The following is a 57,671-nucleotide window of genomic DNA, read 5'->3' as shown; positions in this document are numbered from 1 at the left end:
TGGGGGAAGGGTTCGGTGAACGCCGCCCAGCCCCAGACCGCGGCGACGACCAGGAGCAGCGCGAGAACGGCCAGGGTGAGCGCGGAGCGCAGCCCGGCGCTCATGCGGGGTCCCCGAGTCGTTGTCCGGGGGAGCGGAGCGGGGTGTTCACTGGTCACCGGCCTGGTGGACGCGGGCGTGCAGGACGCTGCGCTGCTGCAGGGCGGCGCGGAGGGCCCGGTGGAGGCCGTCCTCGAGGTAGAGGTCGCCGCGCCACGACACGACGTGGGCGAACAGGTCTCCGTAGAACGTGGAGTCCTCGTCGAGCAGCGTGTCCAGCCGCAGCGTGTCCTTGGTGGTCACCAGCTCGTCGAGCCGGATCTGCCGCGGGGGCAGGTCGGCCCAGTCGCGCGAGGTCAGCCCGTGGTCGGGGTAGGGCCGGCCGACGCCCACCCGCTTGAAGATCACGCCGGTGATCATAACGACGCCCTCGTCGGGGCTCCTCCGGCTGACTAGGCTCGCGCCATGACCGAGACTCCTGAGGCAGAGCCGACCGGGCCCGAGGCACAGGCCTCGGTGGCGGACGACCCGATCTCTGCGGCAGTCGCGGCGGGCTACCGGTTCGAGGGCCCCGCCCTCGAGCTGGGCGGCCTCATGCTCGACGCCGACAACCTCAACGACGTGCACATCAAGATCCCCCTCGCCATGCTCAACCGGCACGGCCTGGTGGCGGGCGCGACGGGCACCGGCAAGACCAAGACCCTGCAGCTGCTGGCCGAGCAGCTCAGCGCCCACGGCGTACCCGTGTTCGCCGCCGACATCAAGGGCGACCTGTCCGGGCTCAGCGCACCCGGCGAGCCCAGCGACAAGCTCACCGCCCGCACCGCGAGCGTCGGCCAGCAGTGGACGGCGACGGGGTTCCCGACGGAGTTCTACGCGATCGGCGGACAGGGCACCGGCGTACCGGTGCGGGTCACGATGACGGCGTTCGGACCGACGCTGCTGGCGAAGGTGCTCGGCCTCAACGAGACCCAGGAGTCCTCGCTGGGCCTCGTCTTCTACTACTGCGACAAGCAGGGGTTGCCGCTCCTCGACCTCGCCGACCTCCGTGCGGTGCTGCAGTACCTCACCGGCGACCCGGCCGGGAAGGCGGAGCTCAAGACGATCGGCGGGCTGTCCCCGCAGACCGCTGGCGTCATCCTGCGCGAGCTGGTGGGGTTCGAGGCGCAGGGCGCCGATGTCTTCTTCGGCGAGCCCGAGTTCGAGACCAAGGACTTCCTCCGCACCACCGAGGACGGCCGCGGCATCATCAGCCTGCTCGAGCTGCCCAACCTGCAGGACCGCCCGGCGCTGTTCTCCACGTTCCTCATGTGGCTGCTGGCCGACCTCTTCCACGACCTGCCCGAGGAGGGCGACCTCGACAAGCCCAAGCTGGTCTTCTTCTTCGACGAGGCGCACCTGCTGTTCAACGACGCCTCCGAGGCCTTCCTCGACCAGATCGCCCAGACCGTCCGCCTGATCCGGTCCAAGGGGGTCGGCGTCTTCTTCGTGACCCAGTCGCCGACCGACGTGCCCGACGACGTGCTCGCCCAGCTCGGCTCGCGCGTGCAGCACCAGCTGCGCGCGCACACCCCCAACGACGCCAAGGCGCTCAAGGCGACCGTCAACACCTATCCCACGAGCGCGTACGACGACCTCGGCGAGGTCATCACCAGCCTCGGCATCGGCGAGGCCGTGGTGACGGTGATGAACGAGCGCGGTGCCCCGACCCCGGTCGCGTGGACCCGCCTGCGTGCGCCCGAGTCGCTGATGGACCCGGCTCCGACCGACGCCATGCAGGCGGCCGTCGCGGCCTCCCCGCTGACGACGAAGTACGCCGAGGCGATCGACCGCGAGTCCGCCCGGGAGCTGCTCGCCAAGAAGCTGGAGGAGGGCGCGCGCAAGGCGGCGGAGGACGCCAGGGTCAAGGAGATGGCGCGGGAGCAGAAGAACGAGCGGGTCACGAAGAAGTCTGCGGAGAAGGCGGCCAAGGACGACGACGGACTGGTCATGGACGTCGTGAAGTCGCCCGCCTTCAAGGACTTCATGCGCACCGCGGCCCGCGAGATCGCGCGAGGGATGTTCAAGAGCGGGCGGCGCTGAGCTGTTGGCGCTCGCTCCGCTCGCGCGTGCCCAGCGCCCCTGAAGACGCTGTCTTCCCTCCTCGCTCAACGGCGCTGTCTCGCTGCGCTCGTCACGCTTGCTCGCTCGTCAGTCCAGACAGCGTCGGGCCCTGGGCTGAGCTGTTGGCGCTCGCTCCGCTCGCGCGTGCCCAGCGCCCCTGAAGACGCTGTCTTCCCTCCTCGCTCGACGGCGCTGTCTCGCTGCGCTCGTCACGCTTGCTCGCTCGTCAGTCCAGACAGCGTCGGGCGCTGGGCCTCACATGGTCGGGTCGAGCCACGCCAGCTGCGCCGTCTCGGTCCCGCGGTCGCGGGTGACGACGCGTGCGCGGCCCTCGGGGGCCGGCTGGGGCCGCAGGTTGCCGATCAGCACACCCTCGTCGCGCGGGCCCGAGAGCATCACGCCGGGCATGGCGAGGTCGCGCAGCGACTGGATCACCGGCTCGTAGAGCGCCCTGGACGCACCACCCGTGCGGCGCGCGACCACGACGTGCAGGCCGACGTCGCGCGCCTGCGCCATCAGCGGCTGCAGCGCCGAGACCGGTGAGGACTGCGCGGTCGCGACGAGGTCGTAGTCGTCGACCACGACGTAGACCTCGGCGCCGGTCCACCACGACCGGTTGCGCAGCTGGTCGGGCGTCACGTCCGGCCCGGGGATGCGGCCCTCGAGGTAGGTCGCGATGTCCTTCAACGTGGGCGTCGCCTGGGTGGCGGACGTGAGGTAGTTGAGGAGGTACTCGTCGGGGACCTCGCCGAGCAGCGAGCGCCGGTAGTCGACCAGCACCAGCTGGGCCTCCTTCGGCGTCCGCGTGCGCATGATCTCGTGGCAGTACGCGCGCAGCAGGGCGCTCTTGCCCGACTGGCCGTCGCCGAAGATCAGCATGTGCGGCTCGGAGTCGACGTCGAGGCCGACCGGGGCCAGCTCCTTCTCGTTGATGCCGAGCAGGATGTGACGCTCCGGGATCTGGCGACGCACCGCGTCCTCGCGGACCGCCTCGAGGGTGACCTTCCCGGGCAGGAGGCGCAGCTTGGGCCCCTGGGGGCCCTTCCAGGCCGCGGCCATCTTGTCGATCAGGTCGTCGACGCCGTCACCGAGCGTGTCCGCGTTGCCGTCGCTGTCGATGCGCGGCAGCGCGCCGAGGAAGTGCAGCTTGGACGGGACCAGGCCGCGGCCGGGCCGGCCGACCGGCACCAGCGCCGCGACCTTGCGGTCGATCTCGGAGTCGAGAGGGTCGCCGAGGCGCAGCTCGAGCTTGGATCCGAACACGTCGCGCATCGCGGCGCGGTAGTCGGCCCAGCGCGTCGAGGCGGTGACGATGTGGAGACCGAAGGTCAGGCCGCGCGCGGCGAGCTGCTGGATCTCCATCTCGAGGTCGTCGAACTCGGCGCGCAGGGTGCTCCAGCCGTCGATGACGAGGAACACGTCGCCCCACCCGTCGTCGGCCCGGCCCTGGGCACGGCGGGAGCGATAGGTCTCGATCGAGTCGATGCCGTTCTCGCGGAAGTAGGCCTCGCGCCGGTCGACGATGCCCTCGACCTCGGCCATGACCCGGCGTACGACGTCGGGCTCGGAGCGGGTCGCGACACCGGAGACGTGCGGGAGCCGGGTCAGCGGGGCGAACGTGCCGCCCCCGAAGTCGAGCACGAAGAACTGCGACTCCGTCGGGGTCGTCACCAACGCCATGCTGGTGACGATGCTGCGCAGCATCGTGCTCTTGCCCGAGCGCGGACCGCCGACGACCGCGACGTGACCGGCCGCACCGGTGAGGTTGAGCGTCATCGTGTCGCGCCGCTGCTCGCGCGGACGGTCCACGGTGCCGAGGGGGATGACCAGTCCCGGGACGCTGCGCCACTGCATCGAGGTCAGGCCCAGCTCGGGGTGCTCGGCCAGGTCGGGCATGAGCTCGTCGAGCGTGTCGGGGACGTCGAGCGGCGGGAGCCAGACCTGGTGGGCCTCCGGGCCCTTCCCGATCATCCGCTGGACCGCGACGTCGAGCAGCGACGGCTGCTCGCCCTGCTGCTGGGGCTGCGGCGTGACCACGGCCTGGTTGTCGTCCGGCGTCGGCTCCAGCGCCTGCACCTCGGAGATGGTGAACGGCAGGATGCCGCGGATCGCGCCGCCCTCGTCGCGCGCGACCCGGACCCGGCTCGACGGGGGACCGGAGACGTACGCGGCCTTGAAGCGCAGCAGCGTGGACTGGTCGGGCTTCAGGTAGCCCAGGCCGGGCACGGCGGGGAGCTCGTAGGCGTCCGGGACGCCCAGGACCGCGCGCGACTCGCCGGCCGAGAAGGTGCGCAGGCCCACGCGGTAGGACAGGTGGGACTCAAGGCCGCGCAGGCGGCCCTCCTCGAGCCGCTGAGAGGCGAGCAGGAGGTGGAGGCCGAGGGACCGGCCGAGCCGGCCGATGGCGACGAAGAGGTCGATGAACTCGGGCTTGGCCGAGAGCATCTCGGAGAACTCGTCGACGACGATGAACAGCGACGGCATGGGCTCGAGCGGCTCGCCGTTGGCACGGGCCTTCTCGTAGTCGCGGACCGATGCGTAGTTGCCGGCGTCGCGCAGGAGCTCCTGGCGGCGGGTCATCTCACCCGACAGGGCGTCCTGCATGCGGTCGACGAGGGTGAGCTCGTTGGCGAGGTTGGTGATGACGGCCGAGACGTGCGGCATGTCGGCCATGCCGGCGAAGGTCGCGCCGCCCTTGAAGTCGACCAGCACGAGGTTGAGCTGCTCGGAGGAGTGCGTCATCACCAGCCCGAGCACGAGCGTGCGGAGGAACTCCGACTTCCCCGAGCCGGTCGCGCCGATCACCAGGCCGTGCGGACCCATGCCCTGCTGGGCGGACTCCTTGATGTCGAGGTGGATCAGGCCGCCGGAGTCGCCGATGCCGATCGGCACGCGCAGCCGGTCGCGGGCCGGTCGCGGCCGCCAGGCCGTGGACGGGTCGTAGGCGAAGATGTCGCCGAGGCCGAGCAGGTCCATGTGGTCCGGCGTCGTCGAGGTGATGTCGACCGCGCCCCCGGCCGAGGACGACTCGGCACTGGCGGTCTTGAGCGGGGCGATCCGGCGCGCGAACGCCTCCGCGGTGGCGATGTCGCACTGGTCGGCCAGCGCCTTGATCGGCTCTCCGCGCAGCCGCAGCGCCAGCACCGGTCGCTTGCCGAGCTCGTCAGGGCCGTCGGCGAACTGGAGGCGCAACCTCGTTGCGTCCTCGAGCTCGTCCCACCTGCTCGGCAGGTCGAGGAGGGTGACGCCGTGCAGGCCGTCCGGCGGCACGATGTGGTTGCCGGGAGGCAGGTGGCCGCCATCGATGACGAGCAGGATGTGGGGCGTCGCCGCGCGCTCGTCGGCACCGAAACGCGGGCGGTCGCTGAGGTCGGGCGGGAGCAGGTTGCCGAGGTCGTCGAGCGACGTGGAGACCATCCGCATCGGGCCGACCGCATCGGCTTCGCGGGTGCTCTGGGCGTGCGGCAGCCACTTGACCCAGTCCCAGTGCGTGAGGTTCTGCTCGGAGCTCAGCACCGCGACGATCAGCTGGTCGGGGTTCTGGAAGGCGGTCGCGGAGCAGATCATCGCCCGTGCGGTGGAGCGGACCTCCTCGGCGTCGCCGCACAGCTCGATGCGGTCGAAGGCGCGCAGGTCGATGGACGCCGGGAGGTTGGGCTGGAGTCGGTGCACGACGAGCAGGCGGTGCAGCGCCGACGCGGCCGCCGGGTCCACCTGGTCGACGGGCGCGCTCTCCGGTGGCACGAGCTCGAGGGACAGCGGCTGCGAGCACAGGCCGTAGCGCACGTGCAGGAAGTTGTCGTCGGACCCCGTGTGCTCCCACAGCCGGGTGCGGTCCTCCGCGAGCGAGGGGAGGGCGGCCGGCTCGGGGTGGTGCCAGTTCAGCGCCCGGCGCTGCTGGTCGGCGGCTTCCCGTGCGACCTTGCGGATGTTGCTGAGGTAGCGGAGGTACTCAGTGCGCGAGCCGGTGACCTGCTGGGCCCGCTGCTTCCGCTGCCGGTCGATCTGGACGACGATGAAGCCGAGGGTGGCGAACAGGAACATGCCGGCCGCGAGGAAGCTGCGGCCGCGGTTGGCGCCGCCGCCCATGGTGGCCACCAGCACGATCGAGCCGAGGCTGCCGAGCATGGGGATGGCGTTCATGAGCACGCCGCTCGCGCCCTCGCCCTCCTGCAGCTCCGGGGGCGGCTGGAGGACGATCTGGCCGCCCGGCATCTCCGGTTCGTCCAGACGCTGTCCGCCGCGCAGTGTCGTGCTCACGCATCCCCCCGTGCCTCACCCGATGAAGTCGCGTTGATGATAGGTGTGCTCCATGACGGGCGCGACTACGCTCCAGCCGAGAAGCGCCCGCCCGATGCACGCGAAGGGGGAGAACGTGTCGGACGTCGCGATGCCCAGCTCTGCTGACGCGACCATCGCCGTGAGCGTCCACGGCCCTGCAGGCGTGCTCGACCTCGTGGTCCCCGCAGCGGCCACGTCGCTCGACGTCGCCCGCGAGTACGCCAAGCAGGCGGAGGTCCCGGGGATCCCCCTGCTGCAGTCCGCGCTCGGCCAGCGGCTCAACGCCGCCCTCCCGCTCGCCGACGCCGGCGTGCAGGCCGGAGACGTGCTGGTCGCCACCAGCGGCGTGCACCGACCGCGCAAGATCACCATGCGCGAAGCGGCGAAGAACGCACCGGAGAGCCCGGCGCTCGCGTCGATGATCGCCACGGTCGCCACGCTGTTCGCGGTCCTCGCGGCCTGGTACGCCGGTCGCGCGCAGGACGAGACCGTCCGCACCGCAGTGGTCGGGATCCTGCTCGCCTGTGCCCTCGCCGGCGCACTGCCGGTCGGTCGGCACGTCCGCCAACGGGCGGCCGCCGCCCCCGCGTTCGCCGCCGCGGCCGCCTTCGCGGCGTTCTACGAGCCCGGCGTGCACCTGCTCCCCGCGATCCTCGGCGCTGCCGGGATCTCGGCCGCTGTGGTCGCCAGCATCGGGCGCGCCCTGTCGGTGCACGGCGACGAGATCAGCACCGTGTGGATCGTCAGCGGGCTGACGGTCTTCGCCTGCTGTGCCCTTCCCACCCTGCGCGGCTGGGACGACCGGGTCGCCTGGACGCTGCTGGTCTTCCTCGCGATGATGGCGGCCAGGTTCGCCCCGTCGCTCGCCATCGACGTACCGGACGAGGCGCTGCTCGACCTCGACCGGTTGGCGGTCACCGCCTGGTCGGCGCGCGACTCCCAACGGGGCGGACGCCGTGGCCGGATCGTGGTGGCTGCCGACGCGATGGAGCGCCTGGTCCACCGGGCCTCGCGCATCGTGACCGGCGCGTCCGTCGCGATCCTCGTGACAGTCGTGGTCGCCAGCCCGCTGTTGCTGCACAGCGCCACCATCGACCTCGATCGCATCGGCGCCCGGTGCCTGGTGTTCTTCGCCGGGTGCTCGCTGCTCCTCGCCGCGCGCTCCTACCGGCACGCCGCGGCCCGCGGACTGCTGCGGCTCGCCGGCCTGGGTGCCCTCACCGCCCTGGCCGCGCACCTCGTCGTCGGCCCGGGCGGCCGGCTCCTGGACACCTTCTTCTACGTCGTCGTCGGCCTCGGTGTCATCGCGCTGGCCGCGGCCGTGGCGACCGGCCGGGGCTGGCGGTCGGTGTGGTGGTCGCGTCGTGCCGAGGTTGCCGAGTCGTTGTGCGGCAGCTTCGCGTTCGCCGCAGCCGTGGTGGCGGCCGGGATCTTCCGGCGCCTGTGGGAAATGACGTCGTGATGTTTAGCCCCGATTTCGTCGGGTAGAGACACGTCAGCGCGGGGGGCCGGGACGTCTCCCCGAGCAAGCTCGGATCACCAACACACAAGACACTCGGTCGGTTCGGCCGCCGAGGGAGAAGGATCTTTCATGAGCGAGATGTACGGCCAGACAGAGAAGGCCCTCTCCAAGGGCGCCGACTTCGTCGACCAGGCCCGCAGCGACGTCAAGAACAAGTGTGGCGTCCTCTCCGGCAACATCCAGACGATGATGGGTGGATGGGGCGGCCAGGGTGCCTCCGCGTTCAACAACCTCATGATCGCCTGGGACCAGAAGCAGGAGACCATCCTCAAGGCCCTCGACCAGCTCTCTGCGTCGATGAAGGAGACCGAGCGCGACAACGTCTCCACCGACGAGAGCCAGTCCGCCACCCACACCAACCTCCAGGGCCGTCTCGGCTGACCGCCGACACCCTTCCAATCTCAAGGAGATCGATGATGAGTTTCGACGGAATCAAGGTTCAGCACGGCCACCTCGACGCCGGTGCCGCCGACGTCATGAAGGCTGCCAAGGACATCGAGGCCCGCCTCGACCAGCTCGAGAACGAGCTCAACCCCCTCAAGTCGGACTGGAACGGTAACGCCAAGATGGCGTACGACCAGGCCAAGGCCAAGTGGGACCAGGCCATGACCGAGATGACGCTCCTGCTCCAGCAGGCCAGCCAGGGTGTCGACTCGTCCAACGCCGAGTACAAGGCTGCCGACGCCCGGGGCGCCAACCGCTTCTGAGCGCAGCACCGCCCGTTCCGAGGCCGGTCCTCCCTCCGGGGAGGTCCGGCCTCGGGCCAGTTCTGGCTTTCTCGGCCCGGGTTGCGTACTTTTGGCCTGCGTACGCCTCCGCGCAAGGACAATGGAGGCAGCCGGGGGACGGCATGGAGCGTGACGTGGGGGAACGCGTGAGCAACATCAGGGTCGATGCTGACCTCATCAGGGGAATCTCGGCGTCGCTGCGCCACGCGGCCAGCCACATGGACCCGTCCTACGACCGCTTCGGCATCGAGGACATCGTCCAGGTGCGCAGCCACCGAGACGTCGACACGCTCGAGGGATCCGAGACCCGCCCGGGCAACTTCGGCGCCTTCCACGCCGGCCAGAGCCTGCGCGTGGTGTACGACGTCGCGCACCAGCGCACCGTCGAGGACCGCCAGGCCCAGGCGCGCAAGGTGCGGCGCTTCGCCCGTGCCCTCGACGACTGCCTCGGCGAGCTCGAGGGCACCGACGAGCTGCACCGCGACCACTTCCTCCGGCTCGCGCAGCTGGCCCTGGACGAGGACTGACGTGACCGGCTTCTACGAGACCCAGGTCCGTCGCGCGATGATGACCGTCGGCGACGCCGACGTCCTCAACGAGATGGCGACCGGGTGGCGCGCCTCGATCCGGGACCTGAACACGGTCGACGACCGGCTCGCGAGCGGCATCAGGGGCCTGCGGGACCACGACCAGCTCGGTGACCAGACCCGCGACGCCGCCATCGGCGCCTTCCGTGACATGCGCGACTACGTCGCCGAGCAGCGCCTCATGCTCGGCAGGACGGCCCAAGCCCTCGACGCGGCCGGCGGCGCCCTCACCCAGGTGAAGTCGCTCATCCGGTCGTGGGACCGGGCAGGCGTCCCGGTCGCGCCCGGCCCGGCTCCGGTCCCGGACCCCGCGGCGACTGACCAGACGGCCTACTGGGACGCCGCCAACGCGCACCAGCGGGCGACCGCGGGCTACGCGCAGCAGGTGCAGCAGCGCGAGGACGAGGCGCGCGCCGCGTGGGACTCGCTCAACCGCGTGTTCACGATCGCCGAGGACAAGATCCGGAGCGCGCACGGGATCCCCCGCGAGGAGCGCCCCACGACGGAGACGCAGCCTGAGTATCCCCCGGTGTGCTGGCCGGGCCCGCCCCCCGAGCAACCCCCGCCGCCGGGGTGGCCGCCGTTGCCTCCGTGGCCGCCCGTGAGGGAGAAGCCCGGTCCCGAACGCGGGCCGGCAACCGGCCTGCCGCCCGGACCCGGAGCGGGACCCGGACTGCCCCCAGGCCCGCACCCGGGCCCCGGTCCGGGGATGTCCTCGACGCATCCGGACGGCACCGCGCACCCCGTACACGACCTGCACGCCCCCACCACGACGGTCTCCGGCTCGTCGCAGAGCGGCGTGGCCTACGCGCCTGGGTCCCCCGGCGCGATCTCCGCTGGACCCGTCGCTTCACCTGGCTCAGGAGTGACGGCCCCGATGGGCCTGACGGGGATGGCCGGTGCGGCTGGTGCTGCCGGGGCCTCGGCCGGGATGGCGATGCGAGGCGGTGCTGGCTCCGCGGGTGCCGGTGCTGCAGGCGCAGCCACGCGGGCCGGTGCGGCCGGTCGCTCCGCAGGCGGCGGTGCGTCCGCTCGGTCCGGGCAGACCGGTCAGACGGGTCAGAGTGGACGGAGCAGTCGCGGCGGGCGCAACGTCGCGGGCGGCAAGGGGAGCCAGCAGGCATCGGGCCAGTCCAAGTCCGGCCGCGGCTCCGCGGGTGCCGCAGGATCTCGCGGCGGTCGCCGCAAGGACAAGGCCGCCCCCGCGCGCGACGACCTGCTCGCCACCGACGACCGCTGGCTCGACGGCGAGGGAACCGCACCAGACGTCCTGCGGTGACGGCATGGGGTGATGCCGCCTCGGTGAGGTCGCCGGATTTCGCCTAGGCTGCACCCCGTTCAGTGCCCCGGCCTCTCGGGCGGGTGCAGGTGAAGCACGATCAGGGGGAAACACCAATGAGTCAGGGGTCCTCGGTCGCCTCGGGCCTGGTCCGGGTGACCATCGCCTCGGGGTCTCGGCGAGTCGATCTGGTGCTGCCGGGCTCGATCCCGGTCGCCGAGCTCGTCCCCGAGCTGGCCCGCTCCGTCGGCCTGCTCGACGCCTCCACGGTCTACGGCGGCTACCGCCTGGTCACGCAGGAGGGCAGGATCCTGGCCAACGATGCCGGACTCACGATGCAGGGGATCGAGGACGGCGGCCTGCTGACCGTCACCGCCGGTGTCGACGACAAGGCGCCCCGCGTCTACGACGACGTGGTCGAGGCGATGGCTGACGTCGTCGAGAACGAGCTCAAGCCGTGGGAGCCGGCGGCAGGACGTCGTACGGCACTGGGTGCGGGCAGCATCCTGCTCGGTCTCGGCGCCTTGGCGCTGTTGCTGCAGGGCGAGAGCCTGCTCGGCGGTGTGGCTGCCGCGGTGATCGCCGGCCTGCTGGTGGTGGGCGGTGTGGTGCTCGCGCGGGCCCAGGAGGAGCCCGAAGCCGGGGTGGCCGTCTCCCTGCTCTCCGCGCTCTACGCCGGCGTCGCCGGCCTGCTGCTCGCGCCGGGCGACCTGCCCGAGTGGGGCTGGCCCCTGGCCGACGCCTTCTTCACCGACCCGCTGCTCTTCGCCGGTCTCGGCATCCTCGCCGCCGGCGTCGTGTCCGTCGTCGGCCTCAAGGACGGTCGCCCGCTGGTCATCCCGGCCATCGTCGTCGGCGCGGTCCTGGTCGCGAGCTCGGTGCTCATCCGGGTCGCCTCGCTCGAGCCCAGCCCCGTCTTCACGGTGCTGATGACCCTCGTCGTGCTCGCCGGCAGCGTGTTCCCGTGGCTGGCGCTCGGCGTCACCGGCACGAGCGTCGACCAGCTCTACTCGCTGCACGACATCACCGCCGACCCCGACGAGATCGACCCCGACGAGGTGGCCGACGACGCCCGCGTGGGACACGAGATCCTGCTCGCGGTGTCGGCGACAGTCGGCACGCTGCTCGTCCTGTTCGCGCCGTTCGCCGTGGGGCGCGGCGTCTACGGCACCGTGCTCGCCGGCGTGTGCTGCCTGGCCGTCATGTTCCGCACCCGCCAGTACCGCACGGGCGCCGAGGTGCTCGCCGGACTGACCTCCGGCATCCTCGGGCTGGTGTCGGTGGCGGTGTCGATGCTGCTGATCCACGACGGATGGCGGGCAGGCGCGGCGATCGCGCTGGCCGGCGTCGGAGCGCTGCTGCTGTCGCTGACCCTCGTGCCGGCCTCGGCATCAGTGCGCCGCGGCCGGATGGGCGACATCGTCGAGACGATGACGCTTCTCGCCCTCCTGCCCCTGATGGTGCTGGCGGCCGGCTTCGTCGCCGCGGTGGCGGGCTGATCGATGGCCACCAAGAAGGACCTCGTCGAGGCCCACGCGTTCAGCCGACGCCGCCTGGTGACCGCCTTCGTCTCCGGCGCACCGGGCGGCCGCGAGGTCGAGCCCGTGCGGCCGGGGCGGGTGCTGATCGGCGGCATCGCCCTGTCCGTCCTGCTCCTCGCGGGCGCCGCGATCGCGGGCTTCCTGCTCGGCCGTCCGCCGGCGCAGTGGCTGGATGCCAACAGCTTCGTCATCTCCAAGGACACCGGTGAGCAGTACGTCGTGCTCCGCGGCGGCGACAACCCGCAGCTGCAACGGGTGCCCAACTACGTCTCGGCCCAGCTGCTCCTCGGGAGCTCTGAGCTCACCCCCTACACCGTGCGCGACAAGTACATCCGGACCGTGCAGCTCGGTCCGGACCTCGGCATCGAGGGTGCACCGGCGGGCCTCCCCTCGGTCGACGAGCTGGTCGACGAGGGCTGGACGGCGTGCACTGCCGACGGGGCTGGCATCAAGGTCGCCATCCAGCAGACGCCGGCCGTCGACGACCTCGTGGACTCGGCTTTCCTCGTCTCCAACGAGGGTGAGGAGTGGCTGATCGCCACCGCGCCGGCGGTCGGCAGCCAGCAGGGTCGTGCCTACCGCTTCCCGATGCCCGCCGACGCGACGAGCGCCTCGACCATCGGCAACCGGCTCGGCTTCGACGCCTCCGCCATCGAGGTCGACGAGGACTGGCTCAACCTGTTCCCGCCCGGTGCGGCCCTGGAGAAGTCCGCGTTCGGAGTCACTGCCGAGGGACAGCGCGTGCCCTACGCCGACGCCGACAACGGCCTTTCGCGATACCGCATCGGCGACCTGCTGCTGTCCGAGTCCGGGAAGTACTACCTGCTGGGCGACGAGGGTCCCGAGACACTCAAGGCCTTCGCCGGCATGGTGTACGACGTGGTCGGCTCCGGTGCCAAGCCGGTGCCCATCGACCTGGCCGCGGAGTTCGAGGACATCCGGCACCCCGAGGAGTGGCCCGTCGAGCTGCCGGCCGCGGTGGACAACGGCGGCCTTTGCGGCGTCCTCCACCCGGAGGCCGGTGCCGATCCAGCCGTCAGCCTGGCCACCAACCCGACCGGTGCCGCCGACCCGGTCGAGCCGGACCCGATCAGGCGCGGCCGCCACGCCGTCGAGGTCGAGCCCAGCGCCGGGGCGTATGTCCTGTCGGGGTCCAACGCGGCAGCCGATGGCGGCACGCCCTACGTGATCGACACCAAGGGCGCGAAGTACCACCTGATCGGCCCGGAGGTGCCCGAGTACATCGGCTACGCCGACGTCGACCCGCCGCTGGTGCCCAGCACGTGGCTCGAGTTCTTCTCCCCGGGTGTGCCCCTGTCGACCAACAGCGCGCGCCGGCTGCCGGTGGACGCACCGCCGGCAGACGCGGAAGCGGACAGCGGCTCGTGAGTCCGAGGCGCGTCTCTCGGCTGCGTACGGCGCTCGCGGCCGGCGTGGTCGCGGCGTCCGTCGTGCCGGTGTGGGCGGGACCAGCGGCAGCCGACCACGACGCCCCGTGCTCGGTCGGCGAGATCCCGGGCTCGGAGCCCCTGGCCGACACGCACGAGAAGGACAACGCCGCGTTCGACCGCATGCACGTCGAGCAGGCCCAGGAGGTCGCCACCGGCCGCGGCGTGAAGGTCGCGGTCATCGACAGTGGCGTGGTGGGCGTGCCGGGCCTCGATGTCCTCGGCAGCGTCGTGGCCGGCGGCGCCCCCAACACCTTGCTCTCGGGCCACGGCACCATCGTCGCCGGGCTCATCGCCGGTCCGAACGGAGTGGCACCGGACGCGCAGGTGTTCAGCGTGAAGGTCTTCGACGCCGAGGGCGCCGACACCGCGCAGGGCGAGAAGCCGGTGACCTCGGCAGGCATCGTCGCCGGCATCGAGGCGGTGATGAAGGCCTTTCCGCAAGAGCGCTTCGACGTCGTCAACATCTCGCTGGCGGTTCCCGCGTCCGACCCGAAGCTCAAGGCAGCGATCGCACGGCTCGTGGAACTCCCCCTGGTGGTGGTCGCCGCCGCGGGCAACCGCGAGGAGGACGACGACTCCGACGACTCCACCTTCAAGGGCACGCCGGGCAACGACGCCGACGTCTACCCCGCGGACTACCCGGGCGTCGTGGCGGTGAGCGCGACCCCACCGGACGACGGGGACCCCAGCACGTTCGTCGTACCCAACATGGACACTGATGTCGCGGCTCCCACCGTGGGGGCGATCTCGGCCAACGCCACGGGACAGGTCTGCGTCGTCGGCGAGGTCGCGACCTCGTGGGCCGCGGCCGAGGTGAGCGGGATCCTGGCGCTGCTGAGCGAGCGCTTCCCGCGTGAGAACCCGAAGCAGCTCGTCGCCCGGTTGCAGGCCACGACCGAGGGCGCCGGTGCCCCCCAGGGCCCGGACGGTGAGGTCGAGAGCCCGTGGACGGGCGCGGGAGTCGTGCAGGCGCACGACGCACTGACGCGCCAGATCAAGTCGGGTCGCCAGGGCCGGATCGAGTCGACCGTGGCGGAGACCCGCTCGGACGCGCAGGCACCTCCCGCCCCTCAACGGGTCGACCTCTTCAGCACCCCGCGGGCGATCCTGCTGTGGTCCGGACTGGTCGCCGGGTCCTTGCTGGCGCTCGCCTTCATGCTGCGCCCGTTGCTGCGCCGCTGACCAACGTCCGCTCCGTGTGCGCTGTTCGGGGGGCATGTCTCATCCATTGCCGCGGCGGCGCGTCGCGACGTGATGGAATCAGCGCATGACCGACACCTCCGACGAGCCCGTTGCCGTCATCCTGGCCGGCGGTCAGGGATCTCGGCTCTGGCCGATCAGCCGGGACCGCCGCCCCAAGCAGTTCCAGCCGGTCGTGCGTGACCGCCCGCTGCTGACCGGCACGATCGAGCGGCTCAGCGAGATGGTCGATCCCTCGCGCATCCACGTCTCGACCCGCGCGCGCTTCGCCGAGGCGGCCCTGGCCACGCTCGGTCCCGTGCCGCCCGAGAACCTGATCCTCGAGGAGGACCCGGCCGGCCCGGCGACCGCCTTCGGCCTGAGCATCGCCAGGCTGGCCCACCTCTACGGTGACGTGCCTGCGCTGATCGCCCCCTCCGATCACCTCATCAACGAGGAGGAGGCCTTCAATGCGGCCTCGCGCGACATGCTCGCCCAGCTCGCCGAGACGCCCGAGTCGATGGTGGTGCTCGGCGCCGAGCCCACCCGCTACGACGCGAGCCTCGGCTACATCCACACCAAGGGCGGCGACGGTGCCGTCGAGGTGATCGACTCCTTCCACGAGAAGCCCGACCAGGAGACGGTCGACGAGCTCGCGGAGTCAGGATCGCTCTACTGGAACACCGCCTGCTACGGCGTACGGGTCGGGCAGGCGTGCGAGGCCTACCGGACCGCGCTGCCCCTGATCTTCGACTCGATCGAGCGCTTCGCGCGCGGCACTCCGTCCGAGCAGGGCTACCGTGGCGCCGCGATCGGCGGTCACGAGATCTATCCGCTGTTGTGGGCCGGGATGCAGTGCCTGGTCGTGCCGCGCCAGCTGGGCTGGACCGACGTCGGCACGTGGACGCGGCTCGAACGCGTGCTCGCCGACCAGCGCGTCACCTCGATCGGCCCGGCGCTGCAGCTCGAGGCGGAGGACGTCCTGGTCGCGAGCATGGACGGTCGCCCCGTCGTGACGCTCGGCGCGAAGGGGCTGATCATCGTCACCCACGAGGACGCGGTCTACGTCCTGGACAAGCAGAAGGTGCTCCACACTCCGACGCTGGAGCGCCTCCGTTCGCTTCTGGCGGCCAGCACCCGCGAAGATCTTCTCTGACGCACGCGTCGAGACAGCACCTGACTCGAAGGAACACATGTCCTCCCAGAACAGCCAGCACATCGTCGTCGTAGGCACGAAGCCCGACATCATCAAGCAGGCCCCGATCTACCACGAGCTCAAGAACCGCGGGCACGACGTGGTGCTGTGCCACACCGGCCAGCACTACGACCACAACCTGTCGCAGTCGATGCTGGACGAGTTCGGCGTGCGCGAGGACGTCAACCTCGAGGTGCGCGGCGGGGTCAACGACCTCGTCTCCGGCATCACGGCCAAGCTCGCGCTCTACCTGCGCGGCTTCGCGGAGCGGGGCGGCTTCCCGATCACCTACGTGCACGGCGACACCACCACCGCCATGGCCGGCTCGCTGGCCACCTTCGGTGAGCGGCAGGCGCTCGTCCACGTGGAGGCCGGGCTGCGTACGCTCTCGCCCAAGCCGGAGGTCCTGCGCGGCTGGATCGAGCAGGGGGCCGACCTCGACTGGGCGTCGTTCCGCGAGCAGTCGATCGACCGCGACAGCTGGTCCAAGGGCAGCAAGGAACCGTCCCCGGAGCAGTTCAACACCCGGGTCGCCGATGCCGGCTCCGACCTGCACGCCGCGCCGGTCGAGCTCAACCGGGAGTTCCTCATCGACGAGGGCTTCGCTCCCGCGGCGATCGACGTGGTCGGCAACTCGGTCGTCGACGCCCTCGAGCAGGCGATCGCCGGCAGCGACAAGAACCAGGTGCTGGAGAAGTTCCCGCAGATGGGCGACGGCTCGTTCCTCCGGTTCTGCGTGCACCGGCGCGAGAACACCACCAACCGCGACCGGTTCAACCTGCTGATGGAAGCGATGGAGTCGCTGCTCGAGCAGGGCCACCACGTGCTGTTCATCCGCCTGCTCGGCACCGAGGCGGCCATCGACAACTTCGGTCGCCGCCAGTGGCTCGAGGACCTCGAGGCGAGGTACGGCGACGCGTTGATCTCGACGCCCGTGTGGGACAGCTACCTCGACGTTGTCGCCGCGATGTCGATGTGCGCGGTGATCGTCACCGACTCCGGCAGCATCGTGGAGGAGTCCAACGTCCTCGAGGTGCCGTGCGTGACCCTGCGCTTCGGCTCCGACCGGTCCGAGACCTTCCTGGCCGGGAGCAACTTCCTCGCGCCGCCGATCCACAAGGACCTCATGGTCAGCGTCATCCACCACGTGTTCGAGCACCGCGCAGAGCTGTCGTGGGACCGCGTCTACCCGGAGAAGGCGTCCGCGATGCTGGTCGACGCGGTCGAGCGGCGGCTGGACAACAACAGCCTGCTGATCTCCGAGGAGTGGCGCTACGGGCTGCAGGCCCCGCTGCGCTGACCCGATGGCGTCATCGTCGGGCAACGTTCCCCACCAGCTACCACCGCACAGGCTCGAGCCCCGGATCAGACCGTGGCTCGGCGGTCTCCTGTGGCTCGCGACCAACGCGATCGTCGTCATCTTCGGACAGTTCCTGTTCCCGCGCGCCCTGATGGCCGACCCGGCACAGGACCGGACGACCTCCAACGTCCTGATCGGATGCGTGGCGTTCGTCCTGCTCGCGGTGCTCCACGCGTGGTACTGGCGGCGGGTCGTCCGCCACCTCCGGGCCGAGTCGCAGGTCCGCCGGCAGCCGGGGCTCGCACCGCAGTTCGTCGTGTCACGACCGACGTACAACCCGATCCCCGTCGGAGTCGGGATCACCGTGCTCATCATGGCGCTGCTCATCGTGCTCTACGCGGTCCCGGCGCTCGGGTCCGCACAGAGCGTCGACGCGCCGCTCCTCAGCCTGGTCTACGCCGCCGTGGCGATGGCCCCGTTCGGCATTGCCCTCACTGCCGTCGGAGTCGTCCGGCGACCGTAGGGACCTCCTGGGCGGCTCATGCCCGTGCACGACGAAGGCCCCGCGACCGGTGATCGGTGCGGGGCCTTCGGTGAACGGCGGAGGTAGGGGGATTCGAACCCCCGAGGGCTATTAACCCAACCCGCTTTCCAAGCGAGCGCCATAGGCCACTAGGCGATACCTCCGCCGAGGAGAGTACCGGTCGGCTCGGTGGCCGGTGAAATCGCCCGGCTGCTCGTCTGCGGGCCCTGGGTTTGGGGAGCCGAGAACGCTCCGCCTAGACTCCGGGACAACCCCCCACGCGGCGTCACCTCGCCCAATCCCCCAGGGCCGGAAGGCAGCAAGGGTCAGTGAGCTCTGACGGGTGCGTGGGGGGCCTCTTCATGTCCGGGCCCGTGCCAGGGCACTGCTGGCGGTCGGTGGCGGCGTACGCGCGGTGGTCCCGGCCGGTGTGCACTGTGGGTGCGCCCGGTTAGGGTTCACGACGTGGAGTCACCGCTCGCGCTCTATCGCCGCTACCGGCCCGAGACCTTCCAGCAGGTCATCGGGCAGGACCACGTGACGGAGCCGTTGCGCGCGGCGCTCGCAGCCAACCGCGTCAACCACGCCTATCTCTTCTCCGGACCCCGCGGCTGCGGCAAGACGACCTCGGCCCGGATCCTGGCCCGCGCGCTCAACTGCGTGCAGGCGCCGGTCTCCGACCCGTGCGGCGAGTGCGACAGCTGTCGCGACCTGGCGCGCGGTGGACCCGGGTCGATCGACGTCATCGAGATCGACGCCGCCTCGCACGGGGGTGTCGACGACGCGCGCGACCTGCGGGAGAAGGCGTTCTTCGCCCCGGTGCGCGACCGCTACAAGGTCTACATCATCGACGAGGCCCACATGGTCACCACGCAGGGCTTCAACGCCCTGCTCAAGCTGGTCGAGGAGCCTCCGCCGCACCTGCGGTTCATCTTCGCCACGACCGAGCCCGACAAGGTGCTGCCGACGATCCGCTCGCGCACCCACCACTATCCCTTCCGGCTGATCCCGCCCCGGCTGCTGAGCGACTACCTCTCCCAGCTCGCCGACGAGGAGGGCGTGACCATCGAGCCGGCCGCGCTGCCGCTCGTCGTGCGCGCAGGTGCTGGCTCGGCCCGCGACACCCTGTCGGTGCTCGACCAGCTGCTGGGCGGTGCCGGCCCCGCCGGGGTCACCCACAAGCTCGCGACCGACCTGCTCGGGTTCACCCCGGACTCCCTCCTCGACGAGGTGATCGAGGCGTTCGCCTCACGCGACGGTGCCGCGGTCTTCTCGGTCGTCGACAAGGTGGTGGAGACCGGTCAGGACCCGCGGCGTTTCACCGAGGACCTGCTGCGCCGGCTGCGCGACCTCGTCATCGTCACCGCCGTCCCGGACGCCCCGGCGACCGGGTTGATCGACGTCCCGCAGGACGCGGGGGAGCGGCTGGTGGCGCAGGCCGCCCGCTTCGGCGCGATCGAGCTGAGCCGGGCCGCCGACATCGTGGCAGCTGGCCTGACCGAGATGCGCGGGGCCACGGCGCCGCGGCTCCTGCTCGAGCTGCTGTGCGCGCGGGTGCTCCTCCCGGGCGCCGACCACACCTCGGAGGGCGTGATGGCCCGCCTCGAGCGGCTCGAGCGGCGCCTCGACGTCACCGGGGCCCCGACCCCGGCCACGTCGGCGACCCCCACCCCGCGGCCCACCCCCACCCCCACCCCGACACCGTCGCCGACCCCCACGCCGGACGGCGAGCCGCAGCCCCAGCCCCCGCCACCCCTGCCCACGTCGGGCCGGGACGGCCCCCCGCCACCCCCGCCCATGCCCACCGGTGCCCCGGACGCGCCTCCCACGGTGGCCGAGCCGGCGCTGGCGCCGGCGGCCTCGGCGGCGGCCGACGACTCGGTGGCCGAGCAGCCCGCGGGTCCGCGTGGCGGCCTCAGCCTCGTCGACGTACGCCGCCTGTGGCCCGACATCCTCGAGCAGACCAAGAACCGGCGCCGGCTGGCCTGGATGGTGCTCTCGCAGCACGCCCACGTCGTCGACGTGGACGGCACCCGCCTGACCGTGGGTTTCGCCAACTCCGGCGCCCGTGACTCCTTCGTCAACGGCGGGTGTGACGAGATCCTTCGCCAGGCCGCGATCGACGTCGTCGGCATGGACTGGCGGGTGGAGTCGATCGTGGACCCGAGCGGTGCGGCCGCCCAGGCGCCGGTCGTGCGCCAGCCGGCCACGGGGCCGGCGTCCACTGACGCGCCAGCCCCGGCGCAGGAGGCGCCCGACGGCCCGCCCGCCTGGGTGACCGGTGACACCGCTCCCGCCCCGGAGCGGTCCGCACCCGACGCCGAGCCCCGGTCCGAGCCGACGGTCTCCGCCGCACCCGCTCGTGAGGCGCTCCAGGCGGCGCGCGCCGGTGGCGCCCCCGAGGCGGGCGAGCCGGTCCGGTCGGCCGACGACGACGTCGACCCCGACGACCCCGACGCCGAGTCGGCCGCGCTCGACACCGAGTCCCTGCTCAGCCAGACGCTCGGCGCCCGGCTGATCGAGGAGATCAAGAACGACTGACACCTCGTTCCAGTCCCACCCCCACCTGTCCGACCCAACCTGTCCCCATCCGCACCATCCACGAACGTGGGAGACCCGATGACCCAGAACCCCTTCGACGCCCTCGGCGGTGGCGGCTTCGACATGAACGCCCTCCTCCAGCAGGCGCAGCAGATGCAGCAGCAGCTCGAGGAGGCCCAGGCCAACCTCGCCAAGCAGACCGTCGACGGCACCGTCGCCGGGGGTGCCGTCACCGTCACCGCCAACGGCGTGGGCGAGCTCGTCGGCGTCACCATCCGGACCGGTGAGTTCGACGGCAGCGACCCCGACGACCTGTCCGACCTCTCCGACCTCATCGTCGCGGCCTACCGCGACGCGCGCGCCAAGTCCGAGGCCCTGGCGAGCGAGTCCATGGGCCCGCTCACCGAGGGTCTGGGCGGTGGCCTGCCCGGCGGCCTGCCCGGCCTGGGCTGAGGGACCTCTTGTACGAAGGTGTCGTCCAGGACCTGATCGACGAGCTGGGGCGGTTGCCCGGCGTCGGTCCCAAGAGCGCGCAACGGATCGCCTTCCACCTGCTGCAGGCCGAGCCAGCCGACGTACGCCGCCTCGCCGACGTGCTGATCGAGGTGAAGGCCAAGGTGAAGTTCTGCTCGGTGTGCTTCAACGTCAGCGAGGACGAGCAGTGCCGGATCTGCCGCGACCCCCGGCGCGACCAGAGCGTGCTGTGCGTGGTGGAGGAGTACAAGGACGTCGTCGCGATCGAGCGCACCCGCGAGTTCCGCGGGCGCTACCACGTCCTCGGCGGAGCGATATCCCCCATCGACGGCATCGGCCCCGACCAGCTCCACGTCAAGGAGCTGATGCCGCGCCTGGCCGACGGGACGGTCACCGAAGTCATCCTCGCCACCGACCCCAACCTCGAGGGCGAGGCCACCGCGACCTATCTCACGCGTCTGCTGTCCCCGATGGGGTTGCGCGTGACCCGCTTGGCGAGTGGACTGCCGGTGGGAGGTGACCTCGAGTACGCCGACGAGGTCACGCTCGGCCGCGCATTCGCCGGAAGGAGATCAGCCGAATGACCGACGACCAGATCAGGTTCGAGGAGCAGATCGCCGACTCGGTGACGAGCTTCCTGCTCGCCCTGCGCGAGATCGCCCGGGAGGGGAACGGGTCGCAGGCCATCTCGCTGCTGCTGCTGGAGATCAGCCAGGTGCTGCTCGCCGGCGCGCGCCTGGGAGCGCAGACCGACTTCACCCCGCGCGAGGAGTTCCAGCCCGACGTGGGGCCCGAGGCCGACATCGACGAGCTGCGACTGCGCCTGGCCGAGATGCTCGAGGGTGTCGACGCCTACACGTTCGTGTTCGACCCCTACATCCCCGAGGTGGTCGAGAGCCGGCTCTCCGATGACCTCGCCTCGATCGCGATCGACCTCGAGAACGGCCTGCGTCACTTCCGCGCCGGCAACGTCGACGAGGCGTTGTGGTGGTGGCAGTTCTCCTACGTCAACAACTGGGGCAACCTCGCCGGAGCCGCCCTCAACGCCCTCCTGACGGTCGTCGCGCACGACCGGTTCGACACCGACTTCGAGGCCAGCGCCGAGGCCGTTGCCGTCGCCGATGAGATGCTGGAGGTCGCGCCGGACGTGCAGCCGTAGAATCGGGCGTGGCCTGCCGGCAACGGCGCCTGCAGGCCCCATCCACCGATCGCGGTCCGTGCGGCCGCACCCCGATCCTCGAGGACCACACCGTGGGCATTGTCGTGCAGAAGTACGGCGGCTCCTCGCTCGCCGACGCCGACTCCATCAAGCGCGTCGCCCGACGCATCGTCGACATCAAGAAGGCCGGCCACGACGTGGTCGTCGCCGTCTCGGCGATGGGCGACACCACCGACGACCTCTACGACCTGGCCAACGGCGTCTCGCCGCTGCCGCCGGCCCGTGAGATGGACATGCTGCTGACGGCCGGCGAGCGCATCTCGATGGCGCTGGTCGCCATGGCGATCAGCGACCTCGGCTTCACCGCGCGGTCGTTCACCGGCTCCCAGGCCGGGGTGATCACCGACTCGGTGCACGGCAAGGCCAAGATCATCGACATCACGCCCGGCCGGATCACCCAGGCCATCGGCGAGGGCCACATCGTGATCGTGGCCGGCTTCCAGGGCGTCTCGGCCGACACCAAGGAGATCACCACCTTGGGACGCGGCGGCACCGACACCACGGCGGTGGCGCTGGCCGCGGCCCTCGAGGCCGACGTCTGCGAGATCTACACCGACGTCGACGGCGTCTTCACCGCCGACCCGAGGATCGTGCCCAGCGCCCGCAAGCTCGACCGGGTCTCCTACGAGGAGATGCTCGAGCTCGCCGCCTGTGGGGCGAAGATCCTGCACCTGCGGTGCGTGGAGTACGGCCGTCGCTACGGCATCCCGATCCACGTCCGCTCGTCGTTCAGCCAGCTCGAGGGCACCTGGGTCGTCAGCGACCCGCAGCTCGGACCCAGCCAGGGAGACACCATGGAACAGCCCATCATCGCCGGCGTCGCCCACGACCGGAGCGAGGCCAAGATCACCGTCGTCGGGGTGCCAGACAAGGTCGGCGAGGCCGCGCGCATCTTCGAGGCGCTGGCCGACGCCCAGATCAACCTCGACATGATCGTGCAGAACATCTCCGCCGCGGCGACCAGCCGCACCGACATCTCCTTCACCCTGCCGCGCAGCGACGGCCAGGCTGCGATGTCGGCCCTGGCGCGCATCCAGGGCGAGGTCGGCTACGACAAGCTCCTCTACGACGACAAGATCGGCAAGGTCTCCCTGATCGGTGCCGGGATGCGTTCGCACCCGGGCATCACGTCGAAGTTCTTCGGCGCGCTGGCCTCCGCCGGCGTCAACATCGGCATGATCTCCACCTCCGAGATCCGGATCTCGGTCATCGTGGACGAGAGCGTGGTCGACGACGCGGTGCGGGCGACCCACACGGCGTTCGACCTCGACGCCGACGAGGTCGAGGCGGTCGTCTACGGGGGTACCGGACGATGAGCGTCAACATCGGCATCGTCGGCGCCACCGGGCAGGTCGGCGTCGCCATGCGCCAGATCCTGCTCGAGCGCGAGTTCCCGGCCCACCAGGTGCGGTTCTTCGCCTCCTCGCGCTCCGCCGGCACGGTGCTGCCGTTCGGCGACCGCGACATCACGGTCGAGGACGCCGAGAAGGCCGACCCGACCGGTCTCGACATCGCGCTCTTCTCCGCCGGTGCCACGACATCGCGGGCGCTGGTGCCCCGCTTCGTCGAGGCCGGCGTCATCGTCGTGGACAACTCCTCGGCGTTCCGCAAGGACCCCGAGATCCCGCTGGTGGTCTCGGAGGTCAACCCCGACGCGATGGCGGCGGTGATCGAGGCCGGGCGCGGCATCATCGCCAACCCCAACTGCACGACCATGGCAGCGATGCCGGTCCTCAAGCCGCTCCACGACGAGGCCGGCCTGACCCGCCTCATCGTCTCGACCTACCAGGCGGTCTCCGGCTCGGGCGTCGCCGGCGTCGATGAGTTGGCCCGCGGGGTGGCCGAGGCGGGCGACAAGGCCCGCGAGCTGGCGTACGACGGCTCCGCGATCGCGTTCCCCGAGCCCGTGAAGTACGTCGAGCCGATCGCCTACAACGTGCTGCCGATGGCGGGATCGATCGTCGACGACGGGCTCAACGAGACCGACGAGGAGCAGAAGCTCCGCAACGAGTCGCGCAAGATCCTCGGCCTCCCCGACCTGCTCGTGTCGGGCATCTGCGTGCGCGTCCCGGTCTTCACCGGTCACTCGCTCGCGGTCAACGCCGAGTTCGAGCGTCCGCTGACCCCGGCTCGTGCCCGGGAGATCCTGGCCACGGCAGCCGGCGTCGAGGTCGACGAGGTGCCGACACCGCTGAAGGCAGCCGGCAAGGACCCGTCGTACGTCGGTCGGCTCCGGCAGGACCCGGGTGTGCCGGGCGACCGAGGGCTGGCGCTGTTCATCAGCAACGACAACCTCCGCAAGGGCGCCGCGCTCAACACGGTGCAGATCGCCGAGCTGATCGCCGCTGCCCGCTGATCAGCGCACGTCGTGCGGCTCCGGGGCGTCAGCCCCGGCGTCGCCGTCCCTCACGGACGTGGTGACCCACCACGACGCGACGTAGGCGAGCACGGTCACGACCGGGAGGGCGATGACCATCCACCACTCGTCGGTCGAGCCCAGCAGGAACACCATCACCAGGACCGCCATGATCCCGACCGCGAGGATGCTGGTGGATCCCGGCTCGGGCACCGCGAAGAGGCGCAGCAGCCAGCCCCCGGCGTAGGCGAGCACGACCAGGACCGCGACGAGGATCAGCAGGCCGGGGCCACGGCCGCACGACGAGGTGCCGCGCACGGCCTCGCAGCTGGTGGTGGCCAGCCAGGCGAGGAGCACGGCGAGGCCGCCGACGACCACGCCGGTGACGGCCGCGGCCGGGAGTCCGGAGACAGGCAGTTCACCGCGCCTGCGGGGCTCGCGTTCGTCCGCCTCCGTGGGCTCGGCGACGGGTCGTTGCGGCGGTTGCGGGGGGAGGACCGCGGTGGGCTCCGGGGCGGGCTCAGGCTCCGCCTCGGGGACCTCGTCCAACTCGGCCGCCCGCTTGCGGCGCCGCAGCGAGAACGAGGGCATCTCCAGTGAAGGCGCGTCCTCGGTGGGGTCGTCGGGCCTGCCCGTGTCTGCCATGGGGGCAGTGTGCCAAATGACAGGAGCTCCCGGACCCGTGGTCGTGGGTCCGGGAGCTCCGGATGTCGGGCTGACAGGATTTGAACCTGTCGCCACCCCGGATCGACAAACCGTCTATGAAGTACGAAAATGGCGCCTGACCTGCATAGATGTGCTCGTCGCACTCGGTCACTACATGACACGAAGGGACGCGACGTGCCATGATTCATGGCACGTTCAAGGCATGAAGCAGCGACAGGGAGAAGCACTGTGGCCACCACAACCCGCCGGTTTGGCTCCATCCGTCGGCTGCCGTCTGGCCGCTACCAGGTCCGCTACGCAGGCCCCGATCGGCAGACTCACAAGGCTCCGGTCACATACTCCTCTAAGGGCGATGCGGAGACGTTCTTGGCCACCGTCCGTGCCGACATCGCCAGGTCGACCTGGCAGCCGCCTACGCGCCAACCCGACCGCGTGCCCACCCTTGACGAGTACGCGGACGAGTGGTTGTCCTCGCGCTCCCGCGAGCTGAAGCCCCGGACGACAGCCCTCTACCGTGGGCTGCTCGACGGCCACTTGCACCCGACGCTCGGGAGCAAGCGGCTGGACGAGATCAACCCGGCCACGGTCCGCGCCTGGCACTCCCGGCTGGACACGGGGCCCACCCGCCGGGCGCACGCCTACAGCCTGCTGCGGACGATCCTCAACACCGCCGTGGCCGACGACGTGATCCCCGCCAACCCATGTCGACTGCGTGGCGCTGGCCAGTCGCGTCGGGTCAAGGAGATCCGCCCGGCCACCTTGAGCGAGCTGGACGAGTTGGCTGAGGCGATGCCCGAACGGCTCCGGTTGATCGTGCTGTTGGCCGCGTGGTGCGGCTTGCGATTCGGGGAGCTGGTGGAGCTGCGCCGCAAGGACGTCGACACCAAGGAGGGCGTGCTGCGGGTCCGTCGCGCCGTCACCTGGGTCGACGGCAAGCCAGTAATTGGGATCCCCAAGTCCGACGCCGGTGTCCGGGTCGTCGCGATACCACCCCACCTGTTTCCTACAGTCGCCGAGCACCTACTTCAGCACGCAGGAAAGGGCCGCGACGGGTTGCTGTTCCCCGCCGTTGACGGCGTCTCGCTTCTGACCCACGACATGCTCAAGCGACCGTTCAATCGTGCGCGGCAGGCCGCCGGTCGGCCCGACCTACGGTTCCACGACCTGCGGCACACCGGCGCCGTGTTCGCCGCGCAGACCGGCGCTACTCTCGCGGAGCTGATGGCCCGCCTCGGACACTCAACGCCCGGTGCGGCGCTGCGGTACCAGCACGCCGCTGCAGGCCGGGACGCACAGATCGCCGCTGCACTCTCCCGGATCGCCAACGGCGCCGGAACGTCCTAGCGCGGCCGCGTTCTCCCCTGTGAGGGCTCAGGGATCTCCCAAGCGCTGTTCCGGTCCCGTCGAGTCGCGGCGCGTGGAGTGGTTGATCCGGGTCGTGAAGAGCACCCCGCGGCATCTCGTGCACGAACCGCAGCGAGAACTTGACGCCGACCGGAGCCGCGCGATCGCCGCAAGTGGATCGCCCAACGGGAACAGATCGGTCAGCTCGGTTGACGGGCATTGGCGGCGGAAGGACGCAGTCCAGACAGGACGGATTGCGCCCGATCCGGACCCTCCAATGCCCGGCTACGAACCGTCAGCCGCCGAGCACCGGCGTCGACGGTGAGATTGCAGCCGGGCTCGGCGGTCGGAGCCGATCCAGCCACCGCTCATGGGCAGTCATCGTTCGTCTGACAGGCAAGGAGTCCTTGACGGAAGATGACCGGCATGACCCGCATCGTTGTCGCCCTCGTGTTGTCCCTCGGTGTCCTCGTCGGCTGGGCCGCACCTAGTTCTGCGCGCGCGGACGAGGAACTGACCACTCGCCAGGCGCGGGCGCTATACCAGGACGTCACGTGTGACGTCGGCGCAGCGCGCACGCGGTATAACAACCGCGTCTTCGGCCCCGACAACTGGATCACGATCGCCGAGGTACGCAGGCGACTGTCCGAGCTGCGGGACCTGGCGTGGACGATGTCGTTGGCCGAGGCGAGGGCGGCTCGTCGTCTGTATCACGCACCCGCGGCTTGGCCGGCGGAGGTCGTGGACGAGATCGACACGGTCGTGGACTACCGGATTCGTGCGTCGAACGTGTTGAACCAGATGTCCGGTGCCAACTCTGCGGTCCGCTTCATCGAGTTGGGCAAGAAGGCCAACAAGATGGGACCTGGCCGCGCTCCCGACAGGATCCGCGTGTACCTCAGTGTTCCCGTGTACCCGCGCGGCTGAGACCCCAGTACCTGGTCACGTGGCGGTGCCTGGGCCGCGCCGTGGATCCCGAACATGAGGAACGCACGGCCCGTCAGCCTCCCTGGCACTCCACGGGTCGCCGGCCACCGAGTGGTTGGTCCGCGCAATTGCAACTAGCCGGTCCCATGGCCACCAGGGGCGTAGGCACGGCGACGTCCGGCAATCTGCAGACCCCGGATGTCTGACTAGGGCCGACAGGCGGAATGACTCACCTGCAGTTGCGCTCGAACTCGCGGCATCGTCAGCGAGTGCATCGACCGCTGACGGAATCGGTCGCCAGTCGCTTCACTCGAGCACTGAAGAGCCGGACCAGCGTCGACCAAGCCCTGCGACACTTCCTTCCGGGCTACTGAGAATCCCGGGTTTCACCAAGTCGCGGCCGGCGACCGGCCGCTGGGTGGATACTCTGTCCTCGATAGCCTGCCGAATCGGGTCAGGGCGGTGATCGCGTGCCGAGGGGAGGTCAAGTCGTGGCGACTAATGATCAGCTCAAGGCGCTCGTCAAAAGTCACGGTGACGGGGACGACCCCCAGTTCTACGCGGTGGCCATCCAGGTCGCGGCTAAGGCCGCTCGATCAGGTCAGTCAAAGTTCGCTCAGGAGCTACGTGACCTGGTCGATGACCTGCGCAAGCGACAGCCCGTCCCGAGCCGAGTCGCCTCGGTCGTTCCGGTCACCCAGCCTCGCGGTGAGCTCGGCTCGTTACTGACGGTCACCTATCCGGACGCCCGTGTCGCTGACCTTACTTTGTCGGCGGAACTGCACGAACGACTAGAGCACATCCTGCTCGAACAGCGGCAGCGCGATACCTTGGCGAGGCACGGCCTCCACCCGGCGCGCCGGGTGCTGCTGACCGGACCTCCCGGCACCGGTAAGACCTCTACGGCGAGAGTGATTGCTGGCGAACTGGGGTTGCCACTCTTTGCGATTCGCCTGGATTCGGTCATCACCAAGTACATGGGTGAAACGGCAGCGAAGCTGAGGCTCATCTTCGATGCTCTTACCGAGTCGCGCGGTGTGTACCTGTTCGACGAAGTCGACGCCCTTGCCGGTGACCGCGCGGCACCGAACGATGTCGGCGAGATACGGCGAGTCTTGAACTCCTTTCTGCAGTTCCTCGAAGAAGACACCTCGCAGAGCGTCGTTGTCGCGGCTACCAACCACCCTCAACTGCTCGACAACGCCCTGTTCCGCAGATTCGACACCGTCATGGACTTCACGCTGCCGGACGATGTGAGCATCCGCGCGGTGCTTGAGAATCGGTTGGCGTCCTTCCGGACCGGCAGCCTGGGCTGGAAGCGCGTCGTTGCCGCCGGCGAGGGACTAAGTCACGCAGAGGTGGCGACGGCGGCCGAGAATGCCGCCAAGCGCACGGTGCTTGCTGGACGGACGCGGATCCTGACCGACGATCTGGCGGCTGCGCTCTCCGAACGCTCTCGGACCCACGGCCGTCGCGGCCAGATCGCGTAGTCAACGTGGCGCAGCGCGACCGCCCGCACCTCGTTGTGCCCACTCGGCCCAACCCAGAGCCGTTCACGCTCGCCTCCACCGGCGGTGGGAACGACGACGGCGAACCGCGGTTCACGGGCGACCGCCGAGCTCACGGCGCCAGGCTCACCGAGGAGTACGAGACTGCCACGGCCGCGCCATCCCACGAATCGGAACGAGAGGGCACCTACGTCTCGTTCCTGTCGTTCGCGGGCCTGGAACTCGCCTTCGAAAGCCTTGACATCAACCGCCCCGGGGACCAGCCCGAACTTGTCGCAGTTCAGGCATTGGAGACCGTTGACGGGATGGTGCAGGTTGCCACGGTCTACATCCCTGACGGCAAGAAGCAGTACTTCCTCGACAAGCTCAATCGCTACGTGGAGACCGCGGACGAGGACCGGGCCCGAAACGCCACCCTCGTCGAAGGGATCGCCGCCATTCGCCGGGCAACCATCGAGGAGCTTTGGACAGATCCTCCTGAGGAGTTCCCGGCCGATCCGGATGAGATGCGGTGGTGGGAGGTATGGCTACGTCGTCGAGACGGTCACGAGCGCACTCGCTTCAGCGACTACGCGGCCACCCACGACCTACACACCAGCGCGCACTACCTCGGGTTCGGTGACCGGACTATCGTGCTGCTGCGAGCCAGCGCCCGCCAGCTTGCCGACACGTTCAACTCCCTCGACGACCTTGCCGAACTTCGCCGGCCGCACGAGGTCGGAGCCCTGGTGTCGGGGTTGCCGGCAAGGGAACAGGCCGAATGGGTCGAGGAGCTCCGCAACCGGCTGCACCCGGCCGCCGCCGACGCGCCGGTCGTATGCATCCTCGACACCGGCGTCCAGGACGGTCACCCGCTCCTGACTGACTCCTTAGACGCCGGCGACATTCACACCGCCGATCCCGAGTGGGCCCCTGGACCAACGCATTCCCATGGCACTGAGATGGCCGGGCTGGCACTATTCGGCGACCTCCACGCGGCCATCGTCGACGGGCAGCCGGTTCGGCTGCGGCACCGGCTCGAGTCGGTCAAGCTGCTTCCAGACGGGGTTGACAACGAGCGCGATCTTCATGGCGCGATCACAGCCCGCTCTGTCGACCGCCCCGAAATCCAGGCGTTCGACCGCGCTCGGGTCTTCATGCTTGCGGTTACGGCGCCCAACACGACGTTCAGCCATACGGAGGCGACTCCGGGACCGTCGCCCGAGGCCGGCCGTCCAACTTCATGGTCCGCAACCGTCGACGCGCTCGCGTTCGGGCGTGCCATCGACGACACCGACCCCAAGTTCACCTACCTCGACCGCGACGAACCGCGCCGTCCTCGCCTGTTCGTGGTGTCGGCGGGCAACATCAGGGTCCATGACCTCAATCCGGCTGAAGACCACCTCGACCGCAGCGATCTCGAGCCGGTCGAAGACCCTGGCCAGTCATGGAACGCCCTGACCGTGGGCGCCTACGCCGCCCGCGATGACATGGCGGACGCTTCTGCGGACTTCGCCGGTTACGTTCCCGTCGCGTCGCGGGGCGAGTTGTCGCCGGTCAGCCGGACCTCGGTCACCTACGAGCCTACGAAGTGGCCGTTCAAGCCTGACATCGTCGCCGACGGAGGCAATGTGGCCGCGTCGCCGGACCGGACATCCGTTGACACTCCGGAGAATCTGGCGCTTCTCACCACCCGACAGCAACATCCAGGCGGCGGCTACTTCACAACGACGCGAGACACCTCGGCGGCCACCGCTCAGGTATCGGCGATCGCCGCCGACATATACGCCGCCTACCCCGACCTGCGGCCGGAGACGGTGCGAGCCCTTATCGTCCACTCGGCGGAATGGACCGAGCCGATGCTCGGGAAGTTCGAGGCCGACACGAACAAGGCAACCCGGGCCAAGCTCCTGCGTCGTTATGGGATGGGGGTTCCCGACCTGACCCGCGCCGTACGCAGCGCCACCGATGCGTTGACCTTGATTTCTGAGGCACGCATCAGTCCGTACGAACGCGAAGGGAACAGCAGTGCGGGCAAGACGCGCGAAATGAACGTCCACGAACTGCCGTGGCCGATCCGGGAGCTTGAGGCTCTCGGCGAGACGCAGGTTCGGATGCGGGTCACGCTGTCGTACTTCGTCGAGCCGAACCCTTCGAGCAGAGGGTGGTCGGGAAGGTACATCTACCCGTCACATGGCCTTCGCTTCGCCACTCGCCGGCCCGAGGAGAGCGTCGAGTCGTTCCGCGAACGGATCAACACCCGGGCCCGGGAGGATGGTCGCCGCCCACCGTCGCTGGATACGGAGCGCGGGTGGTTCTTCGGCGCCAACCAGCAGCAGAAGCCGGGCTCGCTGCACACCGACATTTGGGAGGGCACTGGCGCCGCCCTGGCGAGCAAGCGAGCGATTGCGGTCTACCCCGTTGCTGGATGGTGGAAGACGCGACCACACAGCGATCAGAGCGACTTGGGCGTCGACTACTCCCTCATTGTCAGCATCGAGTCGCGCGAGGTCGAAGTGGACCTCTGGACGCCAGTCGCTCAACTCTTGCCAACCGCCGTCACGATCACCACGTAGCCTTCAGCGTCATTCTGGGCCGATGAGACACACGCTCCGCGCGAGACACCGTCCATCACCGAGGCATCAGCCCGTCGCCTCTTATCGGGTCCTCGGGGCTCCGCGGTCCCACCAGTCGATCGGTGGTACCTCGCGCACCTGGGGTGCGGTGAGCTCGACATCGCCGGTGTTGCAGAACTTCCAGAGTTCCTTTGCGGCGCGCGAGTACTGGAACAGAACGTGGTCGACATCGAATGCGTTGAGCTCGCTATTGCGGAATCGGTCTGACGCCTCGGCGACGCGAGCGACGAGGTCGGCGAGCTGCGCCGCGTGGTACTCCGCCACCACCTCGCGTGCCTGCGACGCTCTGATTTCCGAGCCACGAACTCAGGGTTGGTGCTCACAACCGAGGTAACGACGAGGCGTGCCAATCGCGGCATGTGCGGGTGACAGTACGGCTTGGATGGTCGTCCCGCGTTCCCTCACGCTAGTGCAAAGTACCGTACATAGACGTAGACCCAGGCGGCGAGGAGGGTCGCGGCGGTGACCACGACCCCGTACTTGGTGAAGCCCCAGAAGCTGATCGGCTCCCCGGCCTTGGCTGCGATGCCGAGGACGACCACGTTGGCACCGGCGGCCACGGCGGTGGTGTTGCCGCCGAGGTCGGCGCCGAACACGAAGGCCCACCACAGCGCACTGTCGGCCCGCGAGCTGCCGGTGGTCGCGACCATGTCCTGAACCACCGGCACTGTGGCCGTGGTGTAGGGGATGTTGTCGACGAAGGCCCCGATGATCGCCGACCCGAAGAGCAGCGCGGTTGCACCTAATAGCTCACGGTCGCCCATGGTCCCGGCGGCCCACTCGCCGATCGCGCCGATGACCCCCACCTGCACCAGCGACCCGACGAGCACGAAGAGCGCCATGAAGAAGGCGAGGGTGGCCCACTCGACCTCCTCGAGGAACTCCTCGGGCTCGGTGCGGGAGACCAACACCATCGCCCCGGCACCCATCATCGCGACCACCGACGGGTCGAGGTGCATGACGGAGTGGAGGCTGAATGCGACCATCACGAGGACCAGCACGACGAGCGAGCGGCGCAGCATGCGTACGTTGGTGATCGCGTCGACTGGGCGGAGGTCGTCGAGGCCGTGGACGTTTCCCACGACGCGCATGTCCTTGCGGAACAACCAGCGTGCCATCGCCACGAACATCGCCAGAAGGATGATCGTCAGCGGCAGCGAGTGGACGAGGAAGTCGGTGAAGGTCAGCCCGGCGCGGCTCGCGATGATGATGTTGGGCGGGTCGCCGATGAGCGTCGACATGCCGCCGATGTTGGAGGCGAGGATGAGCGAGATCAGGTACGGCGCGGAGGGCAACTCCAGACGGCGGCAGACCGACAGGGTCACCGGGGCGACGAGGAGCACGCAGGTCACGTTGTCGAGGATCGGCGCGACAGCCGCACCGACCAGCACCAGCAGCACGAGCAGCTTGTAGGGGTGCCCGCCCGACCTCTTGGCAGCCCACAGCGCCAGGAACTCGAACAGCCCGGTCTGCTTGAGCACGCCGACGATGATCATCATCCCGAACAGCAGGAAGATGACGTTCCAGTCGACGCCCGTGTGCTCGTCGAAGAACGCCGTCTCGGCGGAGACCAGTCCGATGACGGCCATGCCGGCGACACCGCCGAGCGCGGCGGCGACCCGGTGGACGCGCTCGGTGGCGATGAGGGCGTACGCGACGATGAAGACCGCCAGCGCGGCGGAGGTGACGATCATGCCGCCCAGCTCGCGAGGCGGCCGTGCCGGCTGACGGACCGCAGCCGTTCCTCCACCTGCGTCACCTGTCCGAGGGCGGCGACGACGAGGACCTGGTCGCCGGTCCGCAGAACGGTGCGGGAGTCGGGGACGAGCACCTCCGTGCCACGCGCGAGGATGGCGACGGACGCTCCGCTCGGCAGGCGCAGCTCGCCGACCTCCACACCGGAGAGGCGCGAGGTGGGCTCGACCTCGAAGCGCAGCAGCACCGCGTCGAGCCGGTCGAGGGTCGCGAAGCCGATCGACACCTTGTGGACGAAGCTGCCCTTCTCCTGCCAGCGTGGCTGGCGACCCCGGCCGACGGCGAGCCCGATCGCGAAACCGATCGCGGAGGCGATCAGCGCGACCGAGACCGCGACCTCGAGCAGGTACGGGGCACTCATGCCGCGCCTCCCGTGAGTCGCGCCTCGACCTCGGTCACCGACAGCGCGGTCGCGCGCGTACCTGGCGGCAGGCGGCGGGTCAGCTGCTCGGGCCAGGCCGGCTCGAGGGCGGCGAGGTCGGCGACGAGCGAGCCCACCTCGAGGTGCGCGACGGCGCCCGCCACGGTGTCCTCGGCCAGTCGCACGACCTCGGCGGTGGAGACGTACGCCGCGCCGGCCGGGACGTCGTGCGCCTCGATCGTCAGGTCGGCCAGCGCGGTCACGTCGACACCGTCGCTGGTGCGCGAGCGGACGACGAGTGGCAGCACTCGGGGCCCGGTGGGGACGACGTCGAAGTGCTCGATGCCGGGCCAGCGCCACACGAGCCCGTTGGGCAGGGCTCGGACGACCCGGTCCTGCCGGACGACCATCACGAGCTCTCCCGGCGCCACCCGGCGTACGCACATCAGCGTCACGAACAGAAGTGCCGGCACGACGATGACCAGCCACACGACCCACGCAGCCCCGGTCGGGTCGACGGCGGTGTTCTCCTCCGGCGGCGGCATGCCTCAAGCCTCCCGAGCGGGGGCCGCGCGGAACATGGGGGCCGGACCCCATCTGTTGTGGCCACGGCGGACTGCCGTGGGGTGGGAAGGTGTGGGCATGCGCCCGCCTCTGCGCCTGCCCAGCCACCTCCCCCTGTTCTGGACGATCTGCCTGATCAACGGTGTGGTGCTCGTGGTCGCGGCCCTGCTGCTGCTCTTCTCCCCTGCACGTGTCTCCTCCGACGCCGTGCCGTCCGAGATCCTCGTCATCGGCCTCGGCCTCGTGGTGATGCTGCTGACCAACGCGTTGTTGATCCGGTGGGCGCTCGCGCCTCTGCACCGGTTGATCGAGCGTTTGGAGGACATCGCGCGCCTTGAGCCCACCGAGCTCCCCGAGGAGGGCGCAGGCCCGGTGCTCGGTATCGCCCGGAGCGTCAACGGCCTGCTGTCCCGCCTCGCCGAGGAGCGGCGCACCGGAGACGCCCGCGCGCTCGCCGCGCAGGAGGCCGAGCGGCACCGGATCGCGCAGGAGCTGCACGACGAGGTCGGGCAGAGCCTGACGGTGGTGCTGCTGGGCCTCAAGCAGCTCGAGTCCCAGGCTCCGGCCGCGCTGGTCCCCGAGCTTGCGGCGGTGCGCGAGAGCGCGCGCACCGGCCTCGACGACGTCCGCCGGGTGGCGCGTCGGCTGCGTCCGGGCGTGCTGGAGGACCTCGGCCTCGCCAGCGCCCTGGCCGCGCTGGCCACGGACTTCGCCGACCACAGCGCGGCGTCCGTACGCCGCTCCTTCGCGCCCGGCCTACCCACCCTGAGCCCCGAGGCTGAGGTGGTGGTCTACCGGGTGGCGCAGGAGGCGCTCACCAACGCAGCCCGGCACGCCGACGCGAGCGAGGTCGAGCTCTCGCTGCAGAAGGTCGGTCCGCACGTCGTGCTCGAGGTCCGTGACGATGGCCGCGGCTTCGCCGGCCTCGCAGAAGGCTCCGGCCTGATGGGCATGCGCGAGCGCGCCGCCCTCGTGCGCGCCGACCTCTCGGTGATCAGCCAGCCCCGGCACGGCACGACGGTCCGGCTGCGCGTACCCGTCACCACGACCGAGGGGATCGCATGATCCGCATCCTGCTCGCCGACGACCACACGCTCGTGCGCCGCGGCGTACGCCTCATCCTTGAGCAGGAGCCGGACCTGTCGGTCGTCGCCGAAGCAGCCGACGGCGCCGAGGCGGTCGAACGCGTCCGCGACACCGAGGTCGACCTCGTCGTGCTCGACATCGCCATGCCGCGGATGACCGGGTTGCAGGCGGCCGCGGAGATCGCGCGACGCCGCACCCCGCCGAAGATCCTCATGCTCTCGATGCACGACAACGAGCAGTACTTCTTCGGCGCGCTCAAGGCCGGCGCGAGCGGGTACGTCCTCAAATCCGTCGCCGACGAGGACCTCGTCGGCGCCTGCCGCGCGGCGATGCGCGGAGAGACGTTTCTCTACCCCGGCGCCGAGAGCACGCTCGTACGCGACTACCTCGACCGACTGCGCCGCGGCGAGCGGGTACCGACCTCGGTGCTGACCGCGCGCGAGGACCAGGTCATCAAGCTCATCGCCGAGGGCCGCTCGTCGCGCGAGATCGCCAAGGAGCTGCACATCGCGCCCAAGACCGTCGAGGGCCACCGCGCCAACATCCTCGGCAAGCTCGGGATGCGCGACCGGGTCGAGCTCACCCGCTACGCCATCCGCGCCGGCCTCATCGAACCGTGACTCGCCGACGCCCGATCAGTTACTGGAGGGCCTGATCGTTGATGGAGCGGTACAGCACCTACACGTCGCGGCCGCGAGGGCGAGCGTCGTGGGCGAGTAGGCCATGGGCGTGCATGTCGTGCCATCCGTCGAGATGTAAGGCCTGCGAGCGCTTCGTTCCCTCTGGAACGAAGCCAGCTTTGGTGGTGACGCGACAAGACGCCGCGTTACTGGTCGAGTGGTCCAGTTCCAGACGGTGGAAGCCGACCTCATCAAAGGCCCAGTCCGCAATGGCGCCAAGGGCAAGCGTGGCGACGCCCCGACCGCGGGACTCCGGGAGAACCCAGTACGAAACCTCGGCCCGAGCCTCGTCCAGGGCGAGGCTGCCGATCGCGATCCGGCCCAGCAACGATCCAGCCCGGGCGATCACCCAGCCGCCCCCGCGCTCCTGCTCCCAGCGGTCCAGCTCGTACGCAACCCAAGACTGGGCCTCGGTCAAAGACATGGACCGGGAGTGCCAACGGTGGATGTCCGGGTCCTCGTAGGCCCGAACTAGCGAGAGCGCGTCTGCGTGCTCCCAAGGGCGCAGCGTCAGCCCTGCCACGGACAAGCGCGGCTGCTCCCGCTGAGACAGGTGGCCGGGCGGCAGCACCGGTTCCGACGTAGTTCCGGGCTGCGTCACGGAAGCACGGTAGCGCCGACATCAGGTATCAGGGCCATGCCCCAGTAGCCGAACGGCATGCAATAACGGCGCCGGTAGGCGGGCTTGGCCGGGAGCCCTCGTTCCGTTTCAGCCGTCCGGTGAGTAATCCCGGAACGGCGGCGTGATCTGGCACAGCGACGTCACCCCGGCGACGACGCTCGACGCCGCCACGCCCTCCGACTCGAAGACATCCACGAGCTCGTCCCACGCATCACTGTTCGCTAACCGCTCGGACCCTCAGTGACGACCAGTGACGAGTCTCGAAGCCGCCCGTCTACTCGTCCGTCGACGCCTTCAAACCGAGCGGCACGCATGCTACGAAGGTCCGTAGATCGGTCCGCCCCTGGGGGCGGGCCGAGCGTCATTTCCAGGCTAGGTGACGAGTACTGACGGGCGGTGACGAGGCCGATGCACGGTGGAGTGAAGTTCTACCGCGGCTCCGCGGCCGCCGCGCGCTCCTACGTCGAGGCCGACCACTCGCGCGCCGACGACTACTACCTGGCGGAAGGGACCGGGGTGGCCGAGCGATACGTCGCCACGACTCTCCCGGCGGTGGGGGGACGCGGTGTTTCCGCAGTTCAGGACGGGGGGACGTTGGATGGCGCCGCCTACGAGCGGTGGGTCGCCGGCTACGACGTGCTGACCGGCGTGGCCAAGGGGCGCCTGCGTGACGACGCCCGCGCGTTGCGGTTCGTCGAGATCGTGGTGAACGGGCCGAAGTCCTGGTCGCTGGCCGCGGCGCTTCATCCTGATATCGCGGCGGCGTACGACGCGGCGATGGATCGGGCGGCGGGTGAGGTGATCGGGTGGGTGGCCGAGCACGCCACCACCCGGGTCGGGCCACGTGGTCGGCAGGTGCAGGTCCCGGTCGAGATCCTCGAGGCGGCCGTCGTGCGTCACTACACCTCGCGGGCCGGGGACCCGCACCGCCACCTCCACGTGCAGATCAACGCACGCGTGTTCGCGGCCGGTGCGTGGCGGGGGCTGCACTCGATCGGTGTCGTGGACAGCATCGAGGCGCTCAACGGGATCGGGCACGCGGCCGTGATGTGCGACCCGCAGTTCAGAACGGCCCTCGCCGGGCGTGGCTACACGCTCGGCGACGACGGCGAGATCCGTCAGCTCGCGCCGTACGTCGGTGGGTTCAGCCAGCGAGCCGCCCAGATCAACGGCAACGTCGACCGCTACGAAGCCGCCTGGCGAGCCGAGCACCCAGGCCAGGAGCCCGGGCCGCGGCTGCGCCGGACCTGGGATCGACGCGCCTGGGCTGACGCGCGGCCCGACAAGGTCGTGCCCCACGACGGCGCCGACCTCGTCGCCGCCTGGAACCGTGAGCTGCGCGACCTCGGCTTCACCCCGCCGACCCCACCGACCAGCCCGGCGGCAGAGCCGGGTGTGCAGATCGGTCGGCTCAACCGCGATGTCGCCGCCGACCTCGTGCTCAGCCGGCTCGGTGCCAAGCGGTCGGCGTGGAACGCAGCCGACATCCGCGGAGAGGCTGAACGGCTGATCGCCGCCGTCGGGGTCGTCGCCGAACGAGCGGTCCGGCACGAGCTGGTCGAGGACGTCGTCGAGCGTGCCCGGACACGGTGCGTGCCGTTGTTGGACCGAGGGGACGTCCCCGAGCACGTCCGCAGCCTGACCTCCGAACGTGTCGTCGCCGTCGAAGCCGACCTGATCGACACCATCGCCGCACGCTCCGCCCGTCCGGTGACCGACGCCGTCCTGGTCCGCGGCATCGACCACCTCGACCCGGCACAGCGACGCGTCGTGGCGGCGCTGGCCGGGGAGGCTGGACTAGTGCTGATCGAGGGCGCCGCCGGCACCGGCAAGACCACGACCCTCGCCGCCGCACGCGACGTACTCGAGGCCGCCGACAGTCGACTCGTGGTCGTCACCCCCACCCTCAAGGCCGCCCAAGCAGCGCAGCAGCAGGTCGGCGCCGACGCGTTCTCCGCCGCCTGGCTCATCCACCAACACGGCTACCGCTGGGACGACGACGGACACTGGACACACACCGACGCGGGAGCCGAGGCTCGACCCGATTCACGTGCTCGTCTGCTTCCCGGCGACGTCCTTCTCGTCGACGAGGCCGGCATGCTTGACCAGGACACCGCCCGCGCGCTGTTCGCCATCGCCGACCGAGCGCACGCGACCGTCGCGCTCCTCGGCGACCGCCACCAACTCCCAGCCGTCGGTCGCGGCGGGGTCCTCGACCTCGCCGCACGCTGGGTGCGACCCGCAGCGCACCACGAGCTCGAGTCGGTCCACCGGTTCAGCGATCCCGCGTACGCCGACCTCAGCCTGCTCATGCGCACCGGTGAGCGCCCTGGTGAGGTCTTCGAGAAGCTCTACGAGCGCGGCCAGATCGTCCTGCATGCCAGCGAGGTCGAACGCACCGCAGCCCTGGCCGCCATCGGCGCCGCCCCTGATGATCATGACGGTGACCAGCTCGTCATCGCCGACACCCGCGACCAGGTCGCTGCGCTCAACGCAGCCATCCGCGACCGCCGTCACGGCGCTGGCGCACCACACGGTGGGCAGTCTGGTGAGCCATCTGGTGAGCGCGCTGGTGAGTCCGTTACGCGTCGTGGTGAGCGGATCGGTCTCGGCGACCGGGTCGCCACTCGGCGCAACGACCGCGACCTGGCCTGTGCCAATCGGGACAGCTGGACGGTGATCGGGATCGGTGAGGATGGCAGCTTGCTCGTCACCGGCCGCGCCGGCCAGCGCGCTCTGCCGGCCGAGTACGTCCGCGAGCACGTCGAGCTCGCCTTCACCACCACCGCCTACGGAGCCCAGGGCGAGACCGTCGACTCCGCCCACTTCGCGCTCGGCGAGACGACCGGCGCCGCCTCGGCGTACGTCGGGATGACCCGCGGCCGTCACCACAACATCGCCCACGTCGTCGCCGAATCCGTCGACGACGCCCGCAGCCAATGGGTCGAGGTCTTCAACCGTGACCGCGCCGACCTCGGACCCAGGCACGCCGCCCAGCGGGCCGCCGACGACATCGACCGGTACGGACCGAGCGCGCCGCCAGCGCCCATCGGACTGCAGGCTGCGGCGCTTCGCGATCGCCAAGAGCGGCGGCCGGAGCCGATCCCGACCTCATTGCCGACTGCCCGCGGAATCGGTCGCTGACCAACCTCCTGGCATCGAGTGATCGCCCGGAGCGGCCCGGATGACATAGGTGACCAGGAGAGGCTCCGGTCTCGACAGCAGCGGTCACAGATGTCCGATCCGCCGAGCGCCTTGTTGCTTCTCCGGGCGAAGGCCACCGAATCCGTCGGCGGCCACGACGAAAGGCAACGTGATGGTGACACCCATCGGCATCCCGGACGACTGGGACGACAACAACCTGATCCTGTTCGAGGAGTTCTGCGACCTCATCCGCACACCCCAGCGCACCGTCCGCGACTGGCGCCAGCGCGGCGTCGGCCCGCGATGGACCCGCTTCCAAGGCATCGGTCGGCTCTACATCACCGTCGCCGAGGCCCGACGCTTCCTCGCCTCCGCCACAGTCGCGCGGGTGGAGGTGCGTTCCGATGGCTGAGCGGCGCGCCGTTCCGGTCTATCTCAGCCTCGAGGAGGCCGCCGAGTGCATGTCGGTCTCGGTCAAGACAATCCGGCGCTGGATCGCCGCCGGCACCCTCCCGGCCTACCGCTGCGGCAAGCGGGCCATCCGGATCAAGCTCGAGGACCTGGAGGCCGCGCCTCGACAGATTCCCTCAGCCCGGTGGTGATGCAGCAGCGCGTCGCGTCCACGGCGAGTGACGGTCCGTCGTGACCGAACCCACCGACGTCCAGCACCTCGTGAAGCAACTGATCGCCGGCGCTGGCCCCAAGGAGAACGAGGTGCTCCACGCCGCGTTGATGAGCGGGCAGGTGTCCCATCTTCGAGAAGCTCAAGCGCACGAGGAGCCGACGCTGAGTTCGGTGGCACGTTCGTGGCACGCGATCCCCCAGATCAGGCCCGAAGTGGCACCTGACCTGGGGAAACATGTGTCGGGCTGACAGGATTTGAACCTGCGGCCTCCTCGTCCCGAACGAGGCGCGCTACCAAGCTGCGCCACAGCCCGCTGCCCTGGCCAGAAGACCGGCCGGGCAACGCGGGCGAGCATACCGGAGCGGGGAGAGGCTCCCGAAATCGCCCCGGACCGATGTGACCTGGCGGGAGTCCGCCGCTCATGCGGGGACTTCGGCGGTGCCCGCCTTCCGGGTGAACGTCAGGTGAGTGACCCCGCTGGGGGAGGACACCGCCTCGATGTCGTAGGTGTCCTCGAGGGCCTCGAGCCCGTCCCAGATCCGGGTGCCCCGACCGAGCACGATCGGAGCCTGCACGAGGTGCAGGTGATCGACGAGATCGGCCGCGACGAACTCGCGGACCGTGGTCGCACCACCACCGATGCGGACGTCCAGGTCGCCGGCGGCCTCCTGGGCGATGGCCAACGCTTCCTCCGGGGAGGTGCTCAGGAAGTGGAAGGTGGTGCCGCCCTCCATCTCGAGCGGCGACCGTGGCCGGTGGGTGAGGACGTACGTCGGCGTGTGGAAGGGCGGGTTCGGACCCCACCAGCCCTTCCAGTCGGGGTCGTCCTGCCAGCCGGGCGGGCCGAACTTGTTGGCGCCCATGATCTCCGCGCCGATGCCGACGCTGTGGCGGAGGGCGAACGAGTCGTCCATCCCCGCACTGCCGCCCTCGGCCCAGAAGCGCGTGCCGAACATCCACTCGTGGAGGCGCTCGCCGGCGTGCCCGAACGGCGCCTCGGCCGACTGCGGCTCACCGGCTCCGAAGCCGTCGAGCGAGATCGAGAAGTTGTGGACCCGGACCAGTGGCATCGTCGTACTCCCTCAGATGAGCGTCAGCAGGGTCGCCTCGGGGCGGCACGCCACCCGGATGCGGACATAGGGGTTGGTGCCCAGGCCGGCGGACACGTGCAGCCACGACGAACCTGGCTCGCCCGGGGCGGAGTCGGCAGGGTGGCGGTGCAGGCCACGGGCCCGCGCCGGGTCGAGGTCGCAGTTGGTGGTCAGCGCCCGGCCCCTCCCGTCGAACGTGGGCAGGCAGATCTGGCCGCCGTGGGTGTGGCCGGCGATGATCGCGTCGTAGCCGTCGCCGGCGAACTGGTCGAGCACCCGGAGGTACGGCGCGTGCGTGACGCCGAGCCGCAGGTCCGCCGCGCGGTCCGCCGGCCCGGCGACCCGGTCGAGGTCGTCGTACCCCAGGTGCGGGTCGTCCACGCCGGCGAAGGCGATCGAGGTGCCGCCCACGGTCAGCGAGCCGAAGCCGTTGGTCAGGTCCACCCAGCCGGCTGCGCTGAACCGCTCCTTGAGGTCGGGCCAGGGCAGCTGGGGGACTCTCGTGTTGCGCTTGCCGGTGTCGGGCAGCAGGTAGAGGAGCGGGTTGCGCATGCCTGGGGAGTAGTAGTCGTTGGAGCCGAGGACGTAGACGCCGGGCACGTCGAGCAGCCCGCCCAGCGCGTCGGTGACCGCCGGCACCGACCGGGCGTGGGCCAGGTTGTCGCCGGTGTTGATCACCAGGTCCGGCTCGAGATCGGCGAGGCCGCGCAGCCACTCCTGCTTGGTTCGCTGGTCCGGCGCCATGTGGATGTCACTGAGGTGGAGCACCTTCAGCGGCGCGTGTCCCGGTGGCAGCAGCGGCACGGTGACGCGGCGCAGGGTGTACTGCCGGGCCTCCCACGCGGCGTACGACGTCAGCCCCGCGCCGGCGATCGCGCCGAGCGCCAGCGTGCGCCGGGCAAACGGGATGAGGGGCATTCGGCAAGGCTGCCACAATGGCCCCATGAGTGCTCTGAAGGACCGTCTCCGCGCTGACCTCACCACCGCCATCAAGGCGCGTGACGAGCTGCGCTCCTCGACGCTGCGGATGGTGCTGACCTCCATCACCAACGCCGAGGTCGCCGGCAAGGTGTCGCGCGAGCTCTCCGACGACGACATCCTCGGCGTCCTGTCCACGGAGGCCAAGCGGCGTCGCGAGGCCGCCACCGCCTTCCAGGAGGGCGGCCGCGCGGAGATGGCGGCCAAGGAGGCGGCCGAGGGCGAGGTCATCGCCGAATACCTCCCGACGCCGCTGACCGAGGCCGAGATCGCGGAGCTGGTCGCCGCGGCGATCGCCCAGACAGGTGCCGCCGCCGAGGGCATGCGCGCCATGGGCAAGGTCATGGGCGTGGTGACGCCGCAGGTCAAGGGCCGTGCCGACGGCGGGGCCGTCGCGGCCGAGGTGCGCAAGCAGCTGGGCTGACCGGTCAGCCGCGGCCGTTGCCGTTGCCTCCGCCGTTCCCGTTGCCGTTGCCGTTGCCGTTGCCGTTGCCGTTGTTCCCGCCGCCACCGCCGCCGCCGCCACCGCCGCCGCCACCGGAGGGCGGCGGGGGGACGTAGCCGGTCGAGGTGTAGAGCGTGACGGTGTCGCCGCTGCTCAGCGACGTACCCCCCGACGGTGACGTGTAGGCGACGAGCCCGGCGCCTACCTCGGAGTTGACCTGGCCACCGTCGGCGACGGTGAAGCCAGCCGCCTGGAGCGCCTGGGTGGCAGCCTCGACGGACTGGCCGGCGACATCCGGAACCGGCGTCAGGACCCCGGCGATCTCGTCACCTGGCGGGGCCTGGAAGTCCTCGTCGGGGAGCTTGGCGGAGATGGCGGCCATCGCGTCTCCCCAGATCGGGCCGGCCACCGTGGAGCCGAACGCCTCGCCGATGTAGCTGCCGCCCACAGTCTGGCCGTTCAGGCTGACCCATTCGCCGAACTCGTTCGCGCCCGCCACCATGGCGACGGTGGCGATCGACGGCGTGTAGCCGGCGAACCACACCGACATGTTGCTCTGGTTGGTGCCGGTCTTGCCGGCGGACGGCTTGTCGATGGCGATGTTCTGCCCGAAGCCCCCTGGCTCCATGACGCCGCGCAGGATGTCGTTGACGGCGTCGGCCGTAGCGCCGGGCATCACCTGCTCGCACTGCGTGGAGAAGTCCTTGAGGACCTGTTCGTCTGCGTCGAGCACCTGGGTGACCGGTCGCGGGTCGCAGTGCAGGCCGCGCGCGGCGAAGGTGGCGTAGGCCTGGGCCAGCTCGAGGGGGTTGCTGTCGGAGACCCCGAGGATCCACGACGGCACCTTCTGTGCGAGCGGGACCTTCACGCCCATGTCCTCGGCCAGCTGGAGCGGCTCGCACATGCCGGTCTGGGTCTCGAGCTGGGCGAAGAAGGTGTTCACCGACTGCTGGGTGCCCGAGTAGAAGTCGTAGTTCTGGTTGCCACCAGTGGAGTTCGACACGTCCCAGCCCTCGCCGTCGCCGGCGTAGGGGCCGTCGCAGTTCTCGAACTCCTCGTCATCGATGTGCATCTCCAGCGGGGAGTAGATCGACGTGCTGAGCGGGATGCCCTGGTTGATGGCCGAGGCCAGGACGAAGACCTTGAAGGTCGACCCGGCCTGGAAGCCGTTGGCGTCGCCGTACTCCTTCGGCACGACGTAGTTGAGGTGGGTCTGGCCCGCGGCCTTGTCAGTGCCCATCGGCCGCGACTGCGCCAACGCGCGTACGTCACCGGTGCCGGGCTCGACCATCGCCAGGCCACCGATGGCCTGGTCGGTGGGGTAGACGTGGGCGGCGACGGCGGTGTCGGCGGACCTCTGCATGTCGAGGTCGATCGTGGTCCTGATCGTCAGACCGCCGTTCTTGAGCGTCGTGCGACGCTCCTTGGGCGTGTCGCCGAGCACCGGGTCCTTGAGCAGCCAGTTGACGACGTAGTCGCAGAAGAACGGTGCCTGCGACTGCTGGCAGCCGTTGGCGGAGTTCTTGATCTTGAGCGTCTCCTCGATCGGCGTGTCCTTGAGCCGCTCGGCCTTCTTCTCGCTCAGCACGCCGAGCTGGGCGAGGCGGTCGAGCACGACGTTGCGCCGGCTCTCGGCCCGCTCCGGGTTGTCGACCGGGTCGTAGCCGACCGGGTTCTTGACCAGGCCGGCGAGCGTCGCCGACTCGAGGAGATTGAGCTTGCCGGCGTTCTTGGAGAAGAAGTGGCGCGCGGCGGACTGCACGCCGAAGGCGCCGTCGCCGAAGTAGGCGATGTTGAGGTAGCGCTCGAGGATCCAGTCCTTGGTGTGGTTCTTCTCGAACGCGATGGCGTAGCGCAGCTCGCGGATCTTGCGGGCGTACGTCTCCTCGGTCGCCGCAGCCTTCTCCTCGTCGGTCTCCGCCTGGTAGAGCAGGGTCTGCTTCACCATCTGCTGGGTGATCGAGGATCCGCCCTGGACCGAGCCGCCGTTGGCCTGGTTGGTGATGAAGGCGCGGAGCGTGCCCTTGAGGTCGAGGGCGCCGTGGTCGTAGAAGCGGTAGTCCTCGATCGCGACGATCGCCTTGACCATGGGCCGGGAGATCGACTGCAGCGGGACGTTGATCCGGTTCTGGTCGTAGAGCGAGGCGATCAGGTTGCCGTTGACGTCGTAGATCCGCGTCTTCTGCGAGAGGTCCTTGGCCTCGAGGGACTCGGGGAGGTTGACCATCCCCTTGCTGACGTCCTTGGCCGCCACGCCGAGCAGGCCCGCGAACGGGATGGCCAGGCAGGCGGTGAGGACGCCCATGACCACCGCGACGGCGCCCATCACCGCGAGGTGGGAGGCGACCCGGCCGGCGTCTGGGCGTCCCTGGGGGCGCGCGGAGCGTGAAGGCATGGTCCCCAGAGTACGGGGAGTCCGCATAGCACCTTCAATTCCAACCGCGCAGGAAGATAGTCACATTGGACTACGCGATTTGGACCACCTAGACCTGCCTAGACCGGGGCGAAGTCGTTTACTTTTCACATCGAGACCGGGATGGCCGCTATGGGGGCGGCTGACCAGCTCGACTGAGAATCGTGGGGATCGACATGTGGGTTGAGGACTGGGCATCGCGGGCCGCTTGCAAGGCGGACACGCCGGACGCACTCTTCGTGCGCGGAGCCGAGCAGAACAAGGCCAAGCAGGTGTGCGCGGGTTGCCCCGTTCGCACCGAGTGCCTCGCCGAGGCGCTGGACAACCAGATCGAGTGGGGTGTCTGGGGCGGGATGACTGAGCGTGAGCGCCGTGCGCTGCTCCGCCGCCGCCCCGGCTCGTCGTGGCGCACCATCCTCGAGACCGCGCGCACCAAGGTCGAGACTCCCTCCGTCTCTGTCTGAGGCCCTCAGGGCCTCTCCGCGAGGCTCGCGCCGATCGCCCGCAGTCCGTCCAGGTCGTGGATGTCGGCGGCCATCGCCGCTGCCACGGCCGTCGGGACCTGCGGGTGGGACGCGGCGAAGCGCTCGCGCCAGTGCCGCTCGCGCTCGATGATCCGCACCCGGTCGGCGTGCAGCTGGAGCAGTCCGGCGGCCAGTGACGACGAGTCACTGTCCCGCAGCCGGTCGGCCGCAGCGATCGCCTCCTCGGCCGAGAGGTCGGTGAGGGCAGAGGGGCTCACCCGGTTGACCACCAGGCCGGCCAGCGGCATCTCGTCGTCGGTGAGCCGGTCCACGAAGTACGCCGCCTCGCGCAGCGCGTCGGGCTCGGGTGCGGCGACCACGACGAACGCCGTCCCGTCGGCCTGCAGCAGCGCGAAGGTCTGCTCGGCCCGCTGGCGGAAGCCGCCGAAGAGGGTGTCGAAGGCGGCGACGAAGGTCTGCATGTCGCGCAGCACCTGCGCCCCCAGCACCTTGGTCAGCGCATGGGTGACGACCGAGAGCCCGGCCGTCATCAGCTTGGCGGGTCCGCGGGCCGGCGCCAGGAGCAGCCGGATGAAGCGCCCGTCAAGGAAGCTGGAGAGCCGTTCAGGAGCGTCGAGGAAGTCGAGCGCGGAGCGCGACGGAGGCGTGTCCACCACGATCAGGTCGTGGCTGCCGTCCTCGAGCGCCTGCCGGTGCAGCTGGCCGAGCTTCTCCATCGCCATGTACTCCTGGGTCCCGGCGAACGAGCTCGACAGCGCGATGTAGAACGGGTTCTCCAGGATCTGCCGCGCCTTCTCCGCGCTGGCCTGGCTCTCGACCACCTCGTCGAAGGTGCGCTTCATGTCGAGCATCATCGCGTCGAGCGACCCCCCGGCCGACGAGTCCACGTCCGACACCGGTCGCGGGGTGTTGTCGAGCCGCTCGATCCCCATCGACTGGGCCAGCCGGCGGGCCGGGTCGATCGTCAGCACCACGACCTTGCGCCCCCGCTCGGCCGCGCGCAGCGCGAGTGCGGCGGACGTCGTGGTCTTGCCGACGCCACCCGACCCGCAGCACACGATGATCTCGGTGGTGCGGTCGTCGAGCAGGGCGTCGATGTCGAGTCGCGGGGTCTTCATGGGGGTGAGTTTCATGCCATCCCCTGGGTGCGCAGCAGCTGCGCCAGCTCGATCAGCGCGCCGTGGTCGATGCCGCCGGCCAGCCGCGGCAGCTCGTAGGTCGGCAGGTCCTCCGCCTCCACCAGCGTGCGCTGCTCGTCCTCCAGCTGGCGGCGTACGGCGTGGTCCCTGGCCTCGTCGAGGAGGGAGCGCACCAGCTCGGCGTCGACGTCGACCTTGGCGCGGCTCAGCTCCGAGGTGATGGCGGTGGGGTCGACCTCGTCGTCACGCACCTGGTCGAGCGCACTCGCACCGAGCGCCCGGGGCCGGACCAGGTTCACCACGACGCCTCCGACGGGGAGGCCCGCGCGGTGCAGCTCGGCGATCCCGTCGGCGGTCTCCTGGACCGGCATCTCCTCGAGGATCGTGACGAGGTGGACGGCGGTGCGCGGTGAGCGGAGCAGCTCCATGACCTTGTCGGCCTGGCTCTTGATCGGCCCCACCTTGGCGAGCCCGGCCAGCTCGGAGTTGACCCCGAGGAACTGGCAGATCCGGCCGGTCGGCGGCGCGTCGAGGACCACGGCGTCGTACGTGATCACGTCCCGGTGGCGGCCCTTGTCGGCCCTCTTGTCCGAGCGCCGGGGCCGCTGCACCGCTTCGTAGACCTTGCCGGTGAGCAGCACGTCGCGCACGCCCGGCGCGATCGTCGTGGCGAAGTCGATCACGCCGAAGCGGTCGAGCGCCTTCCCGGCGCGGCCGAGCTTGTAGTACATCGCGAGGTACTCCAGCAGCGCGGACTCCGGGTCGATGTGGAGGGCGTACACCTGTCCGGCGCGGCCCTCCTCGTCCGGCGCGCCCTTGGTGATGCGCCGCTCGTCGTAGGGGAGCGGGTCCACGTCGAACATCCGGGCGATGCCCTGCCGCCCCTCGACCTCGCACAGCAGCACGTTGCGTCCCGACGACGCCAGCGCGAGGGCGAGCGCGGCTGCCACCGTCGACTTCCCGGTGCCGCCCTTGCCGGTCACCACGTGCAGGCGCACCCCGGGCCAGTCGGTCCGATCGGGGTGGGCGGTCACGAGGCGAGGATAGCCAGCCCTGGATGCGGCGTCTCCGGGGCATTTATCAGTTGAAACCTCACCTTGTTAGCCATCGGGAACATCTTTTGCTTGACCAGCACACAAAAGTCTGCGAGCGTCACGCCCACGCCCGCCCGCCCGTGATCCATGTCACAGCCCCCGCGACACGGGTGGTGAGCCCCCATCGACCTGGAGGACCGTGATGTCCACGACCACCGCCCGACGTTCGACCGTCGGCACCGCATTGTTCGCCGTGCTCGGCCTCTTCGCCGGGCTGCTGCTCGGCGTCGTCGCCGCCGCTCCGGCGAGTGCCCACGAGGGCCACGGCCACATCCTGCTCTACACCGAGGCGCCGGCCGGCCCCTGGCACGACGCCGCGATCGCCCAGGGCACCCCCAAGGTCAAGGCGGCGCTGGAGGCGGCGGGGATGACCGTCACGGTGGACGCCGACTCCTCCGAGTTCACCGACGAAGGGCTGGCCCAGTACGACGCGATCGTCGCCTTCCAGATCAACGGGGACCCGTGGACCGCCGACGAGAAGGGCGCGATGGAGCGCTGGATGGCGGCCGGGGGCGGCATCGCGGCGGTGCACAACGCCCTCGACATGCGCGGCAACTACACCTGGTGGGACAACATGGTCGGGTCGTTGATGCCTGGTCACGCACCCACCGGCACCGACCCCGGGCCGCAGGGCGTGGTCCGTCTCGAGGACTACGCGCACCCGTCGACCAAGCACTTCACCGAGGACCGGTGGACCCGCAACGACGAGTGGTACAACTTCTCCAACAACGTCCGCGGCACCGCCCACGTCCTGGCGACGATGGACGAGACCACCTACTCCGGTGGCAACCAGGGCTACGACCACCCGATCTCGTGGTGCAAGCCCTACGAGGGCGGCAAGTTCTGGGCCACTGCGATGGGCCACTTCCCCTCCCACTACGACGAGCCCAAGTTCATGGCCCACCTCGTCGGGGGCGTGAAGTACGTCGCGGACATCGAGCAGGGTGACTGCGGCGGCACCGTGTGGAGCAACTACGAGCGCGTGCCACTGGACGAGAACACCTCCGCGCCGTACGCCATCGACGTCGCCGACGACGGCCGCGTCTTCTACACCGAGCTGGTCCGCGGTCAGATCCGGATGTACGACCCCGAGACCCAGGACGTCAGCACCGTGCTGACCAAGCCGGTCTACTCCGGCGGCGAGGACGGGATGCTCGGCATCGCCCTCCACCCCGACTTCGCGACCAACGGCCACGTGTTCGTCTACAACTCCCCGGCGAGCGCCAACGACAGCGACCCGGCCAACTTCTTCAGCTACGTCACCCGTTACACCTGGACGGGTGGGGCCAACGGTTCCTTCGACCCCGCGTCGGAGAAGCAGATCATCAAGATCCCGGCCCGGCGTCTGGACGACAACGACGAGCCCGGTCACACCGGCGGCGGCCTCGACTTCGACGCCCAGGGCAACCTCTACATCGGCGTCGGCGACGACGTGAACCCGCACTCCGAGCCCTCCGGCGGCTACGCGCCCCTCTCCGAGCGCGACGGCACGTTCCACGACGCCCGCGCGACCTCCGCCAACACCAACGACCTGCGCGGCAAGCTGCTGCGCATCACGCCCAAGGCCGACCCCGGGGCGCTCGGCAAGGGCACGAGCTACGACATCCCGAGCGGCAACCTCTTCGGCCCCGGCGGCCCCTACGCGGACGCCGACGACACCTTGACGCTCGACGAGATCTACGCGATGGGCTTCCGCAACCCGTTCCGCTTCTCCATCGACCAGGAGACCGGAGCCATCGGCCTGGCCGACTACTCACCCGACAACAACACCGACGCGCCGGCCACGCGCGGCCCCGCCGGCATCGCCGAGTGGAACCTGATCAAGAGCCCCGGCAACTACGGCTGGCCGTTGTGCATGGGCGGCAACCACAACGGGACCAACCCCAACGGTGAGCCGTTCCGCGACGTCGACTACCGCACCAACCCGGTGACGGTCGGCGGCTACTTCGACTGCGCCAACCCGGTCAACGACTCGATCCGCAACACCGGCCTGACCAACCTGCCGCCCGCTCGCGCGGCCGACATGTACTACGGCTATCAGCGCTCGTCGGTGCCCAGCGTGATCGCGCAGGGTGGCGGACTGGCCCCGATGGGCGGCCCGTTCTACGACTACGACGCCGACCTCGAGTCCGACACCAAGTTCCCGGAGTCCTTCGACGGCAAGCCCTTCTTCTACGACTGGGCGCGCAACAAGATGTTCTCGATCCAGACCAAGAACCCCGCGACGGGGAACCCCGGCACCGAGGTCGAGAAGGTCAACCCCTTCCTGCCGCAGGAGAAGTTCCTGGCCCCGATCGACTCCAAGTTCGGTCCCGACGGCTCGCTGTACGTCCTGGACTGGGGCGGCGGCTTCGGGCGGGACAACCCGACCTCGGGTCTCTTCCGTGTCGACTACATCTCCGGCTCGCGCTCGCCGGTCGCTCGGATCAGCACCGACAAGGACTCCGGACAGGCCCCGCTGACCGTCGCCTTCGACGGCACCGGGTCCACTGACCCGGAGGGCGCCACGCTCACCTACGCCTGGGACTTCGACGGCGACGGCACGGCGGACGCGACGTCGGCGACTCCGACGCACACCTTCACGACGGTCGGGGTCTACGCCGCGCGCCTCACCGTCACCGACCCCCTCGGCAAGACCGGCACCACCACCGTGCCGATCACGGTCGGCAACACCGAGCCGACCGTCGACGTCCAGCTGCCACCGAACGGATCGTTCTTCGACTTCGGCGACACGATCAGCTGGGAGGTCGAGGTCACCGATCCCGAGGACCCAGCCGTCGACCCGCAGGACGTGATCGTGCAGCCCGCCCTCGGCCATGACGAGCACGCCCACCCGCTCGCGGAGACCCGCGGCCTCACCGGGTCGACCGAGACCAGCCTCGGTGGTCACGCACCGGACGAGAACATCTTCTACGCGATCGACGCGCGCTACACGGACAAGGGCGCCAACGGGCAACCCGCGCTCACCGGCTCCGACAACTCGGTGGTCTTCCCCAAGCTGCGGCAGGCGGAGTGGTTCGACGCCAAGTCGGCCACCGCCACGCTGGCCGCCGGGCAGGACCGCGCCGGCGGCGGCCAGGTGGTGGTCGGCAAGGGCGGTGCGTGGGTCAACTTCGAGCCCGTCAACTTCTACCGGATCAACAAGTTCGCGCTGCGGGTCCAGGCTGCCGCCGCGGGCGGCACCATCGAGCTGCGCGACGGCAGCCCGACCGGGCCGGTCGTCAAGACGGCGCAGGTCCCGGCCACGGGCAACCTCTACCGCGACGTCGTGGTCGACGTGAGCGACCTGGGCAACCAGACGATGGACCTCTACCTGGTCTTCACCGGGACAGGAGACATCAAGCTCAACTTCTTCGAGGCCATCGGGCAGGGCTCCTCGCCCAAGGCCGCGCCCCAGGTCGCCATCACGGCCCCCGCCGACGGCCAGAAGCTGACGCCCGGCACCGACGTGGTGGTCAGCGCCGACGCCAGCGACGCCGACGGCACGGTGGCCGAGGTCGAGTTCTTCGCGGGTCAGGACAAGATCGGCGAGGACGTCACGGCGCCGTACGACGTGACCTGGCGGACCCCGACCGCGGAGGGTCTCTACAACCTCACCGCCGTGGCCACCGACGACGAGGGCAAGTCCAAGACCTCCCGCGTCGTCACGGCGCAGGTCGGTGAGCTCTTCGGGACGCTGCAGCCGTTCAGCAACGTGGAAGGCTCCTTCGACCGGACCGCGACCGGGTTCCGGATCACCGGTGCGGGCACCAACTCCTGGCAGGGCGTGGACCAGTACTCCACGCTCTACCAGCCTGCCGGCGGCGACGTCCGGTGGGACGCGGTGGTGCGGGTCGACTCGCACACCCTGGTCCACGGCTCGGGCAAGACGGGGCTCATCGTTCGCAACGACATGACCCAGCCCGGCGTCTCGCCCGGTTACGCCATGCTCGCCGTCCGCCCGACTGGAGGGATGGAGTACCTCACCGACCCCGACGGCAACGGCCAGCTCAACGCGTCCGTGGCCGGCGGCACGAGCGGCACGCCCAAGTGGCTCAAGCTGAGCCGCCGCGGCACCGACTACTCGGCGTACTGGTCGAACAACGGGACGACGTGGACCCAGGTCGGCACTGCTGTGACGCTGGCCAACGCCGCTCCCACCCAGGACGTCGGCATGTTCATCATGGCCCACGAGACGACGGCCCGGACGGCGGACTTCTCCCAGTTCGCCATCAACACCGAGCCGACCGACCCGGTCGCACCGACCCCGAGTGACCCGCTGTCCTGCGTCACCGGTCCAGTGAGCGACGAGTTCGACTCGCCCTCGCTGCTGCCGAAGTGGTCGGTGCGCCAGGACGCCGCCAAGCCGATCACCCAGTCGGCAGGCTCGCTGAACCTGCCGGTCACCACCGGGGACATCAACGAGGCCAACACCGGACCGGTGAGCTTCGCGGGTCAGCCGTTGCCCGCGGGCAGCTGGCAGGCCACCACCAAGATCACCCTGACGCACAGCAACGAGTGGCAGTGGGCCGGTCTGGTCGTGCACAAGTCGGACAACGAGTACAACAAGCTCGCGTTCGTCCGCAACAGCGCCGGTGGCCGGTTCATCGAGTTCCAGTCCGAGACCGCCGGCAGCCGCACCACACCGGGCAACCCGGCCGTCCCGGCGGACTTCCCGACCACCATCCACCTCAGGCTGACCAACACCAACGGCACCCTCACGGCGGCCTACTCCGCCGACGGGACCGCGTGGACCAACGTCAGCGGGTCCACCGCGCTCAAGACCGGCGCGGGCACCCAGATCGGCCTCATGGCCGCTGGTGACCTGGGCGCGACCCCGCAGGTGGCCAAGGCCGACTGGCTCCGGGTGACCCCCGACGCCACCGCGGTCTTCGAGGCTGACGACGAGTTCGCCGGCTCGGCGCTCGACGGCTGCCGCTGGGCGGAGTCGGTGCGCTACAACTCGCACACCGAGTCCGTGGCGGACGGTCACCTCAAGATCACCACCGAGCCCGGCGACATCAACGGCAACAACCCGGTCTCGCCGCGCAACTTCATCCTCCAGAAGGCTCCGGCGGGCGACTGGGTGGCGACGACGAAGCTGAAGGCACCGCTCAAGCACCAGTGGCAGCTGGCCGGCCTGATGATGTACGGCGACGACAACAACTACGTCAAGGCCGACGTGGTCGCCTACAACGCACCGGGTGCGGCCCTCGACCTGCGGGCCGAGCTCGCAGCGGAGAAGGGTGGCACCGGCGTCAGCGGTGGCGACAACCTCAACATCGCCGACAGCTCCGAGAGCGGCTACTGGTACGTGCGGGTCACCAAGGCCGGTACGAAGTACACGGCCGAGGTCAGCGACGGCGGGATCAGCTGGGCCCCGATCGGCGACGGCATCACCTACGACGGTCCGTTGCGCGCGCTCGGTGTGATGGCGATCGGACCGCAGCAGGAGGAGCCGGTCACGGTGGAGTTCGACTACTTCCACCTCGACACCGAGGAGCCCCCGGCCGACACCACGGCCCCGACGACGACGGCGACCACGACCGACGTGGCGACCGGCGTCCAGGTGAGCCTCACCGCCACCGACGGCGAGGGCGGCTCGGGCGTCGCGTCGACCCAGTACCGCATCGACGCGGGTGAGTGGACGGCGTACACCGCTCCGTTCGTGGTCGACGAGCCCGGCACCCACACGGTGGAGTTCCGCTCCACCGACGTGGCGGGCAACGTCGAGGCGACCAAGAGCACCCAGGTGGTCGTCGAGGCTCCCGACGAGGCGGCACCGACGACGACCATCACCTGGTCGCCGGCGGCACCGGACGGAGAGGCCGGCTGGTACGTCACCGAGCCGAGCTTCACCCTCGCCGCTGAGGACACGGGTGGCTCCGGCGTCGCGTCGACCGAGTACCGCCTCGACGGTGGCACCTGGACGGCGTACGCCGGGCCGGTGGAGGTGGGCGACGGCGAGCACACCGTGGACTACCGCTCCACGGACGTGGCCGGCAACCAGGAGACCGCCGGCTCGTCCGGGGTCGAGGTCGATACCGTCACCCCGGCCACCGGTGCCACCCAGGGACCCGTCGCCAACGGCGTCCGGGTCGAGCTCGAGGCGACCGACGCCACCTCCGGCGTTGCGGCAACCGAGTACCGCGTCGACGGCGGTGCGTGGACGGCGTACACCGAGCCGGTCGTCGTGACCGGAGCCGGCGAGCACACGGTCGGGTTCCGCTCGACGGACGTCGCCGGCAACGTGGAGGCGCAGCAGACGATCACCGTCACGGTCGACGGTCCGCCCGTCGACACCGCCGCACCGGTGACGACGGTGACCACGGTCCCGGCGCAGCCGGACGGCAGCGCCGGCTGGTTCACGACGGCTCCGAAGGTGACGCTGTCCGCGACGGACGCGGGGTCGGGCGTAGCCCGCACGGAGTACCGCATCGGCAGCGGCGCGTGGACGACGTACGCCGGTCCCTTCACGGTCACCGCGCAGGGACTCCAGGTGCTCGAGGCGCGGTCGGTCGACAAGGCCGGCAACGTCGAGACCGTGCGGTCGCTGGAGCTCCCGGTCGACACCGCAGACCCGGAGGTCACCATCTCCGGCCTGCGGGAGCGGGCCTACCCGACCCACAAGTCGGTCACGGTGACCTGGGCGGCGTCCGACGCCACCTCGGGTGTCCGCGGGGTCCAGGCGATGCTGGACGGCGAGCCCGTCGAGGCCGGGGAGTGGCAGATGTGGACCCTGTCCACGGGCCGCCACGTCCTCACCGTCACGGCCACGGACGTCGCCGGCAACACCAGCTCGCGGTCGGTGGTCTTCTCGGTCCAGGCGACCGAGCGGTCGCTCAAGAAGGTGGTCACCGCGCTGGCGGCGGACGGCGACATCGCGCCCAAGCTGGCCAACAAGGTGCTCCAGCTCGACCAGGACGCCAGGAAGGCCGAGGGCCGGGGTGATCGCGCGGAGGCCCGGAAGGACCTCAAGGCGATCCACTCGCTGGTACGCCGCAAGCTCGAGGGAGAGCTGCGTCAGGTCCTGCTCGAGCTGGTGCGGGAGCGCATGGCGGGGCTGTGACGCCGTAGAGCTGGCCGGGCCCGGGGAGCGCCTCCTCCCCGGGCCCGGCTGCTGTCCACATCCGGAGGAGCGAAGTGTGGTCCCCGCCCACACAGTGGCCGTGGTCACACGGCCGATAAGGTGCCGGGCATGGACAAAGTGGTCACGTCGGCCGCCGAGGCGGTCGCCGACATCCCGGACGGCGCGAGGCTCGCGGTGGGCGGATTCGGGCTCTGCGGGATCCCGTCGGTCCTCATCGACGCGCTGCTGCAGGCCGGAACGACCGACCTCGAGGCGGTCTCCAACAACTGCGGCGTCGACGACTGGGGCTTGGGCCGGCTGCTGATGGCGAAGCGGTTGCGGCGGATGATCTCCTCCTACGTCGGGGAGAACAAGGAGTTCGCCCGCCAGTACCTCTCCGGCGAGCTGGAGGTCGAGCTCACTCCGCAGGGCACGCTGGCCGAGCGGATGCGGGCCGGCGGCTCGGGCATCCCGGGCTTCTACACCGCGACCGGGGTCGGCACGCAGGTGGCCGAGGGCGGCCTGCCGTGGAAGTACGACACCGAGGGCAACGTCATCGTCAGCTCGCCGCCGAAGGAGACCAAGGTCTTCTCGACCGCGGAGGGTGAGAAGGAGTACGTCCTGGAGGAGGCCATCGTCGCCGACTTCGGGCTGGTGCGGGCCTGGAAGGGCGACCGCCACGGCAACCTGATCTACCGCGACTCCGCGCGCAACTTCAACCCGCTCGCCGCGATGTGCGGCCGGGTCACGATCGCGGAGGTCGAGGAGCTCGTCGAGCCCGGCGAGCTGGATCCCAACGACGTCCACACCCCGGGTGTCTACGTCCAACGTGTGATCGCGCTGACGCCGGAGCAGGCCGCCGACAAGCGGATCGAGAAGGTCACCACGCGACCGCGCCCCGAGTCCGGTGCCTCGTCCGGAGAGTCCTCGGGGCCGTCCGGGGAGCAACCGCTGGTGGACGACGCGGCGACACACGGACTGGGAGGCTGACATGAGCTGGACGCGTGAGGAGATGGCCGCGCGGGCGGCCTCCGAGCTGAAGGACGGCTCGTACGTCAACCTGGGGATCGGGCTGCCGACGATGGTGCCCAACTACGTCGCCGACGACGTAGAGCTGGTGCTGCAGTCGGAGAACGGGATCCTGGGCGTGGGGGCGTACCCGTTCGAGGGCGAGGAGGATCCCGACCTGATCAATGCGGGCAAGGAGACGGTGACGCTGCGCAAGGGCGCGTCGTTCTTCGACTCCGCGCAGTCGTTCGGGATGATCCGCGGCGGCAAGATCGACGCAGCGATCCTGGGCGCGATGCAGGTCTCGGCGGTCGGTGACATCGCCAACTGGATGATCCCCGGCAAGATGGTCAAGGGCATGGGCGGAGCGATGGACCTCGTCCACGGCGCCAAGCGGGTGATCGTGCTGATGGAGCACACCGCCAAGGACGGCTCGCTCAAGATCCTCGACGAGTGCGACCTCCCCTACACCGGCAAGCGCGTCGTGCAGCGGATCATCACCGACCTCGCGGTCATCGACGTGATCGACCCGGCCACCGGCGAGGTGGCCCCCTCGGGCACCCTCGGCGACCGGGCGCTGCGACTCGTCGAGCTCGCCCCCGGGGTGTCCGAGGACGAGGTCCGCGACAAGACCGAGCCCGAGCTGGTCTGAATCGCTCGGAGAGTCTCCTCGTCGAGCGCGGTCTCCGGGCCGCACCCGCGCCGTGGGCCTTACCCTCCATCTCCAGATCCGAGCCGATGAGTGGGCGCCCCGAGCTCGAGCCTGCGCCGCAGCGACGAGATCTCGGGCCCTGGCATTACGGAATCCTTCGGTCGTTTCGCGACGCGCGTCATCGTCGAGGGGACATCTCTCGGTCGTTGAGGTCGGCTGCTGGACCAGCTCTCCTGCGGCGATCCGATCCGGTCAGCACCATTGACCGCCGTGTAGGGCGGGTCTACGGTAACTGAGGTTAATTCAGTTCAGGTGCGACACCAGGAGAAGCGATGCAGACACAGAATCAGGGCTCAGCCCTCGGCGGGACCCGGCTGACCATGGTGCCGGTCGAGGAGTTCGATCCAGAGCTCCGCGAACTGGTGAAGGCTGACGAGAGGACTCCCTTGGAGCTCGGCCTGCTGCGCGTGCATGCCCACCGGCCGTCGCATGCCAAGGCGATCGTCGGGCTCCATGCAGCACTGTGGACAGACCGCCTTCTCCCGGACCGTCTCCTCGAGCTGGTCCGCCTCCGAATCGCCTTCTTCAACCAGTGCCGCACCTGCATGGCTGTCCGTTATCCAGGCGCGATAGAAGATGGCCTCACCGAGGACCTTGTCTGCTCGCTCGAGAAGCCGCACGAGGCTACGAACCTGAGTGCCGCCGAACGCGCCGCCATCCGGTACGGCGAGCTGCTCGCGACCGATCACCTGGCCATCAACGATGACGTCTACGACGACCTACGCCTGCACTTCACCGAGGAGCAGATCGTCGAGCTCGGCGCGTACTCCGCGTTCTGCGTGGGGTTCGGTCGACTCGGAGCAACGTGGAACATGATCGAAGAGCTCCCCGAGCGCTTTCACGAGGGGGACGTCGCAACGCCCTGGGGCGGGGAAGCGATTGCGCTGACCTGACCGAAGGTGTCCACGCCCGCCGCGAACACCGCGTGCGTCACATCGCCGCGGGTCGCACATCCGGATCTGGCACCCCTCTGTGTCAAGACGCAGCAGGAAGCAGAGTTCTAGGGTGTTGTCTGGCGGGTCCGGGAAGTGACTTGTCCGAAG

Annotated in this window: 48 protein-coding genes, 2 tRNA genes, 1 other RNA gene and 1 pseudogene (1 of these 52 running past the window's edge); 36 read left to right on the top strand and 16 right to left on the bottom strand. The window is 70.1% G+C overall.

Going from position 1 to position 57,671, the window contains the following annotated elements:
* Both J3P44_RS09435 and J3P44_RS09430 read right to left on the bottom strand, forming a co-directional pair.
* Positions 1-104, bottom strand: partial view of a LytR C-terminal domain-containing protein gene (locus J3P44_RS09435; RefSeq protein ID WP_255890076.1) — the 5' end (the start) only. Its footprint begins 400 nt before the window's first position; 104 of the gene's 504 nt are visible here — the first part of the coding sequence; the start codon lies at positions 102-104; the stop codon falls past the left edge of the window.
* A gap of 43 nt (positions 105-147) precedes the next feature.
* Positions 148-447: a type II toxin-antitoxin system VapB family antitoxin gene (locus tag J3P44_RS09430; protein WP_255890075.1), complete on the bottom strand. Its 300-nt coding sequence runs from the start codon at positions 445-447 to the stop codon at positions 148-150.
* Positions 448-504: 57 nt separating this feature from the next.
* Between J3P44_RS09430 and J3P44_RS09425 the strand changes: the two genes are divergently transcribed.
* Positions 505-2,121, top strand: coding sequence for a helicase HerA-like domain-containing protein (locus J3P44_RS09425; RefSeq protein WP_255890074.1), 1,617 nt, complete (start codon positions 505-507; stop codon positions 2,119-2,121).
* Positions 2,122-2,397: 276 nt separating this feature from the next.
* On the opposite strand, the gene eccCa is transcribed toward J3P44_RS09425, so the two are convergent.
* Positions 2,398-6,402: a type VII secretion protein EccCa gene (gene eccCa / locus J3P44_RS09420; protein ID WP_255890073.1), complete on the bottom strand. Its 4,005-nt coding sequence runs from the start codon at positions 6,400-6,402 to the stop codon at positions 2,398-2,400.
* Between the two features lie 52 nt (positions 6,403-6,454).
* Here eccCa and J3P44_RS09415 point away from each other — a divergent pair, with 52 nt between their 5' ends.
* From J3P44_RS09415 to J3P44_RS09365, 11 genes are all read left to right on the top strand, one after another.
* Positions 6,455-7,885, top strand: a complete 1,431-nt coding sequence (locus tag J3P44_RS09415; RefSeq protein WP_255890072.1) for a hypothetical protein — start codon at positions 6,455-6,457, stop codon at positions 7,883-7,885.
* A gap of 129 nt (positions 7,886-8,014) precedes the next feature.
* Positions 8,015-8,326 carry a WXG100 family type VII secretion target gene (locus J3P44_RS09410; protein WP_255890071.1) on the top strand — a complete coding sequence of 104 codons (312 nt, stop codon included), beginning with the start codon at positions 8,015-8,017 and terminating at the stop codon, positions 8,324-8,326.
* A 35-nt stretch (positions 8,327-8,361) separates the two neighbouring features.
* A complete protein-coding gene (locus tag J3P44_RS09405) occupies positions 8,362-8,652 on the top strand; it encodes a WXG100 family type VII secretion target (RefSeq protein WP_255890070.1) in 291 nt (96 codons plus the stop codon).
* A 167-nt stretch (positions 8,653-8,819) separates the two neighbouring features.
* The gene (locus J3P44_RS09400; RefSeq protein WP_255890069.1) at positions 8,820-9,200 is read left to right on the top strand and encodes a hypothetical protein; all 381 of its coding nucleotides are present in this window, start codon (positions 8,820-8,822) and stop codon (positions 9,198-9,200) included.
* Between the two features lies 1 nt (position 9,201).
* Positions 9,202-10,539, top strand: a complete 1,338-nt coding sequence (locus J3P44_RS09395; RefSeq protein WP_255890068.1) for a hypothetical protein — start codon at positions 9,202-9,204, stop codon at positions 10,537-10,539.
* A 116-nt stretch (positions 10,540-10,655) separates the two neighbouring features.
* On the top strand, positions 10,656-12,038 hold the full coding sequence (eccD, locus tag J3P44_RS09390) for a type VII secretion integral membrane protein EccD (RefSeq protein WP_255890067.1): 1,383 nt from the start codon (positions 10,656-10,658) through the stop codon (positions 12,036-12,038).
* Positions 12,039-12,041: 3 nt separating this feature from the next.
* Positions 12,042-13,469, top strand: a complete 1,428-nt coding sequence (locus J3P44_RS09385) for a type VII secretion protein EccB (RefSeq protein WP_255890066.1) — start codon at positions 12,042-12,044, stop codon at positions 13,467-13,469.
* Positions 13,466-14,713, top strand: coding sequence for a S8 family serine peptidase (locus tag J3P44_RS09380; RefSeq protein WP_255890065.1), 1,248 nt, complete (start codon positions 13,466-13,468; stop codon positions 14,711-14,713). Before J3P44_RS09385 ends, J3P44_RS09380 begins: the two co-directional genes overlap by 4 nt.
* An 85-nt stretch (positions 14,714-14,798) precedes the next feature.
* A complete protein-coding gene (locus J3P44_RS09375; protein ID WP_255890064.1) occupies positions 14,799-15,866 on the top strand; it encodes a sugar phosphate nucleotidyltransferase in 1,068 nt (355 codons plus the stop codon).
* A 37-nt stretch (positions 15,867-15,903) separates the two neighbouring features.
* On the top strand, positions 15,904-17,205 hold the full coding sequence (locus tag J3P44_RS09370) for a UDP-N-acetyl glucosamine 2-epimerase (RefSeq protein ID WP_255890063.1): 1,302 nt from the start codon (positions 15,904-15,906) through the stop codon (positions 17,203-17,205).
* 4 nt (positions 17,206-17,209) lie between these two features.
* A complete protein-coding gene (locus J3P44_RS09365) occupies positions 17,210-17,728 on the top strand; it encodes a hypothetical protein (RefSeq protein ID WP_255890062.1) in 519 nt (172 codons plus the stop codon).
* Positions 17,729-17,806: 78 nt separating this feature from the next.
* Here the strand turns inward: J3P44_RS09365 and J3P44_RS09360 are convergent.
* A tRNA-Ser gene (locus J3P44_RS09360) sits at positions 17,807-17,892 on the bottom strand.
* A 106-nt stretch (positions 17,893-17,998) separates the two neighbouring features.
* Between J3P44_RS09360 and ffs the strand changes: the two genes are divergently transcribed.
* The 7 genes from ffs to J3P44_RS09325 all read left to right on the top strand — a co-directional run bounded on the left by ffs (position 17,999) and on the right by J3P44_RS09325 (position 24,318).
* An RNA gene (gene ffs, locus J3P44_RS09355) (signal recognition particle sRNA small type) lies at positions 17,999-18,088 on the top strand.
* 105 nt (positions 18,089-18,193) lie between these two features.
* Complete coding sequence (locus J3P44_RS09350) at positions 18,194-20,269, top strand: DNA polymerase III subunit gamma and tau (RefSeq protein ID WP_255890061.1); 2,076 nt, start codon at positions 18,194-18,196, stop codon at positions 20,267-20,269.
* A gap of 78 nt (positions 20,270-20,347) precedes the next feature.
* Positions 20,348-20,722 carry a YbaB/EbfC family nucleoid-associated protein gene (locus J3P44_RS09345; RefSeq protein WP_255890060.1) on the top strand — a complete coding sequence of 125 codons (375 nt, stop codon included), beginning with the start codon at positions 20,348-20,350 and terminating at the stop codon, positions 20,720-20,722.
* 8 nt (positions 20,723-20,730) lie between these two features.
* A complete protein-coding gene (recR, locus tag J3P44_RS09340) occupies positions 20,731-21,327 on the top strand; it encodes a recombination mediator RecR (RefSeq protein ID WP_255890059.1) in 597 nt (198 codons plus the stop codon).
* Entirely contained in the window at positions 21,324-21,902 is a 579-nt protein-coding gene (locus J3P44_RS09335) for a DUF5063 domain-containing protein (RefSeq protein WP_255890058.1), read from the top strand. The genes recR and J3P44_RS09335 overlap by 4 nt, the downstream gene beginning before the upstream one ends.
* A 92-nt stretch (positions 21,903-21,994) precedes the next feature.
* The gene (locus J3P44_RS09330) at positions 21,995-23,278 is read left to right on the top strand and encodes an aspartate kinase (RefSeq protein ID WP_255890057.1); all 1,284 of its coding nucleotides are present in this window, start codon (positions 21,995-21,997) and stop codon (positions 23,276-23,278) included.
* Positions 23,275-24,318 carry an aspartate-semialdehyde dehydrogenase gene (locus J3P44_RS09325; RefSeq protein WP_255890056.1) on the top strand — a complete coding sequence of 348 codons (1,044 nt, stop codon included), beginning with the start codon at positions 23,275-23,277 and terminating at the stop codon, positions 24,316-24,318. Before J3P44_RS09330 ends, J3P44_RS09325 begins: the two co-directional genes overlap by 4 nt.
* Here the strand turns inward: J3P44_RS09325 and J3P44_RS09320 are convergent, their stop codons facing one another.
* Entirely contained in the window at positions 24,319-24,963 is a 645-nt protein-coding gene (locus J3P44_RS09320; RefSeq protein WP_255890055.1) for a hypothetical protein, read from the bottom strand.
* Positions 24,964-25,170: 207 nt separating this feature from the next.
* Between J3P44_RS09320 and J3P44_RS25895 the strand changes: the two are divergent.
* The 5 genes and pseudogenes from J3P44_RS25895 to J3P44_RS09300 all read left to right on the top strand — a co-directional run.
* Positions 25,171-25,368 (top strand): annotated as a pseudogene (locus J3P44_RS25895) (hypothetical protein); the annotation flags it as partial.
* A gap of 48 nt (positions 25,369-25,416) precedes the next feature.
* On the top strand, positions 25,417-26,328 hold the full coding sequence (locus tag J3P44_RS09315) for a tyrosine-type recombinase/integrase (RefSeq protein ID WP_255890054.1): 912 nt from the start codon (positions 25,417-25,419) through the stop codon (positions 26,326-26,328).
* A 426-nt stretch (positions 26,329-26,754) separates the two neighbouring features.
* Positions 26,755-27,255, top strand: a complete 501-nt coding sequence (locus J3P44_RS09310; RefSeq protein WP_255890053.1) for a hypothetical protein — start codon at positions 26,755-26,757, stop codon at positions 27,253-27,255.
* Between the two features lie 491 nt (positions 27,256-27,746).
* On the top strand, positions 27,747-28,745 hold the full coding sequence (locus J3P44_RS09305) for an AAA family ATPase (RefSeq protein ID WP_255890052.1): 999 nt from the start codon (positions 27,747-27,749) through the stop codon (positions 28,743-28,745).
* A gap of 5 nt (positions 28,746-28,750) precedes the next feature.
* Positions 28,751-31,318, top strand: a complete 2,568-nt coding sequence (locus J3P44_RS09300; RefSeq protein ID WP_255890051.1) for a S8 family peptidase — start codon at positions 28,751-28,753, stop codon at positions 31,316-31,318.
* An 81-nt stretch (positions 31,319-31,399) separates the two neighbouring features.
* Here J3P44_RS09300 and J3P44_RS09295 read toward each other — a convergent pair whose 3' ends face one another.
* From J3P44_RS09295 to J3P44_RS09280, 4 genes are all read right to left on the bottom strand, one after another.
* Positions 31,400-31,642, bottom strand: a complete 243-nt coding sequence (locus J3P44_RS09295; RefSeq protein ID WP_255890050.1) for a hypothetical protein — start codon at positions 31,640-31,642, stop codon at positions 31,400-31,402.
* Positions 31,643-31,779: 137 nt separating this feature from the next.
* Positions 31,780-33,072, bottom strand: a complete 1,293-nt coding sequence (locus J3P44_RS09290; RefSeq protein WP_305122259.1) for an ArsB/NhaD family transporter — start codon at positions 33,070-33,072, stop codon at positions 31,780-31,782.
* Entirely contained in the window at positions 33,069-33,494 is a 426-nt protein-coding gene (locus J3P44_RS09285; protein WP_255890049.1) for a TrkA C-terminal domain-containing protein, read from the bottom strand. Before J3P44_RS09285 ends, J3P44_RS09290 begins: the two co-directional genes overlap by 4 nt.
* Positions 33,491-34,039, bottom strand: coding sequence for an SPFH domain-containing protein (locus J3P44_RS09280; RefSeq protein ID WP_255890047.1), 549 nt, complete (start codon positions 34,037-34,039; stop codon positions 33,491-33,493). The genes J3P44_RS09285 and J3P44_RS09280 overlap by 4 nt, the downstream gene beginning before the upstream one ends.
* A 97-nt stretch (positions 34,040-34,136) precedes the next feature.
* Here J3P44_RS09280 and J3P44_RS09275 point away from each other — a divergent pair, with 97 nt between their 5' ends.
* A complete protein-coding gene (locus J3P44_RS09275) occupies positions 34,137-35,123 on the top strand; it encodes a sensor histidine kinase (RefSeq protein ID WP_255890046.1) in 987 nt (328 codons plus the stop codon).
* Positions 35,120-35,764 carry a response regulator gene (locus J3P44_RS09270; RefSeq protein ID WP_255890045.1) on the top strand — a complete coding sequence of 215 codons (645 nt, stop codon included), beginning with the start codon at positions 35,120-35,122 and terminating at the stop codon, positions 35,762-35,764. The genes J3P44_RS09275 and J3P44_RS09270 overlap by 4 nt, the downstream gene beginning before the upstream one ends.
* A gap of 58 nt (positions 35,765-35,822) precedes the next feature.
* Here the strand turns inward: J3P44_RS09270 and J3P44_RS09265 are convergent, their stop codons facing one another.
* Entirely contained in the window at positions 35,823-36,347 is a 525-nt protein-coding gene (locus tag J3P44_RS09265; protein ID WP_255890875.1) for a GNAT family N-acetyltransferase, read from the bottom strand.
* A 507-nt stretch (positions 36,348-36,854) separates the two neighbouring features.
* Between J3P44_RS09265 and mobF the strand changes: the two genes are divergently transcribed.
* From mobF to J3P44_RS09245, 4 genes are all read left to right on the top strand, one after another.
* Positions 36,855-39,590 (top strand): MobF family relaxase, encoded by a 2,736-nt coding sequence (gene mobF, locus J3P44_RS09260; RefSeq protein ID WP_255890044.1) that lies wholly within the window; start codon positions 36,855-36,857, stop codon positions 39,588-39,590.
* Positions 39,591-39,762: 172 nt separating this feature from the next.
* The gene (locus tag J3P44_RS09255; protein WP_255890043.1) at positions 39,763-40,002 is read left to right on the top strand and encodes a hypothetical protein; all 240 of its coding nucleotides are present in this window, start codon (positions 39,763-39,765) and stop codon (positions 40,000-40,002) included.
* A complete protein-coding gene (locus J3P44_RS09250; RefSeq protein WP_255890042.1) occupies positions 39,995-40,192 on the top strand; it encodes a helix-turn-helix domain-containing protein in 198 nt (65 codons plus the stop codon). Before J3P44_RS09255 ends, J3P44_RS09250 begins: the two co-directional genes overlap by 8 nt.
* 40 nt (positions 40,193-40,232) lie before the next feature.
* The gene (locus tag J3P44_RS09245) at positions 40,233-40,463 is read left to right on the top strand and encodes a hypothetical protein (RefSeq protein ID WP_255890041.1); all 231 of its coding nucleotides are present in this window, start codon (positions 40,233-40,235) and stop codon (positions 40,461-40,463) included.
* Here J3P44_RS09245 and J3P44_RS09240 read toward each other — a convergent pair.
* From J3P44_RS09240 to J3P44_RS09230, 3 genes are all read right to left on the bottom strand, one after another.
* Positions 40,455-40,528, bottom strand: a tRNA-Pro gene (locus J3P44_RS09240). The genes J3P44_RS09245 and J3P44_RS09240 overlap by 9 nt on opposite strands.
* A gap of 106 nt (positions 40,529-40,634) precedes the next feature.
* Positions 40,635-41,285, bottom strand: coding sequence for a dihydrofolate reductase family protein (locus J3P44_RS09235; RefSeq protein ID WP_255890040.1), 651 nt, complete (start codon positions 41,283-41,285; stop codon positions 40,635-40,637).
* A 12-nt stretch (positions 41,286-41,297) separates the two neighbouring features.
* Positions 41,298-42,224 carry a metallophosphoesterase gene (locus tag J3P44_RS09230; RefSeq protein ID WP_255890039.1) on the bottom strand — a complete coding sequence of 309 codons (927 nt, stop codon included), beginning with the start codon at positions 42,222-42,224 and terminating at the stop codon, positions 41,298-41,300.
* A 25-nt stretch (positions 42,225-42,249) separates the two neighbouring features.
* On the opposite strand from J3P44_RS09230, the gene J3P44_RS09225 reads away from it, so the two are divergent.
* Positions 42,250-42,708, top strand: a complete 459-nt coding sequence (locus J3P44_RS09225; protein ID WP_255890038.1) for a GatB/YqeY domain-containing protein — start codon at positions 42,250-42,252, stop codon at positions 42,706-42,708.
* 4 nt (positions 42,709-42,712) lie between these two features.
* Here J3P44_RS09225 and J3P44_RS09220 read toward each other — a convergent pair whose 3' ends face one another.
* Positions 42,713-45,124 (bottom strand): transglycosylase domain-containing protein, encoded by a 2,412-nt coding sequence (locus J3P44_RS09220; protein ID WP_255890037.1) that lies wholly within the window; start codon positions 45,122-45,124, stop codon positions 42,713-42,715.
* Between the two features lie 194 nt (positions 45,125-45,318).
* Between J3P44_RS09220 and J3P44_RS09215 the strand changes: the two genes are divergently transcribed.
* On the top strand, positions 45,319-45,606 hold the full coding sequence (locus tag J3P44_RS09215) for a WhiB family transcriptional regulator (RefSeq protein WP_255890874.1): 288 nt from the start codon (positions 45,319-45,321) through the stop codon (positions 45,604-45,606).
* A gap of 5 nt (positions 45,607-45,611) precedes the next feature.
* Here the strand turns inward: J3P44_RS09215 and bagB are convergent, their stop codons facing one another.
* Together bagB and bagA are read right to left on the bottom strand one after the other, a co-directional pair.
* On the bottom strand, positions 45,612-46,745 hold the full coding sequence (gene bagB / locus J3P44_RS09210; protein ID WP_255890036.1) for an ArsA family ATPase: 1,134 nt from the start codon (positions 46,743-46,745) through the stop codon (positions 45,612-45,614).
* Positions 46,746-46,756: 11 nt separating this feature from the next.
* Positions 46,757-47,800 carry an ATPase BagA gene (bagA, locus tag J3P44_RS09205; protein ID WP_255890035.1) on the bottom strand — a complete coding sequence of 348 codons (1,044 nt, stop codon included), beginning with the start codon at positions 47,798-47,800 and terminating at the stop codon, positions 46,757-46,759.
* A 202-nt stretch (positions 47,801-48,002) separates the two neighbouring features.
* On the opposite strand from bagA, the gene J3P44_RS09200 reads away from it, so the two are divergent.
* The 4 genes from J3P44_RS09200 (at position 48,003) to J3P44_RS09185 (ending at position 57,521) form a co-directional block, all read left to right on the top strand.
* Positions 48,003-54,908, top strand: coding sequence for an OmpL47-type beta-barrel domain-containing protein (locus tag J3P44_RS09200; protein WP_255890034.1), 6,906 nt, complete (start codon positions 48,003-48,005; stop codon positions 54,906-54,908).
* Between the two features lie 129 nt (positions 54,909-55,037).
* Positions 55,038-55,898, top strand: a complete 861-nt coding sequence (locus J3P44_RS09195; RefSeq protein ID WP_255890033.1) for a CoA transferase subunit A — start codon at positions 55,038-55,040, stop codon at positions 55,896-55,898.
* A 1-nt stretch (position 55,899) separates the two neighbouring features.
* Positions 55,900-56,568, top strand: coding sequence for a 3-oxoacid CoA-transferase subunit B (locus J3P44_RS09190; RefSeq protein ID WP_255890032.1), 669 nt, complete (start codon positions 55,900-55,902; stop codon positions 56,566-56,568).
* A 380-nt stretch (positions 56,569-56,948) separates the two neighbouring features.
* Positions 56,949-57,521, top strand: a complete 573-nt coding sequence (locus J3P44_RS09185) for a carboxymuconolactone decarboxylase family protein (RefSeq protein WP_255890031.1) — start codon at positions 56,949-56,951, stop codon at positions 57,519-57,521.
* Positions 57,522-57,671: the final 150 nt, after the last annotated feature.

The organism is Nocardioides astragali, from assembly GCF_024436375.1.
Taxonomy (GTDB): domain Bacteria; phylum Actinomycetota; class Actinomycetes; order Propionibacteriales; family Nocardioidaceae; genus Nocardioides; species Nocardioides astragali.
The sequence above is the reverse complement of the archived record's forward strand: the minus strand, read 5'-3'. Positions and strand labels throughout refer to the sequence as shown.

What these genes read in the sequence shown, in the direction of transcription:
- J3P44_RS09425 (WP_255890074.1), top strand. Translation starts at nt 505, where the DNA reads ATGACCGAGACTCCTGAGGCAGAGCCGACCGGGCCCGAGGCACAGGCC.
- J3P44_RS09415 (WP_255890072.1), top strand. Translation starts at nt 6,455, where the DNA reads ATGACGGGCGCGACTACGCTCCAGCCGAGAAGCGCCCGCCCGATGCAC.
- J3P44_RS09410 (WP_255890071.1), top strand. Translation starts at nt 8,015, where the DNA reads ATGAGCGAGATGTACGGCCAGACAGAGAAGGCCCTCTCCAAGGGCGCC.
- J3P44_RS09405 (WP_255890070.1), top strand. Translation starts at nt 8,362, where the DNA reads ATGAGTTTCGACGGAATCAAGGTTCAGCACGGCCACCTCGACGCCGGT.
- eccD (WP_255890067.1), top strand. Translation starts at nt 10,656, where the DNA reads ATGAGTCAGGGGTCCTCGGTCGCCTCGGGCCTGGTCCGGGTGACCATC.
- J3P44_RS09385 (WP_255890066.1), top strand. Translation starts at nt 12,042, where the DNA reads ATGGCCACCAAGAAGGACCTCGTCGAGGCCCACGCGTTCAGCCGACGC.
- J3P44_RS09375 (WP_255890064.1), top strand. Translation starts at nt 14,799, where the DNA reads ATGACCGACACCTCCGACGAGCCCGTTGCCGTCATCCTGGCCGGCGGT.
- J3P44_RS09370 (WP_255890063.1), top strand. Translation starts at nt 15,904, where the DNA reads ATGTCCTCCCAGAACAGCCAGCACATCGTCGTCGTAGGCACGAAGCCC.
- J3P44_RS09365 (WP_255890062.1), top strand. Translation starts at nt 17,210, where the DNA reads ATGGCGTCATCGTCGGGCAACGTTCCCCACCAGCTACCACCGCACAGG.
- J3P44_RS09345 (WP_255890060.1), top strand. Translation starts at nt 20,348, where the DNA reads ATGACCCAGAACCCCTTCGACGCCCTCGGCGGTGGCGGCTTCGACATG.
- J3P44_RS09335 (WP_255890058.1), top strand. Translation starts at nt 21,324, where the DNA reads ATGACCGACGACCAGATCAGGTTCGAGGAGCAGATCGCCGACTCGGTG.
- J3P44_RS09325 (WP_255890056.1), top strand. Translation starts at nt 23,275, where the DNA reads ATGAGCGTCAACATCGGCATCGTCGGCGCCACCGGGCAGGTCGGCGTC.
- J3P44_RS09320 (WP_255890055.1), bottom strand. Translation starts at nt 24,963, where the DNA reads ATGGCAGACACGGGCAGGCCCGACGACCCCACCGAGGACGCGCCTTCA.
- J3P44_RS09310 (WP_255890053.1), top strand. Translation starts at nt 26,755, where the DNA reads ATGACCCGCATCGTTGTCGCCCTCGTGTTGTCCCTCGGTGTCCTCGTC.
- J3P44_RS09290 (WP_305122259.1), bottom strand. Translation starts at nt 33,072, where the DNA reads ATGATCGTCACCTCCGCCGCGCTGGCGGTCTTCATCGTCGCGTACGCC.
- J3P44_RS09285 (WP_255890049.1), bottom strand. Translation starts at nt 33,494, where the DNA reads ATGAGTGCCCCGTACCTGCTCGAGGTCGCGGTCTCGGTCGCGCTGATC.
- J3P44_RS09280 (WP_255890047.1), bottom strand. Translation starts at nt 34,039, where the DNA reads ATGCCGCCGCCGGAGGAGAACACCGCCGTCGACCCGACCGGGGCTGCG.
- J3P44_RS09275 (WP_255890046.1), top strand. Translation starts at nt 34,137, where the DNA reads ATGCGCCCGCCTCTGCGCCTGCCCAGCCACCTCCCCCTGTTCTGGACG.
- J3P44_RS09270 (WP_255890045.1), top strand. Translation starts at nt 35,120, where the DNA reads ATGATCCGCATCCTGCTCGCCGACGACCACACGCTCGTGCGCCGCGGC.
- mobF (WP_255890044.1), top strand. Translation starts at nt 36,855, where the DNA reads ATGCACGGTGGAGTGAAGTTCTACCGCGGCTCCGCGGCCGCCGCGCGC.
- J3P44_RS09255 (WP_255890043.1), top strand. Translation starts at nt 39,763, where the DNA reads ATGGTGACACCCATCGGCATCCCGGACGACTGGGACGACAACAACCTG.
- J3P44_RS09250 (WP_255890042.1), top strand. Translation starts at nt 39,995, where the DNA reads ATGGCTGAGCGGCGCGCCGTTCCGGTCTATCTCAGCCTCGAGGAGGCC.
- J3P44_RS09235 (WP_255890040.1), bottom strand. Translation starts at nt 41,285, where the DNA reads ATGCCACTGGTCCGGGTCCACAACTTCTCGATCTCGCTCGACGGCTTC.
- J3P44_RS09230 (WP_255890039.1), bottom strand. Translation starts at nt 42,224, where the DNA reads ATGCCCCTCATCCCGTTTGCCCGGCGCACGCTGGCGCTCGGCGCGATC.
- J3P44_RS09225 (WP_255890038.1), top strand. Translation starts at nt 42,250, where the DNA reads ATGAGTGCTCTGAAGGACCGTCTCCGCGCTGACCTCACCACCGCCATC.
- J3P44_RS09220 (WP_255890037.1), bottom strand. Translation starts at nt 45,124, where the DNA reads ATGCCTTCACGCTCCGCGCGCCCCCAGGGACGCCCAGACGCCGGCCGG.
- J3P44_RS09215 (WP_255890874.1), top strand. Translation starts at nt 45,319, where the DNA reads ATGTGGGTTGAGGACTGGGCATCGCGGGCCGCTTGCAAGGCGGACACG.
- bagB (WP_255890036.1), bottom strand. Translation starts at nt 46,745, where the DNA reads ATGAAGACCCCGCGACTCGACATCGACGCCCTGCTCGACGACCGCACC.
- J3P44_RS09200 (WP_255890034.1), top strand. Translation starts at nt 48,003, where the DNA reads ATGTCCACGACCACCGCCCGACGTTCGACCGTCGGCACCGCATTGTTC.
- J3P44_RS09195 (WP_255890033.1), top strand. Translation starts at nt 55,038, where the DNA reads ATGGACAAAGTGGTCACGTCGGCCGCCGAGGCGGTCGCCGACATCCCG.
- J3P44_RS09190 (WP_255890032.1), top strand. Translation starts at nt 55,900, where the DNA reads ATGAGCTGGACGCGTGAGGAGATGGCCGCGCGGGCGGCCTCCGAGCTG.
- J3P44_RS09185 (WP_255890031.1), top strand. Translation starts at nt 56,949, where the DNA reads ATGGTGCCGGTCGAGGAGTTCGATCCAGAGCTCCGCGAACTGGTGAAG.